At 60.8% G+C, this 50,223-nt stretch carries 40 protein-coding genes and 1 pseudogene; 15 read left to right on the forward strand and 26 right to left on the reverse strand.

Translation table 11 applies throughout. From position 1 onward, the window contains the following. Positions 1-169 precede the first annotated feature (169 nt). Together D8U60_RS19555 and D8U60_RS19560 are read right to left on the reverse strand one after the other, a co-directional pair. Entirely contained in the window at positions 170-532 is a 363-nt protein-coding gene (locus tag D8U60_RS19555) for a DUF6124 family protein (RefSeq protein ID WP_130900717.1), read from the reverse strand. A gap of 457 nt (positions 533-989) precedes the next feature. Continuing rightward, positions 990-1,658 (reverse strand): polysaccharide lyase family 7 protein, encoded by a 669-nt coding sequence (locus tag D8U60_RS19560; RefSeq protein WP_016772792.1) that lies wholly within the window; start codon positions 1,656-1,658, stop codon positions 990-992. Between the two features lie 313 nt (positions 1,659-1,971). On the opposite strand from D8U60_RS19560, the gene D8U60_RS19565 reads away from it, so the two are divergent. Genes D8U60_RS19565 through D8U60_RS19575 form a run of 3 tightly spaced genes read left to right on the forward strand, consistent with a single transcriptional unit; the run spans position 1,972 to position 4,949 of the window. Then, positions 1,972-4,095 carry an EAL domain-containing protein gene (locus D8U60_RS19565; protein WP_130900718.1) on the forward strand — a complete coding sequence of 708 codons (2,124 nt, stop codon included), beginning with the start codon at positions 1,972-1,974 and terminating at the stop codon, positions 4,093-4,095. A 44-nt stretch (positions 4,096-4,139) separates the two neighbouring features. Then, positions 4,140-4,634 (forward strand): M48 family metallopeptidase, encoded by a 495-nt coding sequence (locus tag D8U60_RS19570; RefSeq protein WP_038861199.1) that lies wholly within the window; start codon positions 4,140-4,142, stop codon positions 4,632-4,634. 18 nt (positions 4,635-4,652) lie between these two features. After that, on the forward strand, positions 4,653-4,949 hold the full coding sequence (locus D8U60_RS19575; protein WP_016772794.1) for a winged helix-turn-helix domain-containing protein: 297 nt from the start codon (positions 4,653-4,655) through the stop codon (positions 4,947-4,949). A gap of 123 nt (positions 4,950-5,072) precedes the next feature. On the opposite strand, the gene D8U60_RS19580 is transcribed toward D8U60_RS19575, so the two are convergent. After that, positions 5,073-5,525: a GNAT family N-acetyltransferase gene (locus tag D8U60_RS19580; protein WP_130900719.1), complete on the reverse strand. Its 453-nt coding sequence runs from the start codon at positions 5,523-5,525 to the stop codon at positions 5,073-5,075. 255 nt (positions 5,526-5,780) lie between these two features. Between D8U60_RS19580 and D8U60_RS19585 the strand changes: the two genes are divergently transcribed. After that, the gene (locus tag D8U60_RS19585) at positions 5,781-6,518 is read left to right on the forward strand and encodes a transporter substrate-binding domain-containing protein (RefSeq protein ID WP_071173870.1); all 738 of its coding nucleotides are present in this window, start codon (positions 5,781-5,783) and stop codon (positions 6,516-6,518) included. Between the two features lie 156 nt (positions 6,519-6,674). On the opposite strand, the gene yccS is transcribed toward D8U60_RS19585, so the two are convergent. The 9 genes from yccS to betI all read right to left on the reverse strand — a co-directional run bounded on the left by yccS (position 6,675) and on the right by betI (position 20,719). After that, entirely contained in the window at positions 6,675-8,849 is a 2,175-nt protein-coding gene (yccS, locus tag D8U60_RS19590) for a YccS family putative transporter (RefSeq protein ID WP_076564406.1), read from the reverse strand. A gap of 218 nt (positions 8,850-9,067) precedes the next feature. Beyond that, entirely contained in the window at positions 9,068-10,246 is a 1,179-nt protein-coding gene (locus D8U60_RS19600; protein ID WP_130900720.1) for an NAD(P)/FAD-dependent oxidoreductase, read from the reverse strand. A gap of 158 nt (positions 10,247-10,404) precedes the next feature. Beyond that, positions 10,405-11,790, reverse strand: coding sequence for an ATP-dependent RNA helicase DbpA (gene dbpA, locus D8U60_RS19605; protein ID WP_024014613.1), 1,386 nt, complete (start codon positions 11,788-11,790; stop codon positions 10,405-10,407). 312 nt (positions 11,791-12,102) lie between these two features. Beyond that, entirely contained in the window at positions 12,103-13,530 is a 1,428-nt protein-coding gene (mdtD, locus tag D8U60_RS19610; protein ID WP_041476772.1) for a multidrug transporter subunit MdtD, read from the reverse strand. A gap of 139 nt (positions 13,531-13,669) precedes the next feature. Next, the gene (locus D8U60_RS19615; RefSeq protein WP_130900721.1) at positions 13,670-15,007 is read right to left on the reverse strand and encodes a TldD/PmbA family protein; all 1,338 of its coding nucleotides are present in this window, start codon (positions 15,005-15,007) and stop codon (positions 13,670-13,672) included. Then, complete coding sequence (locus D8U60_RS19620) at positions 15,007-16,449, reverse strand: TldD/PmbA family protein (RefSeq protein ID WP_130900722.1); 1,443 nt, start codon at positions 16,447-16,449, stop codon at positions 15,007-15,009. Before D8U60_RS19620 ends, D8U60_RS19615 begins: the two co-directional genes overlap by 1 nt. A 263-nt stretch (positions 16,450-16,712) precedes the next feature. Continuing rightward, a complete protein-coding gene (gene betA / locus D8U60_RS19625; protein WP_130900723.1) occupies positions 16,713-18,416 on the reverse strand; it encodes a choline dehydrogenase in 1,704 nt (567 codons plus the stop codon). Positions 18,417-18,564: 148 nt separating this feature from the next. Beyond that, positions 18,565-20,037, reverse strand: a complete 1,473-nt coding sequence (gene betB, locus D8U60_RS19630) for a betaine-aldehyde dehydrogenase (RefSeq protein WP_130900724.1) — start codon at positions 20,035-20,037, stop codon at positions 18,565-18,567. Positions 20,038-20,125: 88 nt separating this feature from the next. Beyond that, positions 20,126-20,719, reverse strand: a complete 594-nt coding sequence (gene betI / locus D8U60_RS19635) for a transcriptional regulator BetI (protein ID WP_024014607.1) — start codon at positions 20,717-20,719, stop codon at positions 20,126-20,128. A gap of 486 nt (positions 20,720-21,205) precedes the next feature. Here betI and D8U60_RS19640 point away from each other — a divergent pair, with 486 nt between their 5' ends. Next, positions 21,206-23,146 (forward strand): BCCT family transporter, encoded by a 1,941-nt coding sequence (locus tag D8U60_RS19640; RefSeq protein WP_223630511.1) that lies wholly within the window; start codon positions 21,206-21,208, stop codon positions 23,144-23,146. A 190-nt stretch (positions 23,147-23,336) separates the two neighbouring features. On the opposite strand, the gene choV is transcribed toward D8U60_RS19640, so the two are convergent. The 3 genes from choV to D8U60_RS19655 form a co-directional block, all read right to left on the reverse strand. Next, positions 23,337-24,515 carry a choline ABC transporter ATP-binding protein gene (choV, locus tag D8U60_RS19645; protein ID WP_016772804.1) on the reverse strand — a complete coding sequence of 393 codons (1,179 nt, stop codon included), beginning with the start codon at positions 24,513-24,515 and terminating at the stop codon, positions 23,337-23,339. Further along, entirely contained in the window at positions 24,512-25,357 is an 846-nt protein-coding gene (gene choW / locus D8U60_RS19650; RefSeq protein WP_016772805.1) for a choline ABC transporter permease subunit, read from the reverse strand. The genes choV and choW overlap by 4 nt, the downstream gene beginning before the upstream one ends. Positions 25,358-25,434: 77 nt before the next feature. Further along, on the reverse strand, positions 25,435-26,382 hold the full coding sequence (locus D8U60_RS19655) for a choline ABC transporter substrate-binding protein (RefSeq protein WP_016772806.1): 948 nt from the start codon (positions 26,380-26,382) through the stop codon (positions 25,435-25,437). Positions 26,383-26,817: 435 nt separating this feature from the next. Here D8U60_RS19655 and D8U60_RS19660 point away from each other — a divergent pair, with 435 nt between their 5' ends. Both D8U60_RS19660 and D8U60_RS19665 read left to right on the forward strand, forming a co-directional pair. Continuing rightward, positions 26,818-28,194 (forward strand): L-serine ammonia-lyase, encoded by a 1,377-nt coding sequence (locus D8U60_RS19660; protein ID WP_130900725.1) that lies wholly within the window; start codon positions 26,818-26,820, stop codon positions 28,192-28,194. A gap of 593 nt (positions 28,195-28,787) precedes the next feature. Continuing rightward, a complete protein-coding gene (locus tag D8U60_RS19665; RefSeq protein ID WP_007949927.1) occupies positions 28,788-29,891 on the forward strand; it encodes a GlxA family transcriptional regulator in 1,104 nt (367 codons plus the stop codon). A 73-nt stretch (positions 29,892-29,964) separates the two neighbouring features. On the opposite strand, the gene D8U60_RS19670 is transcribed toward D8U60_RS19665, so the two are convergent. The 6 genes from D8U60_RS19670 to D8U60_RS19695 form a co-directional block, all read right to left on the reverse strand. After that, positions 29,965-30,228: a hypothetical protein gene (locus D8U60_RS19670; protein ID WP_041476764.1), complete on the reverse strand. Its 264-nt coding sequence runs from the start codon at positions 30,226-30,228 to the stop codon at positions 29,965-29,967. Between the two features lie 369 nt (positions 30,229-30,597). Then, on the reverse strand, positions 30,598-31,761 hold the full coding sequence (locus tag D8U60_RS19675; RefSeq protein ID WP_130900726.1) for a gamma-butyrobetaine dioxygenase: 1,164 nt from the start codon (positions 31,759-31,761) through the stop codon (positions 30,598-30,600). A 26-nt stretch (positions 31,762-31,787) separates the two neighbouring features. Beyond that, complete coding sequence (locus D8U60_RS19680) at positions 31,788-32,264, reverse strand: thioesterase family protein (protein ID WP_130900727.1); 477 nt, start codon at positions 32,262-32,264, stop codon at positions 31,788-31,790. Between the two features lie 135 nt (positions 32,265-32,399). Next, entirely contained in the window at positions 32,400-33,365 is a 966-nt protein-coding gene (locus D8U60_RS19685) for an L-carnitine dehydrogenase (RefSeq protein ID WP_122699697.1), read from the reverse strand. A gap of 212 nt (positions 33,366-33,577) precedes the next feature. Further along, entirely contained in the window at positions 33,578-34,465 is an 888-nt protein-coding gene (locus tag D8U60_RS19690) for a 3-keto-5-aminohexanoate cleavage protein (RefSeq protein WP_024014602.1), read from the reverse strand. Positions 34,466-34,571: 106 nt separating this feature from the next. Beyond that, positions 34,572-35,516, reverse strand: a complete 945-nt coding sequence (locus D8U60_RS19695) for a choline ABC transporter substrate-binding protein (protein WP_122612399.1) — start codon at positions 35,514-35,516, stop codon at positions 34,572-34,574. A gap of 191 nt (positions 35,517-35,707) precedes the next feature. On the opposite strand from D8U60_RS19695, the gene D8U60_RS19700 reads away from it, so the two are divergent. Then, positions 35,708-36,652 carry a GlxA family transcriptional regulator gene (locus D8U60_RS19700; RefSeq protein ID WP_130900728.1) on the forward strand — a complete coding sequence of 315 codons (945 nt, stop codon included), beginning with the start codon at positions 35,708-35,710 and terminating at the stop codon, positions 36,650-36,652. Positions 36,653-36,747: 95 nt separating this feature from the next. Here D8U60_RS19700 and D8U60_RS19705 read toward each other — a convergent pair whose 3' ends face one another. From D8U60_RS19705 to D8U60_RS19715, 3 genes and pseudogenes are all read right to left on the reverse strand, one after another. Next, the gene (locus tag D8U60_RS19705) at positions 36,748-37,164 is read right to left on the reverse strand and encodes a DUF3010 family protein (protein WP_016772815.1); all 417 of its coding nucleotides are present in this window, start codon (positions 37,162-37,164) and stop codon (positions 36,748-36,750) included. 28 nt (positions 37,165-37,192) lie between these two features. Next, positions 37,193-37,411 (reverse strand): annotated as a pseudogene (locus tag D8U60_RS19710) (helix-turn-helix transcriptional regulator); the annotation flags it as partial. A gap of 19 nt (positions 37,412-37,430) precedes the next feature. Beyond that, positions 37,431-37,832, reverse strand: coding sequence for a lysozyme inhibitor LprI family protein (locus tag D8U60_RS19715; protein ID WP_024014598.1), 402 nt, complete (start codon positions 37,830-37,832; stop codon positions 37,431-37,433). A 231-nt stretch (positions 37,833-38,063) separates the two neighbouring features. On the opposite strand from D8U60_RS19715, the gene D8U60_RS19720 reads away from it, so the two are divergent. The 6 genes from D8U60_RS19720 (at position 38,064) to D8U60_RS19745 (ending at position 45,789) form a co-directional block, all read left to right on the forward strand. Beyond that, on the forward strand, positions 38,064-39,041 hold the full coding sequence (locus tag D8U60_RS19720; protein ID WP_007962626.1) for a dipeptidase: 978 nt from the start codon (positions 38,064-38,066) through the stop codon (positions 39,039-39,041). 78 nt (positions 39,042-39,119) lie between these two features. After that, positions 39,120-39,650, forward strand: coding sequence for a 4-vinyl reductase (locus D8U60_RS19725; protein WP_039757633.1), 531 nt, complete (start codon positions 39,120-39,122; stop codon positions 39,648-39,650). Between the two features lie 15 nt (positions 39,651-39,665). Continuing rightward, complete coding sequence (dgcA, locus tag D8U60_RS19730; protein WP_122881836.1) at positions 39,666-41,726, forward strand: dimethylglycine demethylation protein DgcA; 2,061 nt, start codon at positions 39,666-39,668, stop codon at positions 41,724-41,726. 113 nt (positions 41,727-41,839) lie between these two features. After that, positions 41,840-43,789 carry a dimethylglycine demethylation protein DgcB gene (gene dgcB / locus D8U60_RS19735; RefSeq protein WP_130900729.1) on the forward strand — a complete coding sequence of 650 codons (1,950 nt, stop codon included), beginning with the start codon at positions 41,840-41,842 and terminating at the stop codon, positions 43,787-43,789. After that, a complete protein-coding gene (locus D8U60_RS19740) occupies positions 43,789-45,009 on the forward strand; it encodes an electron transfer flavoprotein subunit alpha/FixB family protein (RefSeq protein ID WP_071173853.1) in 1,221 nt (406 codons plus the stop codon). Before dgcB ends, D8U60_RS19740 begins: the two co-directional genes overlap by 1 nt. Before the next feature lie 9 nt (positions 45,010-45,018). Next, positions 45,019-45,789, forward strand: coding sequence for an electron transfer flavoprotein subunit beta (locus tag D8U60_RS19745; protein WP_024014592.1), 771 nt, complete (start codon positions 45,019-45,021; stop codon positions 45,787-45,789). 928 nt (positions 45,790-46,717) lie between these two features. Here the strand turns inward: D8U60_RS19745 and gbcA are convergent. After that, entirely contained in the window at positions 46,718-48,013 is a 1,296-nt protein-coding gene (gene gbcA, locus D8U60_RS19750; protein WP_016772823.1) for a glycine-betaine demethylase subunit GbcA, read from the reverse strand. 296 nt (positions 48,014-48,309) lie between these two features. On the opposite strand from gbcA, the gene gbcB reads away from it, so the two are divergent. Beyond that, positions 48,310-49,410 (forward strand): glycine-betaine demethylase subunit GbcB, encoded by a 1,101-nt coding sequence (gene gbcB / locus D8U60_RS19760; protein ID WP_016772824.1) that lies wholly within the window; start codon positions 48,310-48,312, stop codon positions 49,408-49,410. Positions 49,411-49,473: 63 nt separating this feature from the next. Here the strand turns inward: gbcB and D8U60_RS19765 are convergent, their stop codons facing one another. Next, complete coding sequence (locus D8U60_RS19765; protein WP_130900730.1) at positions 49,474-50,007, reverse strand: transposase; 534 nt, start codon at positions 50,005-50,007, stop codon at positions 49,474-49,476. Between the last annotated feature and the right edge of the window lie 216 nt (positions 50,008-50,223).

Raw genomic sequence — 50,223 nt, forward strand, 5'->3', positions numbered from 1 at the left:
TACGGAGCATTTTCTTTGAGCGCTGCGCAGATTGCTAGGTTTTCACACAGTCTGGAGAGGCGGGTTTTTTGTGGGCGTAATTAAACAAATATTTCCGCTATCTCTTCAAGCGTGGGCATGACTGCTGGATTGAAGGTGAGCTCGTCGACGAAGAGTCCTTTATCAGTGACTACTCCTTCAGTTCAACGTGATCCAGTGCCTGATTCACTGCCAGTTCACCGAGCATGACGACCTGCGCGATCCCCAGCGCGGTTTTGCGATGCGAGTTGTCGAGCATCGCGGCGAAGTTGTTGAGCATGACGCTGGCTGAGCCCAAGGTTTCGCTGGCGTTGGCCAGCAGGGATTCGGTGTTGTATTTCGGGTTTGCGAAGTACATGGGCTCGGGTTCGTTGGTGTTAGCCATGATAAGGGCGGCGGGGTTGAGGTAGTGGTCGAGGGCGCGTTCGGCAGCGTCGTTGAGTTTTTTTGAGTCGAGGGATTCGTATGGCGAGGCCGGGTCGGTGACCGGCGGGTGTGGCGTTGATTTAGTCATCTGCTCGAAACCTGATTGGAGTGCCTCCGCTCTGGCTACTAATCAAAGTGGAGGCAACTGTACGCAGGTTAGTAGACCGGGGTTTCGAGCAAGCCGGCGCACCCGAAGGTGCCCTGCGCACAGCTGCCATCAAGCGCAGGAATCGAAATCCCCGACTGACAGATGCTTGTGCATCACGCTTGAAACCACGGGCTACTAAACCCGATCACTGGGAATCAGTGACACGAATCAAGTTACCGATGGCCCGCCAGGCGCACAAGCCGGCGAATTCTGGCGTAGTGGTAGGCAACGACGCAAGCTGTTGTAGGCATCCGGAAGTAACCGCTGACAGCTCTAAACAGCGCTGTTTAAAGGTAGGAGCTGCCGAAGGCTGCGATCTTTTTGATTCTGTCTTTTTAGAATCAAAAACAAGATCAAAAGATCGCAGCCTCCGGCAGCTCCTACAGTAGGATTTGCGCTACTTGTCGTGATCAATATCCAGTTTGGTAAACGTCACCTGCCCACCTTCGCTGGTATACCCGGTGTTGTCCTGCACATACACCCCAGCCTTGAAATACAGCGGCTTGTCGCGCCAGGTCGCGCTGATCTGTGAGTCCCATTGATACCCCGCTGCACTTACGCCCAGTGCGCCGCCGGGACTCAGGTGGATCAGGTAGTTGAATTCACGATCAAGCTTGACGCCGGTGGCGAGGGTGATGACGCGGCTTTCGGCGTCGTCCGGGCGCATGCGCACTTTGATCACCAGATTGCCGGTCTGGGTTTTTTCCTTGTACTGATATTCGAGCTTGACCATCGGCCGCTGGCTTTCGTACGCGTGGATCTGGCCGATGACGATCTTGCCCGAGCTCGGCACCTTGTTCACCGCGAGGGTGGCGCGCAGCAGGTTGTCGGCGTCCGGGTAGTACCAGTTGCGCAGGGTGCCGTTGCTGTAGGTTTCGCGCAGTTCGGTACGCGGGTAGATGGCGTTTTCGGTTTTCGAGCCAGTCACCGGGGACCAGAAGAACAGGGTGCCGGTGTCGGAATGGAAGTACTGATCCTTGAAGCCATCCACCAGTTTTGAGGTTTCGACGGTGTACGGCGGGCTGCCAACAGGAACGCTGAGGTTCCAGGTTGCGAGGTCGATCATGACGGTTCTTCCAATCAATTCATCCGGAACGCCGGTGCCAGAAGCTCTAGCCCGCGCGTTTTCGGGCGTCTTTATAAGCGTAGCGGCAATTTTTGTTAATGCCCGCCCGGCGATTACTTGACGTCAAAGTCCTGTCGAAATGCCATCTCGCCCGGTTTTCGGGGGCTCTGGCGGTGACCGTTAGTCGGCTCGACGGAACATTGGCCAAATGATGGCGTGACGACAGCTTCTGCTTTGCGGCATCCGCGTCTAGAGTGAAGGCTCAGTTACGTCTATGGTTTTGCCGGCAACCGGTCCCGATAAGAGAAGCAGCATGGAATGCGCGCAACCCCAGCCAGGTGAAGGCAGCTCGGTCCTTTTGATCGTCGATGATTACCCCGAAAATCTGATCAGCATGCGCGCGTTGCTGCAGCGTCAGGATTGGCACGTGATGACCGCCGCCTCCGGTTTCGAGGCGCTGAACCTTTTGCTCGAACACGACATCGACCTGGTCCTGCTTGATGTGCAGATGCCCGGCATGGACGGTTTCGAGGTCGCACGGTTGATGCGCGGCAGCCAGCGTACGCGGCTGACACCGATCATTTTCCTCACCGCCAACGAGCAATCCCAGGATGCCGTGATCAAGGGCTACGCCAGTGGCGCGGTGGATTACCTGTTCAAGCCGTTCGATCCGCAAATCCTCAAGCCCAAGGTCCAGGCGCTGCTCGAGCACCAGCGCAATCGCCGTGCCCTGCAACGCCTCAGTCATGACCTGGAAGTGGCGCGCGCCTTCAATGCCTCGGTGCTGGACAACGCCGCCGAAGGCATTCTGGTGTTGAGCGAGGACGGCGTGATCCGCTTCGCCAACCCGGCGATTTCGCGACTGCTCAATGCGCCGGTGAAGGATCTGGAAGGCAAGGAGTTTCTCGATTTCCTGCAGAAGCCGCACATTGCGTTGTGGGCCGATTCCGAGTTCTACGCCGGCTACCAACGTGGCGAAACCCTGCGCCTGCATGATGCGTTGTTGCGTACTGCGCCCGGGCAGCAAGTGCCGGTGGCCTTGTCCTGCGCGCCGCTGCCCTCGGAGCAGCACGCGATGGTGGTGACGGTGCTGGACATGTCGGTGGTGCGTCACTTGCACCAGCAATTGGAATTTCAGGCGGTGACCGATCCGCTGACCGGGCTGCTCAATCGGCGCGGGTTCTACCAGACGGTGGAAAACCTGTTGTTGCGCGGGGAACGCAGCGACAGCAGCTGGGTGCTGCTCTACCTCGATCTCGATGGCTTCAAACGGGTCAATGATTCCCTCGGCCATGACGCCGGCGACCGCGTGTTGCGCTGGGTTTCCGAGCAACTGAAGGCGTGCCTGCGGCCGTTCGATATTCTTGCGCGCATGGGCGGTGATGAATTCACCGCGCTGCTGGATCTGGAGTTTCCCGAGCAAGCGGCGAAGATTGCCGAAAAACTTATCGAACGGGTATCGGTGTGTCAGCAGATCGAAGGCCTGGATATCGTCCTTGGCGCCAGTATCGGCATCGCTACTTATCCAGACTGCGGGCGCAATCTCGACGGTTTGCTGCGCGCTTCGGACATTGCCATGTACGAAGCCAAGCGTGCCGGGCGCCAGCAATACCGCTTCTACGATCATGAAATGAACGGTCGCGCACGCTCGCGTCTGATGCTTGAAGACAGCGTGCGCGAGGCCATCGAGAATCGCGATTTCAATCTGGTCTATCAGCCGCAGGTGGCGATCGGCAGCGGGCAGATTCGTGGGTTCGAAGCGTTGCTGCGCTGGCAGCATCCGAGCGTCGGCGATGTGCCGCCGGGGTTGTTTCTGCCGTTGCTGGAAGAGGCGCGCCTGATCAGTCGCCTCGGCAGCTGGATCTATCACCGTGGCGCCGGTCAGCGCAAAGCTTGGGAAACCTTGTTCGCCGAAGACCTGGTGCTCGGCGTGAGCCTGAGCAACACCCAGTTCGGCCTGCCGAATCTGGTCACTGAATTGCGTCAAGTCATGGAACGCCATGCGCTGCAACCGCGGCAACTGGAAGTCGAGGTCACCGAAGAAGCGTTGATGCAAAACCCGGACGAAACCCGCAAGCAACTGCGGCTGCTGCGTCATCTCGGGGTGCGCGTGGCGCTGGATGATTTTGGTTCGGGGCCGTGCTCGCTGGCGCATCTGCGCGATCTCGAACTGGATACGCTGAAACTCGACCGCCACTTGATCGCGCGCCTGCCGGACTCGCCACGTGATGCGGCGCTGGTGCGCATGGTCATCGATCTGTGCAAGCAATACGGCCTGCTGGTGATTGCCGAAGGGGTGGAAACCCTCGAGCAATATCAGTGGCTGCAAACCCATGGTTGCGAATACGTGCAGGGCTTCCTCGTCGCGCGGCCGTTGATCGCCGAAGACGCGGTCAGCTTCGTTGAACCGTTTGACTGGAGCGCGTTGCCCGGTTGAATTCGCTACACTGGCGGACCTTTTTCGAACCGCGTCGCTCGTCCATGACTGTGTTGAAGTACCTCCAGGCCTACCCCGCACAATTGCAGGATCAGGTGCGCCAACTGATTGCCGAAGGGCGCCTGGGTGAATACCTGAATCAGCGCTATTCAGGGCGACACGACGTGCAGAGCGACAAGGCCTTGTACAGCTACGCGCTGGATCTCAAACAGCAGTACATGCGCAATGCGCCGGCCATCGACAAAGTGCTGTTCGACAACCGCCTCGACCTGACCCACCGCGCGCTCGGTCTGCACACCACGGTGTCGCGGGTGCAGGGCGGCAAGCTCAAGGCCAACAAGGAAATCCGCATCGCCGCGCTGTTCAAGGACGCCGCGCCGGATTTTCTGAAGATGATCGTGGTGCACGAGCTGGCGCACTTCAAGGAATCGGATCACAACAAGGCGTTCTATAAACTGTGCGAGCACATGCTGCCGGGGTATCACCAGATCGAGTTCGATCTGCGTGTGTACCTGACGTGGCGGGATATGCAGGCTTGACCAATCAGGAAGGTGTGGATGGACGTCAGCAAGACCAAGAGCAGTTTCTATCGCCGTTTGTACGTGGCTTATCTGATCGATAGCGGCCTGGCGCCGAGTGTGCCGACGCTAACCGAAGTCACCGGCATGCCGCGACGCACGGCGCAGGACACGATTGCCGCGCTGGCCGATCTGGACATCATCTGTGAGTTCGAACAGGAAGAGGGCGCGCGCAATCATGCCGGGCGCTATCGGATTCGTGAGTGGGGAGCGATTGATCGCGGCTGGATCGAGCGCAATTTGCGGCAGATAAAAGCGGTGCTGGAATACCCCTGAATCCAGCGGCGCCTGAACTGACGCAATCGCTGGCAAGCCAGCTCCCACAGGGATCTCCAGCGAACACGGTTTTCGTGAACGAGCGATGAACCTGTGGGAGCTGGCTTGCCAGCGATGAGGCCCTCAAGAACGACGCATGCCTATGTGGGGAATCCCATCCTCGAGATATTCCTCGCCCGCCACTTCGAACCCGTACTTGCCGTAATACCCCTGCAAGTGTGCCTGCGCCGACAGATAGATCGGTACCTGCGGCCAGTGCTTTTCGGCCTGCTTCAGCGCCTGTTCCATCATCGCGTGGCCCAACCCTTTGCCACGGCCGGCGGGCGCGGTCACCACGCGGCCAATCACCACGTCGCCGCCCTGGGATTCCGGGTCCAGCAGGCGCAGATAAGCCATCAGCTGATCATCCTCCCAACCCATCAGGTGATGGGTATCGCCCACCAGATCCTGGCCGTCGAGGTCCGGATAAGCACATTTCTGTTCGACCACGAATACATCAGAGCGAAGCTTCAACAAGGCGTACAACTGCTCTTTGCCCAGATCACGATGATGTTTGCAGATCCACTCGATTGTCATTTTTCGATTCCTTGACCATGTCGCCCGATACTAAGCGCAGCAGCGCCGTATGTCTGTATGGCGCAACAGTCTGTGATAAAGGTCAAAATGCCACTATTCCTTTCTCACGCTGGCTGCGACTTTGTGTAATCTGCTCAAGAGCACTGTCCACTGGCTCCCATGAGCTAATGTTCAATGCTTGGGTTTTGCCGGTAAGGGGCCTTGGGTTTTGACGTGAAACCACGTCGGGCGGTTGCCCGCTGAGGATGTTCAAGCATGCTGCGATTGCTTCAAGCCGTTGCTTTGATCGGACTGCTGGTACTCGGCCAGGATGCTGCGGCGCAGAAGCTGCGGCTGGCGTTCGATAACTGGCCGCCGTTTACCGACGATGCACTGGTCAATGGTGGCCTGGCCACTGACATTGTCAGCACCGCACTGGCTCGCGCCGGTTATGCCAGCGGTTACGAGCAAGTGCCATGGGCGCGCGCATTGCTGGGGATTGGCGAGGGGCGTTACGACGTGCTGGTCAACGCTTGGTACAACGATGAGCGCACGCAGATCGGCCAGTTTTCCGGTGAGTACCTGATCAACCGCATCCGCTTCCTCAAGCGCAAAGACGCACCCATTGAATACAACAGCCTCGAGCAACTGCACACCTATCCGATTGCGGTGGTGCGCGGCTATGCCTATTCCGCCCCGTTCGATGCCGATACGGCGATGCAGAAAGTCCCTGTGCACAACTTCGCCATGGGCGTTCGCATGCTCGCGGCGGATCGGGTCAAGCTGACGCTTGAGGATGAGTACGTAGCGAAGTATTACCTGGCGCGGGAATCGGCCAAGGTGCGCAATTCGGTGGAGTTTTTACCCAAACCGTTGAGTGAAAACAGCCTGCATATTCTGGTCAGCCTGAAGAATCCGCAGCATGAGCAGATCGTCGCCGGGTTTGACCGGGCGATTGCAGCGATGAAGGCTGACGGGACTTATGAGAAGTTATTGCGGCGGCATGGAATGTAGTGGGGGAGCTGCAAGCTACAAGCTACAAGCTGCAAGCTGCAAGCTACAAGCTACAAGCTACAAGCTACAAGCTACAAGCTACAAGCCGAACGCAACCCGGCTTCTAACTTGAAGCTTGCAGCTTGCAGCTTGCAGCTTGCAGCTTGAAACTTGTAGCTAGACTTCTTTGATCAAATGCGCCGCCAATGTCCGAAGCGGCCCTAACTGCCGGCAAATCAGCGCCAGCTGCGTCTGCACCAACCGCTGCCCTTCATCGATTTCATCCGGCATCTGTTCCAGCTCATTGGCCAGCGCTTCTTCTTCATCACTCTGAATTGCAATCGGCTGCTTGCTCGCCAGGCCTTGAGCGATTTCGTCGATGCTGGTCGCCAGTTTCACCCCGGCGCCTTCGATCAGATGCTCGCGCACATCCGCCGGCAGTTGCGTTTCGCGGTGTGCGCCGAGCCCGGAAAGGTAACTGAGCAACGTGTGCGACAGCACCAGGAAACGGAAGCCGACATCCGCCTCCTTACGGAAGTGTCCCGGCTCCATGAGCATGTTCGCCAGTGTCGTCGACAGCGCCGCGTCGGCGTTGTGCGCGTTGCGGCGGGCCAGGCGATAAGCGAGGTCGTCGCTCTTGCCGGCGGCGTATTGCTGCATGATCTGGCGCAGGTAGATGCTGTTGCAGGTCAGGGTGTTGGCCAGCACTTTGTTCAGGCGCCGGCCCTGCCAGTCCGGCAGGAACAGGAACACCGCCAGACCCGCGATCAAACTGCCGAGCAAGGTATCGAACAACCGTGGCAGGAACAGCCCGTAGCCATCGCCGACCTGATTGAAGCAGAACAGCACCATGATCGTGATCGCCGCCGTCGCCAGGGTGTAGCGGGTGGTGCGGTTGGTGAAGAACACCACGCCGGCAGCAATGGCGAAGCACGATTGCACCACCGGGTTGGGGAACAGATCGAACAGCGCCCACGCCACCGTCAGGCCAATGGCCGTGCCGATGATCCGCTGGCCGAGTTTGCGCCGGGTGGCGCCGTAATTCGGCTGGCAGACGAACAGCGTGGTGAGAATGATCCAGTAGCCTTGCGACGGGTGAATCAGGTGCACCATGCCGTAGCCGATGCTCAGTGCCAGCGGCAGGCGCAGGGCATGACGGAACAGCAGCGAGGTCGGCGTCAGTTGTGTACGCAGGCGAATCCACACGTCCTTGAGATTGCGCGGTGAGCGGTCGAGCAGGCTGCTGTCGGTGGCGTCCGCCAGGGCATCGGGGTTGCTGGCATCGCTGAGCAGGCGGTCGAGGGTGCCGAGGTTGGCCGCCAGTGCGCGCAACGAGCGCAGCAGGCCGCGCCATGCCGGGTTGCTCTGGATGCGTAAATGTTCAAGGGAGGCATGCAGGTCGTTCAGGGCTTCGGCGAAACTGGCGTCATAGATGAACGGCTGGCGCATCTGGATTGACTCGGCCAAGGCCCGGCAGGCCTTGCCTTGCTGGCGCAGCAGGCGCTGGCAGCGGAACAGCACGTCGCTGTGGAAGAACGCCTCGGCCAGCGCGTTGTAAGGGTAGTGCGAAGAGCTGGCGCGTTCGTGAATGTCCTGCGCGAGGAAATACAGCTTCAGATAGCGGCTGACTTTCGAGCCGGGCCGACCGTTACCGACCCGGTGCAGGATGATTTCCTTGGCCGTGTTCAGGGCGGCGACCACGCGGCCATTCTGCTGCGCTAGTTCGAGGCGGCGGGCTTCGACGTCCATCTGCCGGATCGGCTCGAACAGCGAGGATTTCAGCTTCAGGTACAGGCCCAGTTCACGGAACAGCCGCGCCAGACTTTGCTGCACCGGTTGGTTGGAAAACAGCGCCTGCCACAGCACCGACAGCAGGCCATACCACGCCGCGCCGGCGACCAGCAGCATCGGTTCATGCCAGAAATCGGTAACCGCGCCGCCGCGCTGATCGACGCCGATCATCGTGTACACCGACAGAATCAGCGTCGCCGAGGCGATCGCACCGTAACGCTCGCCCAGCGCGCCGAGCATGGTCAGACCGAAACTGGCCAGCGCCAGGGCTACGGCAAAAATGATCGGGTAGGGAAAGAGCAATTCCACCGACAGCGCGGCGATGCTGAAACACACCAGCGTCACCGCCAGAGCGTTGAGACGACCCTGCCAACTGTCGTCGGTCTCGGCCAGGGCGCTGGCGATGATGCCGAGGAACAACGGGATCAGCAGGCCCATTTCATCCTGATACCAGCACAGCGCCATGCTGCCGGTCAGGGCGATGAATACCCGCACGCTGTAGCTGAATTTATCCAGCGCCCACAGGCGCCGCAAAGACTGACGAAACGAGGTCGAGGACATGAAGTGCGAAAGCCTTCCGAGGCGATGCCGCTAAATTGAGCCAGTAATGACGCCGACGCAATGGCGTCGAGCACATCTGACAGCAAAAAGTGTTCCTTGATCGCCCGCGCCCCCCTGTAGGAGCTGCCGAAGGCTGCGATCTTTTGACTTTGATCTGTAAAAACAAGATCAAAAGATCGCAGCCTTCGGCAGCTTCTACACGGGGAGTGTTGTTCCGGTCAGACGAACTGCGCAGCAGCGTAGCCCGAGGCCCAGGCCCACTGGAAGTTGAAGCCACCCAGATGCCCGGTGACGTCGAGCACTTCCCCAATGAAGTACAGGCCGGGGCTTTTCAGCGATTCCATGGTCTTGGACGACACCTCGCGGGTGTCGACGCCGCCCAGGGTCACCTCAGCCGTGCGATAGCCTTCAGTTCCCGCCGGCACAACCTTCCAGCTGCCGAGCTTCTCGGCAATCTCCGCCAGTTCAGCATGGGTGTACTGCTTCATCGGTTTGGAGACAAACCAGTTGTCCGCCAGCAGATTGGCCATTTTCTTGGTGAAGATCTCGCCAAGCAAGGTCTTCAGCTCGCTGTTCGGACGCTCGGCGACTTGCTGTTGCAGCCAGCTCGCCGCGTCGTGATCCGGCAGCAGGTTGATTTCCACCGTGTCGCCGGGTTCCCAGAACGAAGAGATCTGCAGAATCGCCGGGCCGCTGAGGCCACGGTGAGTGAACAGAATGTTCTCGCGAAAGCTCTGGTCATTGCAGCTGACCAGACAATCCACCGACGTCCCGGACAATTCGGTGCAGAGTTCCTTAAGCTGATCGGTGATGGTGAACGGCACCAGACCGGCGCGGGTCGGCAGCAGTTCATGGCCGAACTGTTTGGCGACTTGATAACCGAAACCGGTGGCGCCCAGGGTCGGAATCGATAGCCCGCCGGTGGCGATCACCAGCGACTGGCACTGGATTTGGCCGAGGGTGGTGTCGAGCAGATAACCGCTGTCGGTTTTTTCGATGGTCTGGATCGAGGTGTCCAGGTGCAGCTCGACGCCGGCCTGATCGCACTCATCAAGGAGCATGCCGAGGATGTCGCTGGATTTGTTATCGCAGAACAGCTGGCCGAGTTTCTTCTCGTGGTACGGCACGCCATGTTTGCCGACCAGACCGATGAAATCCCACTGGGTGTAACGCGCCAGCGCCGATTTGCAGAAATGCGGGTTCTGCGAAAGGAAATTGCTCGGTTCGGTGTACATGTTGGTGAAATTGCAGCGGCCACCGCCGGACATGAGGATTTTCTTGCCGGCCTTGTTCGCGTGGTCGAGCAGCAACACCTGACGCCCGCGCCCGGCGGCGGTCAGGGCACACATCAAGCCGGCGGCGCCAGCGCCAATGATCACGACTTCGGTAGAGCGCAAAACGGTGTCCTCACACAAAATTCAAAATCACCTGTGACCCATGTGGGAGCGGGCTTGCCCGCGATGAGGTCTGCACATTCAACATAAATGTTGTCTGTCAGGCCGTCATCGCGGGCAAGCCCGCTCCCACAGGGGATCTCCTATGGATGGAAGATCGCTTACAGAATACGCACGCGCAACGAGCGGCCCTTGATCTTGCCGTCGTTCAGGCGCTGCAAGGCCTGCATGGCCACCGTGCGCTCGACAGCGACGTAGGCCTGGAAATCGAAGATCGCGATCTTGCCGACCTGCGCACCGGGAATGCCCGCTTCGCCGGTCAGTGCGCCAAGAATGTCGCCCGGGCGCACTTTGTCTTTACGGCCAGCGCCGATGCACAGGGTGGTCATCGGCGGTTGCAGCGGCGCCAGGCCCTGGGACTTGAGGTTGTCGATCTGATCCCAGTTCAGCGGCGCTTTCTGCAGTTGTTCGATGGCTTGCGCACGATGAGCTTCGGACGGCGCGACCAGGCTGATGGCGATGCCTTTCTCGCCCGCGCGACCGGTACGGCCGACGCGGTGGATGTGGATTTCCGAATCGCGCGCCAGCTCGACGTTGATCACCATGTCCAGCGCATCGATGTCCAGACCACGGGCGGCGACGTCGGTGGCAACCAGCACCGAGGTGCTGCGGTTGGCGAACATTGCCAGTACCTGATCACGATCACGCTGTTCCAGATCGCCGTGCAGGCCAACGGCGGAAATACCTTTGGCGGTCAGGTGATCGACGGTTTCCTGAACCTGCTGCTTGGTGAAGCAGAACGCCACGCAGGACGCCGGACGGAAGTGGTGCAGGACTTTGGTCACCGCGCTCATGCGCTCTTCCGGGGAAATCTCGTAGAAGCGCTGCTCGATCTGCGTGTCGTCGTGGAAGGCTTCAGCCTTGACGGTCTGCGGATCGCGCATGAATTTCGAGGCCAGTTGCTTGATGCCCACCGGGTAGGTCGCGGAGAACAGCAGAGTCTGCCGGCGCTCCGGGGTCTTGATGATGATGTCTTCGATGGCGTCGTAGAAACCCATGTCGAGCATGCGATCGGCTTCGTCGAGGATCAGCGTGTTCAGGCCATCGAGCACCAGCGAACCCTTGCGCAAGTGCTGCTGAATGCGCCCCGGGGTGCCGACGATAATGTGTGCGCCGTGTTCCAGCGAAGCGATCTGCGGGCCGAACGACACGCCACCGCACAGGGTCAGGACCTTGATGTTGTCTTCGGCGCGGGCCAGACGACGGACTTCCTTGGCCACCTGATCGGCCAGTTCGCGGGTCGGGCAAATCACCAGCGCCTGGCACCCGAAGTAGCGCGGGTTGATCGGGTTGAGCAGGCCGATGCCGAACGCGGCGGTCTTGCCGCTGCCGGTCTTGGCCTGGGCGATCAGGTCCATCCCCTTGAGGATCACCGGCAAGCTCTGCGCCTGGATCGGCGTCATCTGGGCATAACCGAGTGATTCGAGGTTAGCCAGCATGGCGGCGGACAGCGGCAGAGTATTAAAAGCGGTGGCGATGGTGGTCACGGGACTGGCCTGCAAAACAAAATGTCGCGCAGTGTAGCAGCCCCGTGCCAGTTTCCTCGACAGTTCTGGACGAACAGCGATTGAACCCGAGCCAGGGATTACCTGTGGCGAGGGGATTTATCTGTGGCGAGGGGATTTATCTGTGGCGAGGGGATTTATCCCCGATGGGGTGCGCAGCACCCCCCAATACCTGCCACCTCAATTCATCCGGCTGACCGCATCCAACCTTTTTGGGGCTGCTGCGCAACCCAGCGGGGATAAATCCCCTCGCCACGGAAGTCCTTCAGCAGCCACAGATGTCCTCCAGCACAATCAGTGTTCGATGTGCTCCTGTGGCCGTTTCGCCCGGCGCCCGTCTTCCTTGGACAGCTGCGAGAAGATCGTCGCCGCCAGCATCGCCATCACGCCGACCGTGACGAAGGTCAGCTGGAACGCGCCGAGCACGGTTTCCACGCCATCGTTGCCGACCTTCGCAGTGAAGCCACCCAGCAGCGCACCGGCGCAGGCCACGCCGAGGCTCAGCGACAACTGCGCGACCACCGACAGCAGACTGTTGCCGCTGCTGGCGCTGGCATCGTCGAGGTCGATCAGCGTCACCGTATTCATCGCGGTGAATTGCAGCGAGTTGATTGCACCCAGCACGGCTAGCAGGCACAGCAGCAGCCAGTACGGCGTCTGCTCGCTGACCAGACCCATGCTCGCCAGCATGATCCCCAGCGCCAGGGTGTTGCCGGTGAGGACGATGCGATAGCCGAGGCGTTCGATCAGCGGCCGCGCGACCCACTTGGCGACCATCGCCGCAGCGGCCAGCGGCAACATGCTCATCCCGGCTTGCGACGGCGAATAGCCCAACGCGACTTGCAGCAGCAGTGGCACCAGAAATGGCAGAGCACCGCTGCCCAGTCGCGCGAACAGGTTACCGAGAATGCCAACGGCGAAGGTGCGGGTCTTGAACAGTGACGGCGCAAACAGCGGATTCTCGATATGCCCGGCGCGCAGCCAGTACGCCGCCAGACAGGCCATGCCGGCGAACAGCAGCAACATCACCCGCAGGTGCGGCAGGTGCAATTCGCCAAGGCCTTCCATGGCAATGGTGATGAGGATCATCGCCGCGCCGAACAGTAGAAAACCGAGGCTATCGAAGCGTGTGCGCTCCGTGCCGCGCAGGTCGGGAATGAACTTCCACACCGCATAACAGCCGATCACCCCGACCGGCAGATTGATCAGGAAGATCCAGTGCCACGTCACGTATTCCACCATCCAGCCGCCCATGGTCGGGCCGATCAGCGGGCCGAGCAGGCCGGGAATGGTGATGAAACCCATGATCCGCACCAGTTCCGAGCGCGGATAGGCACGCAGCACCACCAGCCGCCCGACCGGCAGCATCAGCGCACCGCCGAGGCCCTGGATCACCCGCGCACCGATGAGCATGCTCAGGCTGCTGGATAACGCGCACAGCAACGAGCCCAAGCTGAACAGCAGAATCGCGCCGAAGAAGATTTTCTTGGTGCCGAAGCGGTCGGCGATCCATCCGGAGGCCGGGATCAGCAGGGCCACGGTGAGCATGTAGGCGATGATCACACCCTGCATGCGCAACGGGTCTTCGGCCAGATCGCTGGCCATGGCCGGCAGCGCGGTGTTGAGGATGGTTCCGTCGAGGGACTGCATGAAGAACGCGATGGCAACGACCCACGGCAACCAGCGGGCGGTGATGGCGTCGAGAGGCGGGCGGTTGGGCATGGAACCTCGTGTGGTCTGTTTGATGATCGTTCCCACGCTCTGCGTGGGAATGCCTCAACGGACGCTCTGCGTCCGCTTTTGGCTGGGACGCGGAGCGTCCCGGGCTGCATTCCCACGCGGAGCGTGGGAACGATCGCGGTCAGAGGGTCAGGGTCAACCGGCTGACCAGCGCCCCCGGCAACAGCGATGACGAGGTATTGCGCTGGCTGTAGGTACTCGCCGACAGCAGCAATTCACGCTCGGTAGTCAACGCTTCCAGCTGCGAGCCGAGCAGGTTGTAGGCGCTGTCGTCGAAACGCATGGTGCTGACCGGCGCCTGGATTTCGCCGTTCTCGACCCAGAAGGTCGCGAAACGGGTCATGCCGGTCATGCGCGCCGCCGGTTGATCCGAGTAGTTCAGGTACCACAGGTTGCTGATGTACAGCCCGGTGCCCAACTGCTTGAGGATCTGTTCTTGCGACAGATCACCGGCGGCCATGTTCAATGCACTGGGCATCTCGCCACCGCCCGCACCGTTCGCCGCCAGACCGTATTCCGCCGCGCTGCGCGAGCCGACCAGTTGATCACCGGCCCGGCCTTCGATGATCAGACGCAGATCGCTGCGCGGATATCCCTCGGCGGAAAACGCCGGGCTCAGGGATTCGCTGACTTTCTCATCCAGCGACACCAGCGGACTGAACGCCTGATCGCCGACGTAGAGTTTCTGCAACGGACTGCTCTTGCTGGCGATCGATTGCGCCGAGAACCCGCCCCAACTGAGCATGCCCATGATTTCTTCCAGCGCTGCCGGTGCCAGATAGGCGCGGTACTGTCCCGGTGCCAAAGTGCGTAACGGCCGGCCGAGAAACTCCAGCTGTTCGCGGGCCTGGGCGAAACGCCGGGCGAAGCCCTCGTCGCTCCAGTCATGCCCGGCGTAGCTGGCCTTCACCGCTTCGCCATTTTCATGGAACAGGCTGAAGTCGAAGTTGAAGCTGTTGGCTTCATGCCAGCCGAACGCGCCGGCGGAGCTGGCGAACCCGCGACTGATCGGGCCGGCAGCATAGAAACCGACCAGATCCAGACCTTCAGCGGCAGCGCAGATTTGCCCGACGACATCTTCGGTGTCCGGCAGCGGATGCGCTTGTACGTGCGTGCTCTGCCAGCTGTTGTGATTGAGCAGCAGGTACGGATCCTGCGGCAGCAGCGGCAGGGTTTCGCGCAGTTGCTGCAAGCCTTCGGCGAGGCGTTGCAGATCGGCTTCCTGATCCCCGGACAAGGTGATCTGCAGGTCGGCGTGGCGACCGTCGTCGATCAGTTTCAGGCCGACGTTGGCCTGTTGCACTTGCCCGGCCTGGCGCACCTTGGCGTGATTGAAGCGCACGAACGCCGAGGCTTCGGCGGCGTAGCTGAGCGTGAACTGTTCCGGCTCGCGCACGCTGTCGCGCAGCCAGTTGACCATGACCTTGAAGGCGTCGGACTGACGCTTCGAAATGCTCATCAGGCGTCTCCCCCAAACACATCAATGTTGCTGAATACGCAGGCCGGCGAAGCGTGGCCGACGCGAATCACCTGGTTCGGTTCGCCCTTGCCGCAGTTCGGCGTGCCCAGCACCTTGACGGTGTTGGCATCGCCGACGGCGCGCAGGCTCTTCCAGAAGTGCGCGGAAATGGCCCGGTAGTTGGGATTTTTCACCACGCCTTTAAGTTCACCATGCTCGATCAACTGGCCCCATTCGCAGCCGAACTGGAATTTGTTGCGCGCATCGTCGATCGACCACGAACGGTTGGTGCTCATCAGAATGCCGTGCTCGATACCGCCGATCATCTGCTCCAGCGTCTGATCGCCCGGCTCGATGTTGAGGTTGGCCATGCGGTCGATCGGTGGCCGGTTCCAGCCGCAGGCGCGGCTGTTGGCAACGCCATCGAGGCCGGCGCGATACTGCGACAGTGCCCCACCCAATGGCCGCAGCAACAGGCCGTCGCGGATCAGGAATTGTTTGCTCGCCGCGGTGCCGTCGTCGTCATGGCCGTAGCTCGCCAGCTCTTCGGGAATGCCTGGATCGAAGGTTACGTTGAGCAGGTTGGAGCCGTATTGCAGGCTGCCGAAATCGCTGGTCTTGACGAAACTGGTGCCGGCGTAATTGCGCTCATCGCCGAGGATGCGGTCGAGCTCCAGCGGGTGACCGATGGATTCATGGATCTGCAGCATCATCTGATCAGGCATCAGCAGCAAGTCGCGCGGGCCTTGCGGGGTGTTCGGCGCGAGCAGCAGTTGCAGGGCCTGGTCGGCGACTTGCGGACCGGCACCGACCAGACCGCAGCGGCTGATGACGTCGGCGCCACCCTGCTGGCCGAAATTCTCGCGGCCGAGGCTGCGGGTCTGGCTGTCGTTGCCGTCGTAGGCGGTGACGTCGAGGCTCGGATAGACGAAGCGCTGGGCCTGGCGCAATTCGGCGCCGGCGCTGCTCAGGTAGATCTGCTCGACGTTAGTGATGCCGATGCTCACCTGCCAATTGACCAGGCGTTCATCCTTGGGCACCGAGGCGGACTCCGCACCGAGCAGATCGAAGCATTCGCTCAGGGACGGGAAGGGTTGTTCGAGGTTGGGTGAAAAATAATCAGCGCGATCGCTGGAAAGCGGCTGCTCGCGCAGATCGAGCAAGGCGTGCGGCTTGAGCCGGCGGGCCTGTTGTTCGGCGCGCTCGAGGGCGGCTTGCAGGCCTTGTTGCGAGAGGTCATTGGTCGCCGCGTAGGCTTCGACGCCATTGACACGTACGGTGAGCATCGCCCCTTCATCGCGGCTCAGGCTCGGCGGTTCGGCGACGTTCTTGCGCACCGACAGAAACTGCCCGGACTCGCGCACATACCGCAGGGAAAAAAATTCAGCGCCCGTGCGCAAGGCAGCAAAGCGCTGCTTGAGCTGGGGGTGGAAATCGAACATTCGGGAACCTCCTTGTAATGGAGTAGCGGCATGGCGACAGCGGGGAGGGGTGAAACGGTTGCGCGAGGTCTAGAGTAGGCCTGCGTGGGGGTAGGATCAAGTGAAGAGGGGGTGTAGGAGGATTTACTGTGCCCGACAGCAGATCGTTCCCACGCTCTGCGTGGGAATGCCGCCATGGACGCTCTGCGTCCGCTTTGGGACGCGGAGCGTCCCCTGATCGTTCCCACGCGGAGCGTGGGAACGATCAGGGGAGGTATTACGACTTACTGGGTAACCGGGGTGATATCCCGCATCGGCTTGCCTTTGACCGGCGCGCCGTTCGCGACGTAATAAGCAGCGTTGCTGCGCGGCAGCGGCTTGCGGCCACGGATCTTGTCGGCGATTTTCTCGGCCATCATGATCGTCGGCGCGTTGAGGTTGCCGGTGGTGATGATCGGCATGATCGAAGCATCGACCACGCGCAGGCTCTGCATGCCGTGCACACGACCTTCGCCATCGACCACGGCCATCTCGTCGGTGCCCATCTTGCACGAGCAGGACGGGTGGAACGCGGTTTCGGCGTGCTCGCGGATGAACTTGTCGAGCTGTTCATCGGTTTGCACGTCGATGCCCGGGCTGATTTCACGACCACGGTATTGATCGAGTGCCGGTTGCTGCATGATTTCGCGGGTCAGGCGGATGCCGTCGCGGAATTCCTGCCAGTCCTGCTCGGTGGCCATGTAGTTGAACAGGATGCTCGGGTGCTGGCGCGGATCCTTGGATTTGACCTGGATGCGGCCACGGCTCGGCGAGCGCATGGAGCCCATGTGCGCCTGGAAACCATGTTCTTTCACACCGTTGCTGCCGTTGTAGTTAATCGCCACCGGCAGGAAGTGGTACTGGATGTTCGGCCATTCGAATTCCGGACGCGAACGAATGAAACCGCCGGCCTCGAACTGGTTGCTGGCGCCGATGCCGGTGCCGTTGAACAGCCACTCGGCACCGATCGCCGGCTGGTTGTACCAGAGCAGCGATGGATACAGCGAAACCGGTTGGGTGCAGGCGTATTGCAGGTACAGCTCAAGGTGATCCTGCAGGTTTTCACCGACGCCCGGCAGATCGTGGACCACCGGGATGTCGAGGCTTTCCAGCAGTTTCGCCGGGCCGACACCGGAGCGCTGCAGAATCTGCGGCGAAGCGATGGCGCCGGAGCACAGCAGGACTTCCTTGCGCGCCTTGGCTTCAACACGTTCTTCAGCGTCACCGATCAGGTAACGCACGCCGACCGCGCGCTTGCCTTCGAACAGAATCTTGTCGGTCAGCGCGTGGGTAACGATGGTCAGGGTCGAACGCTTCTTGGCGATGTCGAGGTAGCCACGGGCGGTGGAAGCACGGCGGCCGTTCGGCGTCACGGTGCGGTCCATCGGGCCGAAGCCTTCCTGCTGGTAACCGTTGAGGTCTTCGGTGCGCGGGTAACCGGCCTGCACGCCGGCTTCAACCATGGCGTGGAACAGCGGGTTGTTGCCGGCTTTCGGCGTGGTCACGCTGACCGGGCCGTCGCCACCGTGGTAATCGTTCGGGCCGATGTCACGGGTTTCAGCTTTGCGGAAGTACGGCAGGCAATCGAGGTACGACCAGTCTTCCAGGCCCGGCAGTTTCGCCCAGCCGTCGTAGTCCATCGCGTTGCCACGGATGTAGCACATGCCGTTGATCAGCGAAGAGCCACCCAGGCCCTTGCCGCGACCGCATTCCATCCGGCGACCGTCCATGTGCGGCTCTGGATCGGTTTCGTAGGCCCAGTTGTAGCGACGACCCTGCAGCGGGAAGGCCAGCGCGGCGGGCATCTGCGTGCGGAAGTCGAGGCGGTAGTCCGGCCCCCCGGCTTCGAGCAGCAGAACGGTGACGCCTTCGTCTTCAGTCAGACGGGTGGCAAGTGTGTTACCTGCGGAACCGGCGCCTATGATGATGTAGTCGTATTCTTGAGTCATAAATTCTCCTGCGGGAGCTACAAGCCACTAGCTTCAAGCTGCAAGAAAAAGCAGCGAGCGGTGGCTTCGAAATCGGGGAGGGCGGCAAGCCCAAACTGCTTTTACTTGCAGCTTGAAACTTGCCGCTTGCAGCTGATCAGCTAGCTGATCAGAACACCGAGACGTAATCGCCCAGCTCGACCTGTACCGATTTGATGCGGGTGAAGTTGTTCAGCGAGCTGATGCCGTTCTCACGGCCAACACCCGACTGCTTGTAGCCGCCAACCGGCATCTTCGCGTCGGACTCGCCCCAGGCGTTGATCCAGCAGATACCGGCTTCCAGTTGATGAATCACGCGGTGGGCGCGGTTCAGGTCCTTGGTAACGATACCGGCGGCCAGGCCGAAGTCGGTGTCGTTGGCGCGGCGGATCACTTCTTCTTCCGTTTCGTAGGAGAGGATCGCCATCACCGGGCCGAAGATCTCTTCGCGCACGATGGTCATGTCGTCGGTGCAGTCGGTGAATACGGTTGGAGCCACGAACGCGCCTTTGGCGAATTCGCCGTCGGTCAGACGACCGCCGCCGCACAGCACGCGTGCGCCTTCTTCTTTACCCTTGGCGATGTAAGCCAACACGCTTTCCATGTGCGGGAAGCTGACCAGCGGGCCGAAGTTGGTGTTTTCGTCTTCCGGGTTGCCAACGCGGATGCGGGCAACGCGCTCAACGATCTTGGCTTCAAAAGCGGCTTTCAGGTGCGCCGGTACGAACACGCGAGTGCCGTTGGTGCAGACCTGGCCGGAGCTGTAGAAGTTGGCCATCATCGCGGTGTCGGCGGCGCGATCGAGATCGGCGTCGTCGCAGATGATCAGCGGCGACTTGCCGCCCAGTTCCATGGTCACGTCCTTGAGCGACGAAGCCGAAGCGCTGGCCATGACTTTCTTGCCAGTATCGGTGCCGCCGGTGAAGGAGATTTTCTCGATGCGCGGGTGCTCGGTCAGCCAGGTGCCGACTTCGCGGCCGCTGCCGGTCAGGACGTTGAACACGCCGTTCGGCACGCCCGCTTCGGTGTAGATCTCAGCCAGTTTCAGGGTGGTCAGCGAGGTGACTTCGCTTGGCTTGAAGATCATCGCGTTACCGGCCGCCAGGGCTGGAGCGGATTTCCACAGGGCGATCTGGATCGGGTAGTTCCACGCGCCGATACCGGCGACCACGCCCAGCGGCTCGCGACGGGTGTAAACGAACGAGGTGTCGCGCAGCGGAATCTGCTCGCCTTCGATGGCGGGCACCAGGCCTGCGTAGTATTCCAGCACGTCAGCGCCGGTGACGATGTCGACGTACTTGGTTTCGGAGAAGGATTTGCCGGTGTCCAGGGTTTCCAGCGCAGCCAGCTCATCGTTGCGCTCGCGCAGGATGTCAACGGCGCGACGCAGGATGCGCGAACGCTCCATGGCGGTCATCGCGGCCCAGATTTTCTGGCCCTTTTGGGCGCTGACCACAGCGCGCTCGACGTCGTCTTTGGTCGCACGTTGCACCAGTGCGAGGACTTCACCGTTCGCCGGGTTGATGGCTTCGAAGGTGGCGTCGCTGCCGGCGTCGGTGTACGCGCCATCGATGTAGAGTTTTTGCAGTTCGAAACGGGCCATAGTGTCCTCGCAAGTGCATTGGTGGTTGGCGTTGACCACCGCGATCACGCTGCGGTGGAGTTCAGGGGCCGAGCATTTTCTCTGTGCTCTAGCTCACCTTCTTGGCCAATTGGAAATCCATGTATTCGTAAGCGATCTGTTGCGCCTGCGCCGTGTCGAAAGCGTCTCCCGACAGCGCGCCGCGCAACCACAAGCCGTCGATCAAAGCTGCCAGGCCTCGGGCGGCATTGCGCGCATCTTCGAGCGGCAACACACGGCGGAACTGGCAGCACAGGTTGGAATACAGACGGTGATCGTTGATCCGCTGCAACCTGTGCAAAGACGGCTGGTGCATGCTGGTGGCCCAGAAGGCCAGCCAGGTTTTCATTGCCGGGCCATTGACCTGGCTGGCGTCGAAGTTGCCTTCGATGATCACCTGCAGATGCGCCCGTGGGCTGTCATCTGCCAGCGCCTGACGGCGCGCGGTGACGCTCTCGCTGAGGGCGGTCATCAGGTACCGCATCGTGGCGGCGATCAGGCCGTTCTTGTCCTGAAAGTAATGACTGATGATGCCATTCGAGACACCGGCCAAACGGGCGATCAGCGCAATGCTGGCGTCCCCCATTCCGACCTGATCGACCGCTTGCAAAGTGGCTTCGATCAGTTGTTGGCGGCGGATGGGTTGCATACCGACCTTGGGCATCTTGCACATCTCCTTAGGCCTTCCGAGGGGCGAATGACGCCGATCGGATTGAGGGCCAGTCTATTTTGTTTTGATTGAACGTTCAATCAACAAAGAATAAGATCTGCGACAATTCGTCGCTGCCTACAGAAAATTCCTACGCGTAATGACGATAAAAACCGACACCTGAAACGGCTCGAAACCTGCGCGGGGCATGGCGCGGTTCGCGATTCGATGGACGTGTTGAAAGGGCAAGACGCTCGGGGCCAGGTTTCGGATGAACGTCCGTCGCCTCTGGCCACGAAAGCGAATACGCAACGCCATTTCGGCAGGTTCGGGCTTTTTTCGGAGTGTCTTTATATCACCCGCCGGTCGGCTGCCAACTAACCGATTGGTCGGGTTCCGTGATGCCTTGTGTTCTTCTCTCGCACTGCCTGGAGCATTTGTGCCATGAGTTCTGCCTCGCTAATAAAGACCCCGCCCGAGAAGGTGACGGTCAACGGTTGGGTGTTCTACACCTCGACCGCGCTGATTCTGTTGTTGACCGCCATTCTGATCATCGCCCCGCAAGAGGCCGGCAGAATGTTGGGCATGGCCCAGGCCTGGTTGTCGCGCAGCTTCGGCTGGTACTACATGGTGGTGATCGCCGCCTACCTGGTGTTCGTGGTCGGCCTGGCGTTTTCCTCGTACGGCAAACTCAAACTGGGCAGCAAGGACGACACCCCGGATTTCAGTTACGGCGCCTGGGCGGGGATGCTGTTCTCGTCGGGCATCGGCATTTCGCTGTTGTATTTCGGCGCGTCCGAGCCGCTGGATCACTACTTCAATCCGCCGGAAGGCACCTCGGCCACCAACATGGCCGCGCGCCAGGCGGTGCAACTGACCTTCCTGCACTGGGGCCTGCACGGCTGGGCGATCTACGCTTTGGTCGGCCTGGCCGTGGCGTATTTTGCCTATCGGCATAACCAGCCGCTGGCCCTGCGTTCGGCGCTGTATCCGCTGGTCGGCGAGCGTTGGGTCAAAGGCGCCGCCGGTCACGCGGTGGACGGCTTCGGCATGTTCGTAACGCTGCTGGGGCTGGTGACCAACCTGGGGATCGGCTCGCTGCAAGTGTCGTCCGGGCTGGAAAACCTGTTCGGCATGGAGCACAGCAACACCAACCTGCTGATCGTCATCATCGTCATGAGCACCGTAGCGACCATCGCTGCCGTGTCGGGTGTGGAAAACGGCATCCGTCGTCTGTCCAACCTGAACATCGTGCTGTTCAGCGGCCTGCTGATTTTCGTTCTGCTGTTCGGCCCGACTTTGCACCTGCTCAACGGTTTCGTGCAGAACATCGGTGACTACCTCAACGGCGTGGTGCTGAAGACCTTCGACCTGTACGTCTATGAAGGCGACAGCGCCAAGTCCGACCGCTGGCTTGGCCTGTGGACCCTGTTCTATTGGGCCTGGTGGATTTCCTGGGCGCCATTCGTGGGCATGTTCATTGCGCGGATTTCCCGTGGCCGCAGCGTGCGTGAACTGGTCGCTGGCGTGCTGCTGATTCCGCTGGGCTTCACCTTGGCGTGGCTGTCGATCTTCGGTAACTCGGCGCTGGATCTGGTGATGAATCAGGGCGCGGTGGAGCTGGGCAAGACGGCGCTGGAACAGCCGTCGATGGCGATCTATCAGTTGCTTGAGCATTACCCGGCGTCGAAAGTCGTCATCGGGGTGTCGATCTTTGTCGGCTTCGTGCTGTTCCTGACCCCGGCCGACTCCGGTGCGGTGATGATGGCGAATCTTTCCTGCAAGGGCGGCAACGTCGATGAAGACGCGCCGCACTGGCTGCGGATCTTCTGGTCGGTGGTGATCACGCTGGTGACCATCGGCCTGCTGTTCGCCGGCAACTTCGAAGCCATGCAGACCATGGTCGTGCTGGCCGGCCTGCCGTTTTCGGTGGTGCTGATCTGCTTCATGTTCGGCCTGCACAAGGCGATGCGCCAGGACGTGCAGATCGAACAGGAGCAAGCGCAACTGGCCGAGCGCGGACGCCGTGGTTTCAGCGAGCGCCTGACGCAACTGGATCTGCAGCCGAGCCAATCGGTGGTGCAGCGCTTCATGGACAAGCACGTCACCCCGGCGCTGGAGGATGCGGCGGCGCAATTGCGCAATCAGGGCATTGAAGTGCAGACACTGCTGGGCAAGGCCAAGCGTTGCATGGGTGTGCGGGTCGAGATGGAAGAGGGCAACCCATTCGTCTACGAAGTGAGCCTGGATGGTTATCTGGCGACCCCGACCGAATCGGCGCAATCGGATGAAGCGCGTCAGCGTTATTACCGTGCTGAGGTGTATTTGCACAATGGCAGCCAGGATTACGACTTGATGGGCTTCACTCCTGAGCAGATTACGCGGGATGTGCTCGATCAGTTTGAAAGCCATCGGCAGCTTCTTGGCCGGGTGTACAGCTAAACAGCTAAAACAAAAGGGGCTCGATTGAGCCCCTTTTGCATGATCGTTCCCACGCTCCGCGTGGGAATGCATCAATGGACGCTCTGCGTCCGCTGTTGTGGGACGCGGAGCGTCCCGGGCTGCATCCCCACGCGGAGCGTGGGAACAATCACGCCGCGATAATCTCGCGGCGTTTTTGTGTCTGCGGGGTTTACCCCAGATTCTTGCCCAACAACGCGTGATACAACTCGCTGTCGCCGAGAATCCCCACCACATGATTGTTATCGTGCAGCACCAGCTTGTTGCCGGTCTGATAACGGATCTGCAGCGCGTCACGCATGCCGATGTTCGAGTCCACCAGCGTCGGTTTGCGCTCCAGGCCTTCCACTGCTTGCCCCGGTGCCCAGTTCTGCAGGTTCAGCACCGAGCCGTTCTGGCGTGCGCCTTTGATGGTGTTGCCTTCGGCCAGGTCCAGCCACGAGTCGCCGCCCGGGTCGAGGCACACCGAGCCGTTGATGCGTTTGCACTTGTCCAGCGTGCGCATCAGGCTGCGGCCGCAAAGTACGTTGAGCGGGTTGGTGTGGGCGACAAAAGTGCGCACATAGTCGTCCGCCGGGTTGAGGACGATTTCTTCCGGCACGCTGTACTGGATGATCCGACCGTCCTTCATGATCGCGATGCGGCTACCCAATTTGAGGGCTTCATCAAGGTCGTGGCTGACAAACACGATGGTCTTGCTCAGCTTGCGTTGCAGTTCCAGCAGTTCATCCTGCAGGCCCTGGCGGATCAGCGGGTCGAGAGCCGAGAACGGTTCGTCCATCAGCAGAATGTCGGCGTCCATGGCCAACGCACGGGCGAGGCCGACGCGCTGTTGCATGCCGCCGGAAAGTTCGTCCGGCTTCTTGTTGCGCCATTGGGTCAGGCCGACCAGTTCGAGTTTCTCGTCGACCAGTTTCTTGCGTTCCTTCTCCGGTCGACCCTGCATTTCCAGACCGAAACTGATGTTCTCGCGCACTGTCAGCCAGGGCATCAGGGCGAACTTCTGGAACACCATCGCAATACGCTTGGTGCGCATCATCTTCAGCTCGGCGGGCGTGCAGGACGCGATGTCGATCTGACGGTTTTCATGCTCGACGAACAGCTTGCCGCGGCTCACGGTGTTGAGGCCGTTGATGCAGCGCAGCAGGCTCGACTTGCCCGAGCCGGACAGGCCCATCAGCACGCAGATCTCGCCTTTGTTGATGTCCAGCGTGGCTTTTTCCACGCCGACGATCTGACCGGTCTTCTTCAGGATCTCGTTGCGGGTCATGCCCTGATCGAGCAGCTTGAGTGCCTCGCGCGGGTCTTTGGAGAAGATTACGTCAACGTCTTCGAAGCGAATTATGCTCATGCGTCACCCCCTACTTTAGCGTCGGGTTGTTTGCAGATACGGTCGAGCATGATCGCCAGCAGTACGATTGCCAGGCCTGCTTCGAAGCCCAGCGCAATATCAGCAGTGTTCAGTGCGTTGACCACCGGTTTGCCGAGTCCATCGGCGCCGACCAGTGCCGCGATCACCACCATCGACAGCGACAGCATGATGCACTGGGTGATGCCGGCCGCGATGCTCGGCATGGCGTGCGGCAGTTCGATCCTTGAGAGCAATTGGCGACGCGAGCAGCCGAAGGCCTTGCCGGCGTCCATCAGTTCTTGCGGGACATCGCGGATGCCCAGGTAGGTCAGGCGGATCGGCGCCGCGATGGCGAACACCACCGTGGAGATCAGGCCCGGAACCACACCCAGCCCGAAGAGGGTCAGGGTAGGAATGAGGTAAACGAAGGTCGGCACGGTCTGCATCAGATCGAGCACCGGCCGCATCATGGTGTAGAACATCGGTTTGTGCGCGGCGACGATGCCCAGCGGCACGCCGATCAACACGCAGACCAGGGTGGCGAACAGCACCTGGGCGAGGGTTTCCATGGTTTCCTGCCAGTAACCGAGGTTGAGGATCAGCAGGAACGAGGCGACCACGAACGCGGTCAGGCCCCACTTGCGTTGAATCAGATGGGCAATGATGGCAATCAGGCCAATCAGCACCAACGGGTTGAACCAGGTCAGCGCAAACGTCACGCCGTGGATCATCGTTTCCAGTGTCACGGCGATTGCGTCGAAGGTGTTGGCGCCGTGTTGCGTCAACCATTCGACGAAGCCCGCGATGTACTGGCCTAAAGGTATTTTCTGATCAATCAGCATGGTAGTGAACGTCCGCATGCAAGGAAATTAACAGCCCGGGCAGGCACGCCTGCCCGGCATAAGCGGTGCCTTTCAAATCAAGGCGCGAGCTTGGCTTTCACGGCCTCCAGGCCTGGTTTACCGTCAATGGTGGTCACGCCAGCGAGCCAGGTATCGAGCACCTGTGGATTCTTTTTCAGCCAGGCCTTGGCGGCCGCGTCAGGCTTCATCTTGTCGTCGAGAATGTTGCCCATCAGTTCACTTTCCATGTCGACGGTGAACTCCAGGTTTTTCAACAGCTGACCGACATTGCTGCATTCTTCGGCGTAACCCTTGCGGGTGTTGGTCGCCACGGTGGCTGCGCCGAAATCGGGGCCGAAGAAGTCGTCGCCGCCGGTCAGGTACTGAATCTTGAAGCGCTTGTTCATCGGGTGCGGTGCCCAGCCGAGGAAGACCACGGCGGTGTCGCGCTTCTGCGCCCGGTCGACTTGCGAGAGCATGCCGGCCTCGGAAGATTCGACGATCTTGAAGCCAGCGGTTTTCAGGCCGAAGGCATCCTTGTCGATCATGCTCTGGATCAGCCGGTTGCCGTCGTTGCCCGGCTCGATGCCGTAGATCTTGCCGTCGAGCTCTTTCTTGAATTTGGCGATGTCGGCGAAGTCATGCAGGCCTTTGTCGTACAGAGCTTGCGGCACGGCGAGGGTGTATTTGGCGCCCTTGAGGTTGGTGCGCACGGTGTCGACGGTGCCGGCATCGCGATACGGCTTGATGTCGTTCTCCATGGTCGGCATCCAGTTGCCGAGAAACACGTCCATGTTCTTGCCGTCGGCCAGCGACTTGTAGGTCACGGGCACGGAGATCATGGTGGTTTTGGTCTTGTAGCCGAGGGCGTTGAGAACAACGGAAGTGGTAGCGGTGGTGGCGGTGATGTCGGTCCAGCCGACATCGGAGAAGTTAACGAGGCTGCACTGTGCCGGTTCTGCGGCTTGCGCCAGTAACGGCAGACTCAGCAGGGCGGCCAACAACAACGACGGGGAACCTTTCATGGATGGACTCCTTGGTGTTTTTTTTGGCAGTGTTCCGACTGTGGACCACCGCACTTATGGGTTGCGGTTGGTGGCGTTCTGACGACAGCTCTACCGCAGCGCCTTGCAATCGAGTCATCCCGATCATGTACCAGTGAAAATCTGACGCCTACAGGGAGGGTCGTATCCAGTACAGGGATGGTCGCTTCCAGTGTCGGTGACGTCGCTTACAGCTTTTTTCCGCCCCCGATGACTTGCTCAACAGCATAAAAACGGCGTATTTGCGGGGCGAAAACGTAACGACGCTGCTGGACATGACTGCGTCGGTGTCAGACGCCGAGCGCGCCGACAAAAGCCCGATGATGCCGGCATTCGGCGGATCGCAGCTTGAGCGTAGCAGCTCCGCCAGCGGGCGCTTTTGCCGCCCGGACCGGTATTCTCAGGAGCTTCGCAGCAATGGCTATCAGCGTTTTCGACCTGTTCAAAATCGGCATCGGCCCTTCCAGTTCCCACACCGTTGGGCCGATGCGCGCCGCCGCATTGTTCGTCGAGTCGCTGCGCGGCAAGCATCAGCTGGAACAGGTGCGGCGCATCGAGGTGCAGTTGTTCGGATCGCTTTCCGCCACCGGCATCGGCCACGGCAGCGACAACGCGGTGATCATGGGCCTGATGGGCGAGTGGCCGGACGCAATCGACCCGGCGCAGATCGGCCCGCGCATTCAGGCGCTGCGCGAAACCCATACGTTGTTATTGGATGGTCGCCTGTCGGTGCCGTTTGTGTGGGCGCGGGACATGCGCCTGATCGATGAAAACCTGCCATTCCATCCCAACGCCATGACGCTGTTGGCCGAAGGCGAGTTCGCTGAGCTGCACCGTGACACCTACTATTCGGTCGGCGGCGGATTCGTCGTTGATGAGGCGCAAGCGTCCAGTGGTGTGGTCGATCTGGATCGCACCGAATTGCCTTACGACTTCTCCAGTGCGGTCGAGCTGCTGCAGTTGTGCAAAACGCACAACCTGCGCGTCGCTGAACTGATGATGGCCAACGAAAAGGTCTGGCGCAGCGAAGAAGAGATCCGTGCCGGGCTGATGAAACTGTGGCGGGCGATGCAGGATTGCGTCGAGCAAGGCCTCAAGCACGAAGGCATTCTGCCCGGCGGCCTGAACGTGCGGCGGCGTGCGGCGAAGTTGCACCGCAGCCTGCAAGAGCTGAATAAGCCCAATGTCATCGGCTCGACCCTGAGCGCGATGGAATGGGTCAATCTGTTCGCTCTGGCCGTCAATGAAGAGAATGCCGCTGGCGGGCGCATGGTCACTGCACCGACCAACGGCGCGGCGGGGATCATCCCGGCGGTGCTGCACTACTTCATGAAATTCAGCGAAGCGGTCACCGACGCCAACGTCGTCGACTATTTCCTCGGCGCGGCGGCGGTCGGCATTCTGTGCAAGAAGAACGCTTCGATCTCTGGCGCCGAGGTCGGCTGTCAGGGCGAGGTCGGTTCGGCCTGCGCGATGGCAGCGGCGGGGCTGGCGGAGATTCTTGGCGCCACGCCCGAGCAATTGTGCAACGCGGCGGAAATCGGCCTGGAGCACAACCTGGGCCTGACCTGCGACCCGGTCGGTGGCCTGGTGCAAGTGCCGTGCATCGAGCGCAATGCAATCGCGGCAGTGAAAGCGATCAACGCGGCGCAAATGGCCCTGCGTGGCGACGGGCAGCACTTTATCTCGCTGGACCGGGTGATCCGCACCATGCGTGATACCGGCGCCGATATGCATGACAAATATAAGGAAACTTCGCGCGGTGGCTTGGCGGTCAGCGCGGTTGAATGCTGACCGTGAACCCGTGGCGAGGGGATTTATCCCCGCTGGGCTGCGAAGCAGTCCCAAATCCTGCAATCGAGTTTTGCCTGACACACTTTGGTGAATGGATTTACGACTGCTGCGCAGCCGATCGGGGATAAATCCCCTCGCCACAGGTTGATCTGGCAGAGTGGAGTGCCAGACCAGTCAAAACTGCTCGACAAAAGAACACCCCAATCCAGCCGCGCCACCTTTTGGCGCGTCGCAATCAGACAAGCGTCATTGTCAGTCGTGACTCGTCAGTCGTTACCTGACCGTCCGTCGTCCGTGCTTGCGGTGACACTCTGTGCAAATCCTCTGCAGGCCAGTTCCCACAAGTGCTACCGATCTGCTCACAGGCTGCGCGGCAGGGCTCTGGCGGCGCCTGATGGCACTTCGAAATGGCGTGTTCCGAGGTCTCGGATAGACGCGTCGCGAGGTCGTTTTCAGGAGTTATTGAATGGCCGTCCAATTTCAGGCACGGCAATTGCTCTGTCATAACAAAGCCTGCTTTCTCTGTGAGACGCGGGCAATAACAAGAGCCTCCGCCTGAGGCCGCCACCCGCTTTGTGTGAGGAGATACCGCGATGACGTCGTTCAACTCCGGGGCCCAACCCCAGAACCGTGCGCCTCAATCCATCGGCTTTCTGCTGCTGGACAATTTCACGCTGATTTCCCTGGCGTCCGCCGTTGAGCCGCTGCGCATGGCCAACCAGTTGTCCGGTCGCGAGCTGTATCGCTGGAGCACCCTCACCGTCGATGGCGGCCAGGTCTGGGCCAGTGACGGTCTGCAAATCACCCCCGACGCCTCCATGCACAAAGCCCCGCCCCTGGACACGGTGATTGTCTGCGGCGGCATCGGCATTCAACGTACCGTAACCCGTGAACACGTCTCGTGGCTGCAAAGCCAGGCGCGCCAGTCCAAGCGCCTGGGCGCGGTGTGCACCGGCAGTTGGGCGCTGGCCTGTGCCGGTCTGCTCGACGGCTTCGATTGCAGCGTGCACTGGGAATGTCTGGCGGCGATGCAGGAAGCTTTCCCGCGCGTGGCCATGAGCACACGTCTGTTCACCCTCGACCGTAACCGCTTCACCAGTTCCGGCGGTACCGCGCCGCTGGACATGATGCTGCACCTGATCAGCCGCGATCACGGTCGTGAACTGTCGGCAGCGATCTCGGAAATGTTCGTCTACGAGCGCATCCGCAACGAACAGGATCATCAGCGCGTGCCGCTCAAGCACATGCTCGGCACCAACCAGCCGAAGTTGCAGGAAATCGTCGCGCTGATGGAAGCCAATCTGGAAGAGCCGATCGATCTGGATGAACTGGCGGTGTATGTCGCGGTGTCGCGTCGACAACTGGAGCGGTTGTTCCAGAAATACCTGCATTGCTCGCCGTCACGCTATTACCTGAAGTTGCGCCTGATCCGCGCCCGGCAGCTGCTCAAGCAGACGCCGATGTCGATCATCGAGGTGGCGTCGGTGTGTGGGTTCGTCTCCACGCCGCACTTCTCCAAGTGCTATCGCGAGTACTTCGGCATTCCGCCGCGTGACGAGCGCGTCGGCTCCAACACCACCCAGCAGGTAGCCATGCTGCCGCTGCCGCAGGCCATCGTGATGTCGCCGCTGTCGGGGCCGATGTCAGCGCTGAGTCAGGCGCGCAATGAGTCGACATTTGCCAGCGTAAGGCTGTAGACCGAGTCTGATCGTTCCCACGCAGAGCGTGGGAACGATCAGGTGGGAGCGAGCCTGCTCGCGAAGGGTTTTCTCAGGCGCTGTGTGACTGCTGGTATTGCGAGAGGGCCGGCAACAATTGCTTGTCGATCGCCTGACGCACCGCCGGCTGAATGCTGGCGCCGCTGGTGTACATGTCCTTGACCATCTTGCGCAGTTCGAATGCGCGCACATTGTCCAGGCCACGCACCGCGCACTCGCAGGCCTGCTCGGCGGTGGTACCGCTCGGCACCTGAATACCCAAGGCCTTGAGCTGGCCCAACAGATCTTCCTGGTCAATCAAATCGGCGTACATCATTACGCAAATCCTTCTGTGGCAACGGAGGTCTTGGCTCGATTCTGGTGGCCCCGACCGGACGCGGCAAGGGCGTTTTGTCGCGGTGGCCGGGACGACTATGAACAGGTCGTTTTCGGCTAACCGACTGAATGGACGACTAGGCACACTGGCCCCAGCTCGCTTCACGAAGGTTTGGTCACCCTCGCCTGGCAGCTCCTCAACAGTACCCTCCTCAGCTCCGATCCTGTCACGGCTTGATCGGAGTTTTTTTTCTTGTGAATCAGCCAGGGATTTGTTGTTCCCGCGGACGCTTTCGCGAGCAGGCTCGCTCCCACTTTGCAATGCGTACCCTGTGGGAGCGAGCCTGCTCGCGAAGAACGATGACGCGGTTCAACGTTGCAACACCAGAATCCGCGACAACAACTCATCCCGGTCGACATAGCAGCCCTGAAAATGCCGCGCCCCGGTCGCTGGATCAAAGGCATTGCGCGCATGCAGCGTGCGGCGGTTGTCAAAGCACCACAACTCGCCCGGCTTGAGCCGCTGCATCAGCCGAAACCGCGGCTCGCGGGTCATCGCAATAAAGCGCCGATAGGCTCGATACAGCAGCGGCATCTGCGCCACCGACGTATCGAACGCCCCGCGCAGAAAGTTGGCCATGCGAATCTCCGCCACCCGGCCCAGCGCATCCAAAGCAATGACCGGCGCCAGGCAGCGATAGTCGCTGTGCCGGTCCTTGTTGCGAAATTCCACAGGGATTTCGCACAGGGCCTCAAACAGCTGCGGCTCCTCCTGACGCAAGGCGTCGGCGATCGCAAAACCATCGACGAAAATGCTCTCGCCACCCTCGGCATCATTCACCAGGCAATGCAGAAATTGCAGCCCCGGTTGCAGCTCGCGAGTCGGCAGATCCGTGTGCAATGGCAGGTTGAAGGCGGTGTAGGCGTTGCTGTCGGCGTCGGCTTTGGATTGCACATTGAACAGCACGCCGAAATTGCTTTCGCGAATGAAGGAAATCCGTTGCGCGATGAGCTTCAGCGAGCCCGGCTCGGTGGGCACGCCGCGCACTTGGGTCAGGCCGATGTCGCGCACGGCGAGCAACCATTGCAGCAGCGCGGCGTTGTCGTTCATCAGCGCGGTGTAGTCGAACACCGGCAACTGCAGATCGCTGTGCCACAAACGGGGCTGCGGTTTGCCGGCCAGGCGTTCGGCGCGGGATTCATCGTCATAGGCATGTGCGCGCAGCCAGCCCGGATCGAAGCGGCTGAGGTGACCGTCCTGCCAGTCGATGCGCAGGCAACCATCGCTGTCGATGCGCGTGGCCAGCGGTCGCAAATCCTCTGCGGCATCGACGCTCTCGAAAACCTGCTCGCGAGTGACGCTGTAGACACATTGATCACACGGGCAATTGTCGCGTAGCCATACGTGGTGAAACGGGCTGACACGTCCGTCAGCCCATTCGATGACAACGCGATCCGCCAGACCCTGCACGCCACCGAGCGCGCTGATCAACGGATAAGTACGAAAATCGGCAACAGCGACGGCGGTGTTCATGGCGGCTCCTTGGCGATGGGGGGGATTTACCGAGCGGGTGGCAGCGCGATCACGCGGCCGGTGTAAGCGGGAGCGGGCAGGTCGGTCTGATCCGCGACGATGGCCTGCAAGCGATGCAACGTATCGGGGCTGAACGGCGCCGAGCGCGGGCCGGCGAGGTCGACGTGCAAAAGCATCTGTTCATTGCCGGCCAGCGCTTGCTCATCGCCGACCTTGTGCAGGCTGTGATAGAGGTGCAGGCGCTTGCTGTCGTGGCCGATAATTTGCGTGCGCACTTCCACCTCAGTGTCGAGCTTCACTTCGTGCAGATAATTGAGGTGCAGCTCAAGGGTGAACAGCGAGTGGCCGCTGGCCTCGCGGTTGCTGCTGTCCATGCCGAGGCGGTCCATCAGGGCATCGGTGGCGTAGCTGAAAATCAGCAAGTAGAAGGCGTCGCGCAGGTGGCCGTTGTAGTCGACCCAGTCGGGGATGATGGTGGTCTGGTAGGTGGTGAGGTGGGGCATGGTTTCTCCTGGCGGCGATCGTTCCCACGCTCTGCGTGGTAACGCCTCTTGTGACGCTGTGCGTCACGCTTCTGGGACGCGGAGCGTTCCCGGGCTGCATTCCCACGCAGAGCGTGGGAACGATCAGGTGGCGGATTACTCGCTGAAACTCATTCCATGCTTTTCCTTGGTGGTTTTCACCGCCTCGAGCACCGCCAGCAAACAATCATCACGATAGCGCTCCAGCGCCGAAATGCTGTGCCGACCGAGCTGATCGGTGGTGCCATCGACCACATCATCAATCAGCTTGTCGGTCAGCTCCGGTGCTGGCAGATATGTCCACGGCAACTGCAACGCCGGACCGAATTGCGACATGAAGTGGCGCATGCCGGCATCGCCGCCGGCCAGGGTGTAAGTCAGGAAAGTGCCCATGAACGACCAGCGCAGACCGGCGCCAAAGCGAATCGCATCGTCGATCTCGCCGGTCGTCGCCACACCGTCATTGACTAGGTGCAACGCCTCACGCCACAGCGCTTCGAGCAGGCGATCGGCGATGAACCCCGGCACTTCTTTGCGCACATGCAACGGGCGCATGCCGAGGGATTCGTAGACTTGCATCGCCGCTTGCACCGCTTGCGGCGCGGTATTCTTGCCGCCGACCACTTCCACCAGCGGCAACAGATAAACCGGGTTGAACGGATGCCCGACCACGCAGCGTTCAGGGTGCATCGAACTCTCATAGAACTCGCTTGGCAAAAGGCCTGAAGTGCTGGAGCCGATCAGCGCATCGGGCTTGGCGGCGGCGCTGATCTTGCTGTGCAGATCGAGTTTCAGTTCCAGCCGCTCCGGGGCGCTTTCCTGGATGAAGTCGGCGTCACGCACGCACTCCTCGATGGTTGCGACAAAGCGCAGACGGTCCTGCGAAGCGCCCGGCGCCAGGCCGTTCTTCTCCAGCGCGCCCCAGGCATTGGCCACGCGTTGGCGCAATGCCGCTTCGGCGCCGGGCGCCGGGTCCCAGGCCACTACATCAAGTCCGTGGGCGAGGGCGCGGGCGACCCAGCCACTGCCGATGACACCGCTGCCGAGAGCGGCGAAGGTTTTGATTTCGGTGATAAAGCGCATGGTGATTTCCTGAGAGAGTTCGGTGATCCCTGTGGAAACTCTGTTCTCGTGGCGAGGGGATTTATCCCCGATCGGCTGCGAAGCAGTCGTAAAACCAGTGCTCTCGGTCTATCTGATGCCCCGGGTTGTCAGGTTTTGGGGCGGCTTCGCCACCCATCGGGGATAAATCCCCTCACCACAAGATTTATGTTCACAGGGAGAAAGGGTGAGGTTCAGCCGCGCTGGGTCAGACCCATTTTTTTGCGACCTTCTGCCGGTGTGAGCACGCGGGCGCCGAGGCGGCTGAGGATTTCCGTGGCGCGTTCGACCAATTGGCCATTGGTCGCCAGCACGCCTTTGTCCAGCCACAGGTTGTCCTCCAGCCCGACCCGCACGTTGCCGCCGAGCAGCACCGCTTGCGCTGCCATCGGCATCTGCATGCGGCCAATGCCGAAGCCGGCCCAGACCGCGTCGGCGGGCAGGTTGTCGACCATGGCTTTCATCGTGGTGGTGTCGGCCGGCGCGCCCCACGGGATGCCCAGACACAGCTGGAACAACGGGTTGTCGAGCAAGCCTTCCTTGATCATCTGCTTGGCGAACCACAGATGCCCGGTGTCGAAAATCTCCAGTTCGGCCTTCACGCCCAGCTCGGTGATGCGCTTGGCGCCGGCGCGCAGTTGCGCCGGGGTAGAGACGTAAATGGTGTCGCCGTCGCCGAAGTTCAGCGTGCCGCAATCGAGGGTGCAGATTTCCGGCAGCAGTTCTTCAACGTGGGCGAGACGGGTCAGCGGACCGACCAGATCGGTGTTCGGGCCGAACTCCATCGGCTTCTCGCCAGGGCCGATTTCCAGGTCGCCGCCCATCCCGGCGGTGAGGTTGACGATGATGTCGACGTCCGCCTCGCGGATGCGCTCCATCACTTCGCGGTACAGCGCCACGTCACGGCTGAACTTGCCGGTCTGAGGATCGCGCACATGGCAGTGCACCACAGTGGCGCCAGCCTTGGCCGCTTCCACCGCGGCAGCAGCAATCTGTTTCGGGGTGACCGGCACGTGTGGACTTTTGGCGGTCGTGTCGCCAGCACCGGTGAGTGCGCAGGTGATGATGACGTCGTGGTTCATGGTGCGTTTCCTTCAGGCGTGATGGGTCTGTCCGCAGCCCGTGGCGGGGCTGCGAAGCGTGTTTCAGTGGCCTCTCCCATTTGGGAGAGGGGGGTTCAATAAAGGGTTATTTGCTGGTCAGCTGGAGGTTTTCAGCAGCCGGTTTGCCATCGAAAGTCGTCACACCTTCAAGCCAGCGCTGTTTGTCTTCGGGGTGATCCTTGAGCCACTGCTTCGCCGACTCGAAGGCGTCCTTGTGATCGAGCAGCGGCTGCATCATCCGGCTCTCGGATTCGGCGGTGAACGTCAGGTTGGCCAGCAGGCGGCCGATGTTCGGGCATTGCTCGGCGTACTTCGGTGACGTGACCGTCCACACCGTGGCCATGCCTTCGTTCGGGCCGAGGGCGTCTTCGCTGCCGGTCAGATAGGTCATCTGAATGTTGACGTTCATCGGGTGCGGCGCCCAGCCGAAGAACACCACGGCTTCCTTGCGCCGTACGGCGCGGTCAACGGCGGCGAGCATGCCGGCCTCGCTCGATTCGACCAGTTGGAATTTGCCCAGACCAAACTGGTTCTTGGCGATCATCGCTTTGATCTGCGTGTTGGCGCCCGAGCCTGGCTCGATGCCGTAGATCTTGCCGCCCAATTCCTTCTCGAATTTGGCGATGTCAGCGAAGGTTTTCAGCCCCTTGTCGGCCAGGTAAGTCGGCACGGCGAGGGTGGCGCGGGCGTCCTTAAGGCTCGGTGCTTCGAGCACTTTGACCTGATTGGCCTCGACGAATGGCGTGATGGTCTGGGTCATCAGCGGGTTCCAGTAGCCGAGGAACAGGTCCAGGCGCTGATCGCGGATCCCGGCAAAGATTATCTGCTGCGAGGCGCTGGTCTGTTTGGTGCTGTAGCCGAGGCCGTCGAGCAGGACCTGGGTCATGGCACTGGTGGCGATCACGTCAGTCCAGTTGACCACGCCCATGCGTACGTTCTTGCAGGAGGCCGGGTCGGCCGCCATCACGCCGGTGCTGAAAAAAGCGGTACCGCTGAGTGCAAGAACGCAGCTGCTGATCAGTCGTTTCATGTCGGGTTCCTCGGCAGTTCGATTATTGTGGTTCCCGGCATCTGCGCGCCGGTGAGGCCAAGTTACGCAGCTATGCACCCGTGAAAGCGCACTGCGGCGACTGGCATTTGCACTGTAGCGACCTGCACGCTTGAACGCCGCCGATAATCGGCGTATCAACGAGCCACGCGACCCGCCAACCGAGTGCGCCCATGTCCCAGGATTACTACTTTTTGCTGATGCCGGGGTTCTCCGCCATCGGCTTTATTTCCGCGATCGAACCGTTGCGCGTGGCCAACCGCTTTCGCGGCGAGTTGTACCGCTGGCATGTGCTCAGCGCCGATGGCGGCGCGGTACTGGCCAGCAACGGCATGTCGGTCAACGCCGATGCGGCGCTGGAGCCGCTGAAGAAAGGCGCGACCTTGCTGGTGGTGGCCGGCTTCGAACCGCTGAAGTTCATCACGCCGACGCTGGAGCACTGGTTGCGCAGGCTGGACAAGGACGGGGTGACCCTCGGCGCCATCGACACCGGCAGCTTCGTCCTTGCCGAAGCAGGCCTGCTCGACGGCCATCGCCTGACCCTGCACTGGGAGGCGATCGATGCGTTCAAGGAGTCTTATCCACAGCTCAGCGTGACCCAGGAACTGTTTGAGATCGACCGCCGGCGGATCACCTCGGCGGGAGGAACGGCCTCGATTGATCTGATGCTCGACCTGATCGCCCAGGCCCACGGCCCGCAACTGGCGATTCAGGTCAGCGAGCAGTTTGTGCTCGGGCGCATACGCCCGCGCAAGGATCACCAGCGCATGGAAGTCGCCACGCGTTACGGGATCAGCAACAAGAAACTGGTGCAGGTGATCGGCGAGATGGAACAGCACAGCGAACCGCCGCTGACCACGCTGCAACTGGCGGAGTCGATCAAGGTGACCCGGCGGCAACTGGAAAGGTTGTTCCGGCTGCACCTGAACGATACGCCGAGCAACTTCTATCTGCGGTTAAGGCTTGAGAAGGCCCGGCAATTGCTGCGCCAGACCGATATGAGCGTGCTCGAAGTCAGCATTGCCTGCGGTTTTGAATCACCGTCGTATTTCACCCGCAGTTATCGCGCGCGTTTCGCCCGCTGCCCGCGCGAAGACCGGCGTACCGCACAGATCTGAAAGTCAAAAGATCGCAGCCTTCGGCAGCTCCTACAGGGAAATGCATTCCAAAGTAGGAGCTGCCAAAGGCTGCGATCTTTTGATCTTGCTCTTGGTTACTTCTTCACCAACGCCGAACACGCCGCTTTGTACGCCTCATGCTGATACTTGTTCAACGTCCCCGGCAGCTCGAAATTGTGCTTCTTGGCCTGGGCATTGATCGTCTGTGGCGACAGCAGCGTCACCTCACAGCCATCAAGCAACTGAAACACACCCTCGATCTTGAACGTCGTCGGCCCACCGGCAAACTCGCCCTTTTTGCTGCGCTTCTTGATCGCGATCCGGTCCACCGAGTTTTCCCGCACAAACGACGCCACCTGCGCCGCAAACCGCCGCACGTTCGCCGCCTCGTCATCGTCATCCAGAGCAATCTTTTTTGTGGCGAGAGGGACGTGGCTCAACGTCGAACCGTCGAGCGCCGCCACGGCGATGATCGCTTCGCTGCCTTTGATTTCAATGCCGCAGATGTTCATGGGAATTCCTTTGAATAAAGAGGGCAGCCTACAGCTCAAGCTGACTGGCTGTGATGCCGAACGCGGCGGCAATTTTCTCGCGGGTGGCCTTGCGGGGTTTGGCGACTGTTTCCTGCTGGGCAAACGCCGGTTGCGAGATGCCCATGCGCTTGGCCACTTCTTCCTGAGTCAGGTTGAGATATTCGCGCCAGGCGCGGATCGGTGTTGCGCCATCAACCATATGGCTGACCACTTCATGAGGAATCATTGATTTATCCTTTGTATGTTTATTCCTGCCCGATCGACTCCAAAAACTCCGACCGTTCATCACTCATCCGCGCGACACAATCATTCTGCGCAATGGTAAAGGCCTTGCTTCCCGCCGTGGCCGGGAACGCTTCCACCGCGCAATCCGCATCCCGCGTCTTCAACCATTGTTGCTGGGCGGTTTTCAGTTTGGCGGTGATGTCGGCCAGTTGCGTCGGGTTCTTGCCGTAGGCGGCCTGCATGCGTTCGTTGAGGCTGGCGTAGTTGTCCTTGAGCAGGTCTTCGGCGGTGCTGCGGCTGTAGGCGGAGCATTCCAGGGTCTGGATGTCGTTTTCCACCGCGTCGCACGGGTTGTTCTCGGATTCTTCGGCGGCGTGGGCGCCGGTCGCAATCAGTGCCAGGGCGAGGAAGATCGATTTCATTGGGGTCGCTCTAATCCGTTGGTAGGTGCAGGCTGCGGCAGATTCTGGCGCAAGCGCGCGGGCTTGAACAGCCAGCCGAGGAGGGCGGCTGACGACCCTTTGTCGCGGATTGACGCTTTCGGCAATTCCCCTGTCGTTTTTGCACCCGGTCGCCCCGGCACCGAGGCATATGCTGGCCCCAAAGCGCCGGCAGACGATTCGGCGCATGAATCGCCAATAAGGGGACGCCTGATGAGCCCAGCCGAATTACACGCCGACAGCATCGTTATCGACGGTCTGATCATTGCCAAATGGAACCGCGAGCTGTTCGAAGACATGCGCAAGGGCGGTCTGACGGCGGCCAACTGCACTGTGTCGGTGTGGGAAGGCTTTCAGGCGACCGTGAACAACATTGCTGCCAGCCAGAAACTGATCCGCGAGAACAGCGACCTGGTGATGCCGGTGCGCACCACCGCCGACATCCGTCGCGCCAAGGAGCAGGGCAAGACCGGTATCCTCTTCGGCTTCCAGAATGCCCACGCTTTCGAAGACCAGATCGGCTATGTCGAGGTGTTCAAGCAGCTCGGCGTTGGCATCGTGCAGATGTGCTACAACACCCAGAATCTGGTCGGCACCGGTTGCTACGAGCGTGACGGCGGCCTGTCGGGTTTCGGTCGCGAGATCGTCGCCGAGATGAACCGCGTCGGCGTCATGTGCGACCTGTCCCACGTCGGTTCCAAGACCTCCGAAGAAGTCATTCTCGAATCGAAAAAACCGGTCTGCTATTCGCACTGCCTGCCGTCGGGTCTCAAAGAGCACCCGCGCAACAAATCCGATGCAGAGCTGAAGTTCATTGCCGACCACGGCGGTTTCGTCGGCGTGACCATGTTCGCGCCGTTCCTCGCCAAGGGCATCGATTCGACCATCGACGATTACGCCGAAGCGATCGAATACACCATGAACATCGTTGGCGAAGACGCCATCGGTATCGGCACCGATTTCACTCAGGGTCACGGCCAGGACTTCTTCGAATACCTGACCCACGACAAGGGTTACGCCCGCCGCCTGACCAGCTTCGGCAAGATCATCAACCCGCTGGGCATCCGCACCGTCGGCGAATTCCCCAACCTCACCGAAACCCTGCTCAAGCGCGGCCATTCCGAGCGCGTGGTGCGCAAGATCATGGGCGAGAACTGGGTCAACGTCTTGAAAGATGTCTGGGGCGAATAAGCCGCCGCACTTCTGAATCCTTTCCCCCGGCCATCCGCGTCGGGGGCAACACACAAAATTTTCTGGAGTTAAGTTTCCATGGCCAAGATCGCCCCGCAATTGCCTATCGAAGTCGACAGCGAGACCGGTGTCTGGACCTCCGACGCCCTGCCAATGCTGTATGTGCCGCGTCACTTTTTCGTCAACAACCACATGGGCATCGAGGAAGTGCTCGGCGCTGAAGCCTATGCCGAGATCCTCTACAAGGCCGGCTACAAATCCGCCTGGCACTGGTGTGAAAAGGAAGCCGAATGCCACGGCCTGGAGGGCGTCGCGGTGTTCGAGCACTACATGAAGCGCCTGTCGCAGCGCGGCTGGGGCCTGTTCAAGATCCAGGACATCGACCTCGACAAAGGCACCGCCAGCGTCAAGCTCGAGCACTCGGCATTCGTCTATGTGTACGGCAAGGTCGGGCGCAAGGTCGATTACATGTTCACCGGCTGGTTCGCCGGCGCCATGGACCAGATTCTCGAAGCCCGTGGCAGCAAGATCCGTACTGTCGCCGAACAAGTCTACGGAGGCTCCGAAGAGGGCCACGATGACGGCTTGTTCATCGTCAAGCCGTTGTAAGCCGAGGACCGTGCCATGGCTTTCGAAGCAATGTTCCAGCCGATCCAGATCGGCAAACTGACCATCCGCAACCGCGTGCTCAGCACCGCGCACGCCGAGGTCTACGCGACTGACGGTGGCATGACCACCGACCGCTACGTCAAATACTACGAAGAGAAAGCCAAGGGCGGTATCGGCCTGGCCATCTGCGGCGGTTCGTCCGTGGTGGCGATCGACAGCCCACAGGAATGGTGGAGTTCGGTCAATCTGTCCACCGATCGGATCATTCCGCACTTCCAGAATCTGGCCGACGCCATGCACAAGCATGGCGCCAAGATCATGATCCAGATTACCCACATGGGCCGGCGCTCGCGCTGGGACGGTTTCAACTGGCCGACCTTGATGTCGCCCTCGGGCATCCGTGAACCGGTGCACCGCGCCACTTGCAAAACCATCGAGCCGGAAGAGATCTGGCGAGTGATCGGCAACTACGCCCAGGCCGCGCGCCGGGCCAAGGCTGGTGGCCTCGATGGCGTCGAACTGTCGGCCGTGCACCAGCACATGATCGACCAGTTCTGGAGCCCGCGCGTCAACAAGCGTACCGATGAATGGGGCGGCACCTTCGAAGGCCGAATGAAGTTCGGCCTGGAAGTTCTGAAAGCCGTGCGCGCCGAGGTCGGTGACGACTTCTGCGTGGGCATGCGCCTGTGCGGTGACGAGTTCCACCCGGACGGCTTGTCCCACGAGGACATGAAGCAGATCGCCAAGTATTACGACGACACCGGCATGCTCGATTTCATCGGCGTGGTCGGCTCGGGTTGCGACACCCACAACACCCTGGCCAACGTGATTCCGAACATGAGTTATCCACCGGAGCCGTTCCTGCACCTGGCTGCCGGGATCAAGGAAGTGGTCAAGGTGCCGGTGTTGCACGCGCAGAACATCAAGGACCCGAACCAGGCCACGCGCATTCTTGAGGGCGGTTACGTCGACATGGTCGGCATGACCCGCGCGCACATCGCTGACCCGCACCTGATCGCCAAGATCAAGATGGGCCAGATCGACCAGATCAAGCAGTGCGTCGGCGCCAACTATTGCATCGACCGTCAGTATCAGGGTCTGGACGTGCTGTGCATCCAGAACGCCGCGACCTCCCGTGAATACATGGGCGTGCCGCACATCATCGAGAAATCCACCGGGCCGAAACGCAAAGTGGTGATCGTCGGTGCCGGCCCGGCCGGGATGGAAGCCGCACGCGTGGCTGCCGAGCGTGGCCACGACGTCACGCTGTTCGAGAAAAAAGCCTTCATCGGCGGGCAGATCACCACCGCATCGAAAGCACCGCAGCGTGACCAGATCGCCGGCATCACCCGTTGGTTCCAGCTGGAACTGGCGCGGCTGAAAGTCGATCTGCGCCTGGGCACGGCGGCGGATGCCGACACCATCATGGACTTGCGTCCGGATGTCGTGGTGCTGGCGGTTGGCGGTCATCCGTACCTTGAGCAGAACGAGCACTGGGGCGCGGCCGAAGGGCTGGTGGTCAGCAGTTGGGACGTGCTCGACGGCAAGGTTGCGCCGGGCAAGAACGTGCTGGTCTACGACACCATTTGCGAGTTCACCGGCATGTCGGTCGCCGACTTCCTCGCCGACAAGGGCAGCCAGGTCGAGATCGTCACCGACGACATCAAACCGGGCGTGGCCATCGGCGGCACGTCGTTCCCGACCTACTACCGCAGCATGTACCCGAAAGAAGTGATCATGACCGGCGACATGATGCTGGAGAAGGTCTACCGCGAAGGCGACAAGCTGATCGCAGTGCTGGAGAACGAATACACCGGCGCGAAAGAGGAGCGGGTGGTCGATCAGGTAGTCGTCGAAAACGGCGTGCGCCCGGACGAGGAAATCTACTACGCCCTCAAGGACGGCTCGCGCAACAAGGGCCAGATCGACGTCGAAGCGCTGTTCGCGATCCAGCCGCAACCTTCGCTGAGCGAAGCGGGCGACGGCTACTTGCTGTTCCGCATCGGCGACTGCGTGGCGCAGCGTAATACACACGCCGCCATTTACGACGCACTTCGGCTCTGTAAGGATTTTTGACGGCTCAGCTGCAAGCCACAAGCTTCAAGCTGCAAGTAAAAGCACAGCCGATCCATGCTGCTCTTTCTTGCCGCTTGTAGCTTGCAGCTTGCCGCTCGCCAGAGGTGACTCTGATGTTGAACACCCTTCTTCCAATCCTGTTGTTCGCAGCCCTGGGCCTTGCGGTCCTCGGCGCGTTGCGGCGGATGAACATGTGGCGCCGGGGGCGGGCGGCGAAGGTCGATCTGCTCGGCGGTCTGCTGGCCATGCCCAAGCGCTACATGGTCGACCTGCACCACGTCGTCGCGCGGGACAAATACATTGCCAACACACACGTTGCCACGGCGGGCGGTGCGGTGGCGTCGATTGTGCTGGCCATTCTGGTGCACGGCTTCGGCCTGCATAACCGCATCCTCGGCTACGCCTTGCTGCTGATGTCGGCGGTGATGTTTGTCGGCGCGATCTTCATGTATCTGCGCCGGGTCAATCCGCCTGCGCGTCTGTCGAAAGGCCCGTGGATGCGCCTGCCGAAAAGCCTGCTGGCCTTCTCCGCGTCGTTTTTCCTGGTGACCCTTCCGGTCGCCGGGATCCTGCCGGAAAACTTCGGCGGTTGGGTGCTCGCCGCCATTCTCGGTGTTGGCGTGCTGTGGGGCGTGTCGGAACTGTTCTTCGGCATGACCTGGGGCGGGCCGATGAAACACGCCTTTGCCGGAGCACTGCACCTGGCCTGGCACCGTCGCCCGGAACGCTTCGGCGGCGGGCGCTCTACCGGTCTGAAGCCGCTGGACCTGAACAATCCCGATGCGCCACTGGGCGTGGAAAAACCCAAGGACTTCACTTGGAACCAGTTGCTCGGTTTCGACGCCTGCGTGCAGTGCGGCAAGTGCGAAGCAGCGTGCCCGGCCTTCGCCGCCGGCCAGCCGCTGAACCCGAAAAAACTGATTCAGGACATGGTCGTCGGCCTCGCCGGCGGCACTGACGCGAAGTTCGCCGGCAGCCCGTATCCAGGCAAACCGATCGGCGAGCATGGCGGCAACCCGCACCAACCGATCGTCAACGGTCTGGTCGACGCCGAAACCCTGTGGTCGTGCACCACCTGCCGCGCCTGCGTCGAGGAGTGCCCGATGATGATCGAGCACGTCGATGCGATCGTCGACATGCGCCGGCATCTGACCCTGGAAAAAGGCGCGACGCCGAACAAGGGTGCCGAAGTTCTCGAGAACCTTATTGCAACCGACAACCCTGGCGGTTTCGCCCCGGGCGGGCGGATGAACTGGGCGGCGGATCTGAATCTCAATCTGCTCAGCGAAAAGAAATCCACCGACGTGCTGTTCTGGGTCGGCGACGGCGCCTTCGACATGCGCAACCAGCGAACCCTGCGCGCGTTCGTCAAAGTGCTGAAAGCGGCCAACATCGACTTCGCCGTGCTCGGCCTTGAAGAACGTGACAGCGGCGATGTGGCGCGGCGTCTCGGCGACGAAGCGACGTTCCAGTTGCTGGCCAAGCGCAACATCCAGACGTTGGCCAAATACAGCTTCAACCGCATCGTCACCTGCGATCCGCACAGTTTCCATGTGCTGAAAAACGAGTACGGCGCCTTCGATGGCAACTACCTGGTGCAGCACCACAGCACCTACATGGCGGAAATCATTCAGGTCGGCGCGCTCAACCTCGGTCAGCACAAAGGCAACAGCGTGACCTATCACGATCCGTGCTACCTGGGCCGCTACAACGGCGAGTACGAAGCGCCGCGCGAAGTGCTGCGTGCCCTCGGCATCGAAGTCAAAGAGATGCAACGTTCCGGCTTCCGCTCGCGCTGCTGCGGCGGTGGTGGCGGCGCGCCGATCACTGACATTCCGGGCAAGCAGCGCATCCCCGACATGCGCATGGAAGACATCCGCGAAACCGGCGCCGAACTGGTGGCGGTGGGTTGTCCACAGTGCACGGCGATGCTCGAAGGCGTGGTCGAACCGCGTCCGCTGATCAAGGACATCGCCGAACTGGTCGCCGACGCGTTGCTCGAGGACGCCGCGCCAAGCAAGCCTGCCACGCCGGCCAAACGTGAACCTGCGGAGGTGCACTGATGAGCGACATTATCCGCCGCGACCCGCGCGCCGAATGGATTGCGCGTAACCGTTTGCATCCGCTGCACGCGGCGATGCAACCGGCGCAGCACAGCTGGATGGGGCCCAATGGCGTCATCCGCAAGAATCTGCACGGCATGGGTTTTATCGGCCCCAACGGCATCAAACGGATCGACCGCAGCGGCGCGCAGCAGGGCGGGGCGGTCAAACGTTCCGCTGCTGTTGAAGTGCAGTTGCCGCTGCATCAGGTACCGGCTCCGGCGTTCTACATCAGCGTGGTGCCGGATATGGTCGGCGGTCGCCTGAGCAGCCACGACCGAGATCTGCTCGGCCTCGCTCACCAACTGGCCGGCAGCGATGGTGCAGTGCTCGCCGTGGTGTTCGGCGAGCACAAGGAAAGCGCTTTCGAAACTGCTGGCGTCGATCGCCTGCTGGTGCTTGAAGGCGAGGAATTCAGCGGTTATGCACCGGAACAGCGGGTGCAGGGCTTGCGCGCTGTGGATAACCAGTTCAATCCGCGTCACTGGTTGCTGCCGGACAGCCGCAGCGGTGGCGGCGAACTCGGCCGGCGCTTTGCTGCAGCCTTGGGCGAGCGCCCGGCCACGCGGGTCTGGCAGGTCAAGGATCAGGAGTGCATCGGCCGCGCCGGGGCCGGATTGCAAGACTTGGCGCGTCCAGTGGCGCGGTTGATTCTCGCCGCTGCCGAATGCGCGGAGCCGGTCAGCGAAACCCGTCACGAAGCGTTGCCAGTGGAGTTATCCACAAGCGTCGCGCGCAGCTTGTCGCGCATCGAAGATCTTGGTGCCGTAGCGGTGGATCCGGCGGCGATTCCGATGGCCGAAGCCGAGTTCATCTTCTCCGGCGGTAACGGCGTCAAGGACTGGCAGCTGTTTCACGAAACGGCAGCAGCCCTCGGCGCCACCGAAGGCGCTTCGCGGGTGGCGGTGGACGATGGCTTCATGGCGCGGGATCGCCAGGTCGGCGCGTCCGGCACCTGGGTCACCGCGCGGGTCTATGTAGCTGTGGGTATCTCTGGCGCGATCCAGCACCTGCAAGGCATTGGCGCCTGCGACAAGGTGGTGGCGATCAACCTCGATCCGGGTTGCGACATGATCAAGCGTGCCGACCTTTCGGTGATCGGCGAAAGCGCAGAGATTCTGCAAGCGTTGATCGAAGCGGTCGCGGCTTACCGCAACGAAGCCAAGCGCGATGCGGCGTAAGGAAACCCTATGAACACGAACGTTATCAGTCTGGTTTCAATCGGTGCTCACCCGACCTCAGGTCGGCCACGGCGCGCCGATCAGGATGCGCGCGCGGTGGAACTGGGCCTGCAACTGGCTGGGGATAACCTGCAAGTGCTGCACGCCGGTGATGTTGCCGAACCGGCCCTGCGTGCCTATCTGGGCATGGGCCTGGAACAGCTGCATGTGCTGGAACAACCCGCTGGCGCCGATGCCTTGCCGGCGCTGACCGCGTACCTGCGCGATGCCGGTGCGCAAGTGGTGCTGACCGGTAGCCAGGCGGAAACCGGGGAAGGTTCGGGGATGTTGCCGTTCCTGCTGGCGGAAGGTCTGGGCTGGCCGCTGGTGGTGGGCCTGGCGCAGGTCGAATCGATCAATGACGGGTCGGCGCTGGTCCTGCAAGCGTTGCCGCGCGGGCAGCGACGCCGCTTGAAGGTCAAACTGCCGTTTCTGGCCACTGTGGATAACGCCGCACCGAAGCCTCGGCAGAGCGCGTATGGCCCGGCACGACGGGGCGAATTGGCCGCCGATGACGTTGAAGTGGTGGAGGACCAATTGTTGGCCGTCGCCACACTGCAGCCGGCCAAGCCACGGCCCAAGCGCTTGAAGGTGATCAAGGCCAAGAGCGGCGCCGACCGGATGAAGGCTGCGACGGCCAAGGCCAGTGGCGGCGGGGGGCAGGTGCTCAAGGGCGTTACCGCGCAGGCTGGGGCTGAAGCGATTCTGAAGTTGCTGATTGAAGAGGGCGTTGTCCGCTGAAAAGCCCCTCACCCTAGCCCTCTCCCAGAGGGAGAGGGGACCTACCGCGGCGAATTGGCCAAGTACACCGACCTGCGACATGGCGGTGGCCTTGGTCTGGCCAAGCCTGAGATCAATACAATGTTTCAGGTCGATGTAACCTCACCAGTCGACGCGGTCGGCCCCCTCTCCCTCTGGGAGAGGGTTGGGGTGAGGGGAAGCGGCTTACCCACATTCCCTGTTGGCGAAGCTGTGGATAACGTGTTCGCCCTTGCTCGCACCCCACGCCATTCAAGCCTTTCAGCCATAAGGTCAAAAAACGATCAGCGTAACTCACGGATTTCTCGGGCTTTTCCCTCGGTATAAATCGACAAGTTGCCCCCAATCTCTGTTGGCGCTTCTGTGGATAAGATGTTCGCTATCAGCTGTAGGCCATATAGAACAAGGCTTACGGAAGGTTGATCATTTCCTGATCAAATGAGCTGTCCAAGCAAAGAATGCGTCCCGCAAGAGCACTTTTCCCCGTCCGCACGGTTTTTTCCACAGGCCAGCCAAAGTTACCCCCGATCTCTGTTGGCGCTTCTGTGGATAACGTGTTTGCTACCTGCTAGAGCCCTTTAAATATGAGGTCTACAGCGATTCGATCAAAAAACAACCAATCGTTTTCAGAAACCATGCTTATGGATAAGTCACGGTTTTTCTTTGCAAATCAGCAAGATATTTTTTGACTCATCCACAGTTACCCCCATTTGCTGTGGGCGGGTATGTGGATAACTTGTTTGCGGAAGGCTGGAGGGCTTGGTGGGTATGGGGGCGGGGGTGGTTGATCGGAAATTGATCAATCAGACTTGTGATGTAGGTCAGGACGCCTTCGCGTGCAGGCTCGCTCCCACAGGGGAATGCATTCCACCTGTAGGAGCTGCCGCAGGCTGCGATCTTTTGCTCCTGATCAGCCCTGAACCGGTACGCCTTTCAGGTAAGGCGCTGGCTCTGCCCCAAGGTTGTTCAACATCCGCTCGCTGTACCAGTCGACGAAGTTGACCACGCCGAATTCATAGGTCTTGGAATAAGGCCCCGGTTGGTAAGCGGTGGAGTTGATCCCGCGCTGGTTTTCCTCAGCCAGACGCCGATCCTGATCGTTGGTCGCGTCCCACACCTGGCGCATGCGCTCGACGTCGTAATCGACACCTTCCACCGCATCCTTGTGCACCAGCCACTTGGTGGTGACCATGGTTTCCTGAGCGCTGATCGGCCACACGGTGAAGACGATGATGTGATCGCCCATGCAGTGGTTCCACGAATGCGGCAGGTGCAGGATGCGCATCGAGCCCAGGTCCGGGTTCTTGATGCGGCCCATCAGTTTCGCGCAGCCTTGCTTGCCGTCGAGGGTCATCGACACGGTGCCCTTGAGAAGCGGCATGCGCACGATGCGGTTGCGCAAGCCGAAACTGGCGTGAGCGTAAGGGATCTTTTCGGCTTCCCAGGCAGCGGCGGAGGCGGCGACGTGATCCTTGAACGCCTGATCGGCGCGCGGGTCGGTGACGTCGTCCCACTCCAGCAGGGTTTTCAACAGTTCCGGGTGCGACGCGTTGCAGTGGTAGCACTCACGGTTGTTTTCCAGCACCAGTTTCCAGTTGGCCTTTTCCATCAAGGTGGTGGTGATCGCCACCTTGGTGTTCTCCATGTCGTACGGTTCCATGTAATGGTTAAGCGTCGACAGGAAGTCATCGATGGCCGGCGGGTTCTCCGCCAGGCTGATGAAGATGTAGCCGCCAGCGGTTTTCACGTTCACCGGTTTCAGGCCGTACTGCTTCATGTCGAAGTCGGCGCCCATCTCGGTGCCGGCGAACAGCAGGCGCCCGTCCAGTTCGTAAGTCCACTGGTGGTAATGGCAGACCAGTTTGGCGACTTTGCCTTTTTCACTGGTGCACAGGCGCGAGCCACGGTGGCGGCAGACGTTGTGGAACGCGTGCACCACGCCCTCGGCGCCGCGAATGACGATGATCGGGTTCTTGCCGACCTGCAGGGTCAGGTAGTTGCCCTTGGCCGGGATCTCGCAGGTCATGCCGGCGATCAACCATTCCTTTTGGAAGATCTCCTGCATATCGATATCGAACAGGCGCTCGTCGCTGTAGAACGGTTGCGGCAGGGAAAAGGTGCGCTCGCGCTCCTGCAGCATTTGTGCGGTGGCCTTGCGTGCGGGTTCCAGCGGATCGCCCAGGCTGATTTTTGCGGTGACGTCCATCGATGTAATCCTCATGGCCCTCTGCGTGGCCGGCGAAAGTGGCTGATCAGGTGTGCTGCAAAACGGTTGCTACGCAAGGTGTAAAGAAGTCGTCTTGTGTTGGGGCGAGTGTGGGGCCGGCGCTGGGGGGAACCTTATCCATGCGCGACATGGCGCAATCTGTTCCCGACGCGCAAGCCCCGGTGTTCAAGGGCTGGTCGCGATAAGTATGTCAATGTCGCGGATAGGTAAACGCACGGTCTGCGCTATACGCAGAATCGCCGACAAGAGGCCGACAGTCGGCCGTGGAGAACAGCATGTCCAACAGCTTCCTGAATCCGGTCACCACCCAGACCTGGGCCAATGGCCGACACATTGTCCGTTGCGTCAAAGTCATCCAGGAAACCTGGGATGTGCGCACCTTCTGCTTTATGGCCGACCAGCCGATCCTGTTCTTCTTCAAGCCGGGGCAGTTCGTCACGCTGGAGCTGGAAATCGAAGGCCAGCCGATCATGCGCTCGTACACGATTTCCAGCTCGCCGTCGGTGCCGTACAGCTTTTCGGTGACGATCAAACGCGTGCCGGGCGGCAAGGTCTCGAACTGGTTGCACGACACTTTGCATGAAGGTCAGGAGCTGGCGGTGCACGGCCCGGTCGGGCTGTTCAACGCGATCGACTTCCCGAGCCCGAAGGTTCTGTATTTGAGCGGCGGCGTCGGCATCACCCCGTGCATGTCGATGGCGCGCTGGTTCTACGACACCAACGCCAACGTTGACATGACGTTCGTGCACAGCGCGCGCTCGCCGAAAGACATCATTTACCACCGCGAACTCGAGCACATGGCGTCGCGGATCGACAACTTCAGCCTGCACCTGATCTGCGAAAAGCACGGCCTCGGTGAGCCATGGGCCGGTTATCGCGGTTACCTGAATCACAAGATGCTCGAACTGATGGTTCCGGACTTCCTCGAACGCGAAGTGTTCTGCTGCGGCCCGACGCCATACATGACTGCGGTCAAGCGCCTGCTGGAAGCGGCCGGCTACGACATGTCGCGCTACCACGAAGAATCCTTCGGCGCCACGCCACCCGAGGCCCGCGCCGACGCGGTGGAACAGGCCGAACAAGCCGCCGATGCGCCGGAAATCGACGCCGCGGATCTGCACCAGGTCGAATTCACCGCCTCCGGCAAAAGCATTCGCGTCGGCCCGGGCGAAACCGTCCACGCGGCAGCCGCCAAACTTGGCTTGATGATCCCGAAAGCCTGCGGCATGGGTATCTGCGGAACGTGCAAGGTGATGAAACTGGGCGGCGAAGTGGAGATGGAGCACAACGGCGGGATTACCGAGGATGACGAGGCCGAAGGGTTTATCTTGTCGTGCTGCAGCGTGCCGAAGGGGGATGTGCGGATTGAGTTCTGAGGCTTTTATGATCGCTCCCACGCTCCGCGTGGGAATGCCGCCCGGGACGCTCCGCGTCCCATTTCAATACCAGCGCTGAACGTCGATCATACCCTCGATTCCCGCGTAGTCCCTGGCACTCGAATAACGCCAATGCTCCGGTAAGTCCACATATCCGCGTTTCACCGGATTGTTGTGGATGTATTCAAGCTTTTGGCGCATCACCGATTCGCTGTAGACCATTTCCGCGTGCGTGCCTTCTTGCCACAGTTGATACACCCGGTCCTGCTTATGCGCGCGTTTGCTGAAGCGCAGACGCTGCAAGGCTTTGTCGGCGCCTTTGGTTTGCAAGTCATTGATGATTTGTCGCGCGGTGAAGGACTTGAACTGGCTGAGGCATTTGCTCAGGTCAGGCGCTTGGGCGACAAAGTGAAGATGGTTTTCCAGAATCACGTAGCCGTATAGCTTCAAGTCATGATGTGTCTGCTGATATCGCCAGCAGTTGAGCAGGTGCTCAACGATGTACGGGCGGATGAACAGCGGCAACCACTCCATCACGGTGCAGGTCAGGAAATGCGGTTTGTCGGCTTCGGTAATCGTATAGCGGCTGCGGCCCATGGGATTCGATCCTTGAATCTTGCGGTGCGAATGAGATGGAACGCGGAGCGTCCCGAGATGCATTACCACGCAGAGCGTGGGAACGATCAGGGTGAGGCCGGAGTAGGGAACGTGCTAGAAGAGACGTCTGCAACTACAGTGGGAAAAGTCATTCCCGACCTAAGATCGTTCCCACGCTCTGCGTGGGAATGCAGCCACTGACGCTCTGCGTCATTG

This window comes from Pseudomonas sp. Sample_11, from assembly GCF_004307505.1.
Lineage (GTDB): Bacteria > Pseudomonadota > Gammaproteobacteria > Pseudomonadales > Pseudomonadaceae > Aquipseudomonas > Aquipseudomonas atacamensis.

Bases quoted from the DNA above. Each gene is read 5' to 3' on its own strand.
- D8U60_RS19765 (WP_130900730.1), bottom strand. From the start codon at position 50,007: ATGGGCCGCAGCCGCTATACGATTACCGAAGCCGACAAACCGCATTTC.
- D8U60_RS19570 (WP_038861199.1), top strand. From the start codon at position 4,140: ATGACTGTGTTGAAGTACCTCCAGGCCTACCCCGCACAATTGCAGGAT.
- D8U60_RS19575 (WP_016772794.1), top strand. From the start codon at position 4,653: ATGGACGTCAGCAAGACCAAGAGCAGTTTCTATCGCCGTTTGTACGTG.
- D8U60_RS19695 (WP_122612399.1), bottom strand. From the start codon at position 35,516: ATGAAACGACTGATCAGCAGCTGCGTTCTTGCACTCAGCGGTACCGCT.
- D8U60_RS19690 (WP_024014602.1), bottom strand. From the start codon at position 34,465: ATGAACCACGACGTCATCATCACCTGCGCACTCACCGGTGCTGGCGAC.
- D8U60_RS19615 (WP_130900721.1), bottom strand. From the start codon at position 15,007: ATGAGCATTTCGAAGCGTCAGTCCGACGCCTTCAAGGTCATGGTCAAC.
- betB (WP_130900724.1), bottom strand. From the start codon at position 20,037: ATGGCCCGTTTCGAACTGCAAAAACTCTACATCGATGGCGCGTACACC.
- D8U60_RS19670 (WP_041476764.1), bottom strand. From the start codon at position 30,228: ATGATGTACGCCGATTTGATTGACCAGGAAGATCTGTTGGGCCAGCTC.
- gbcA (WP_016772823.1), bottom strand. From the start codon at position 48,013: ATGGACGTCACCGCAAAAATCAGCCTGGGCGATCCGCTGGAACCCGCA.
- betI (WP_024014607.1), bottom strand. From the start codon at position 20,719: ATGCCCAAGGTCGGTATGCAACCCATCCGCCGCCAACAACTGATCGAA.
- D8U60_RS19555 (WP_130900717.1), bottom strand. From the start codon at position 532: ATGACTAAATCAACGCCACACCCGCCGGTCACCGACCCGGCCTCGCCA.
- choV (WP_016772804.1), bottom strand. From the start codon at position 24,515: ATGAGCATAATTCGCTTCGAAGACGTTGACGTAATCTTCTCCAAAGAC.
- gbcB (WP_016772824.1), top strand. From the start codon at position 48,310: ATGTCCAACAGCTTCCTGAATCCGGTCACCACCCAGACCTGGGCCAAT.
- D8U60_RS19680 (WP_130900727.1), bottom strand. From the start codon at position 32,264: ATGCCCCACCTCACCACCTACCAGACCACCATCATCCCCGACTGGGTC.
- betA (WP_130900723.1), bottom strand. From the start codon at position 18,416: ATGACTCAAGAATACGACTACATCATCATAGGCGCCGGTTCCGCAGGT.
- D8U60_RS19720 (WP_007962626.1), top strand. From the start codon at position 38,064: ATGAGCCCAGCCGAATTACACGCCGACAGCATCGTTATCGACGGTCTG.
- D8U60_RS19585 (WP_071173870.1), top strand. From the start codon at position 5,781: ATGCTGCGATTGCTTCAAGCCGTTGCTTTGATCGGACTGCTGGTACTC.
- D8U60_RS19675 (WP_130900726.1), bottom strand. From the start codon at position 31,761: ATGAACACCGCCGTCGCTGTTGCCGATTTTCGTACTTATCCGTTGATC.
- D8U60_RS19725 (WP_039757633.1), top strand. From the start codon at position 39,120: ATGGCCAAGATCGCCCCGCAATTGCCTATCGAAGTCGACAGCGAGACC.
- D8U60_RS19560 (WP_016772792.1), bottom strand. From the start codon at position 1,658: ATGATCGACCTCGCAACCTGGAACCTCAGCGTTCCTGTTGGCAGCCCG.
- mdtD (WP_041476772.1), bottom strand. From the start codon at position 13,530: ATGCCCAACCGCCCGCCTCTCGACGCCATCACCGCCCGCTGGTTGCCG.
- D8U60_RS19580 (WP_130900719.1), bottom strand. From the start codon at position 5,525: ATGACAATCGAGTGGATCTGCAAACATCATCGTGATCTGGGCAAAGAG.
- D8U60_RS19715 (WP_024014598.1), bottom strand. From the start codon at position 37,832: ATGAAATCGATCTTCCTCGCCCTGGCACTGATTGCGACCGGCGCCCAC.
- D8U60_RS19745 (WP_024014592.1), top strand. From the start codon at position 45,019: ATGAACACGAACGTTATCAGTCTGGTTTCAATCGGTGCTCACCCGACC.
- D8U60_RS19655 (WP_016772806.1), bottom strand. From the start codon at position 26,382: ATGAAAGGTTCCCCGTCGTTGTTGTTGGCCGCCCTGCTGAGTCTGCCG.
- dgcB (WP_130900729.1), top strand. From the start codon at position 41,840: ATGTTGAACACCCTTCTTCCAATCCTGTTGTTCGCAGCCCTGGGCCTT.
- D8U60_RS19565 (WP_130900718.1), top strand. From the start codon at position 1,972: ATGGAATGCGCGCAACCCCAGCCAGGTGAAGGCAGCTCGGTCCTTTTG.
- D8U60_RS19740 (WP_071173853.1), top strand. From the start codon at position 43,789: ATGAGCGACATTATCCGCCGCGACCCGCGCGCCGAATGGATTGCGCGT.
- D8U60_RS19685 (WP_122699697.1), bottom strand. From the start codon at position 33,365: ATGCGCTTTATCACCGAAATCAAAACCTTCGCCGCTCTCGGCAGCGGT.
- D8U60_RS19700 (WP_130900728.1), top strand. From the start codon at position 35,708: ATGTCCCAGGATTACTACTTTTTGCTGATGCCGGGGTTCTCCGCCATC.
- choW (WP_016772805.1), bottom strand. From the start codon at position 25,357: ATGCTGATTGATCAGAAAATACCTTTAGGCCAGTACATCGCGGGCTTC.
- dgcA (WP_122881836.1), top strand. From the start codon at position 39,666: ATGGCTTTCGAAGCAATGTTCCAGCCGATCCAGATCGGCAAACTGACC.
- D8U60_RS19660 (WP_130900725.1), top strand. From the start codon at position 26,818: ATGGCTATCAGCGTTTTCGACCTGTTCAAAATCGGCATCGGCCCTTCC.
- D8U60_RS19705 (WP_016772815.1), bottom strand. From the start codon at position 37,164: ATGAACATCTGCGGCATTGAAATCAAAGGCAGCGAAGCGATCATCGCC.
- yccS (WP_076564406.1), bottom strand. From the start codon at position 8,849: ATGTCCTCGACCTCGTTTCGTCAGTCTTTGCGGCGCCTGTGGGCGCTG.
- D8U60_RS19665 (WP_007949927.1), top strand. From the start codon at position 28,788: ATGACGTCGTTCAACTCCGGGGCCCAACCCCAGAACCGTGCGCCTCAA.
- D8U60_RS19620 (WP_130900722.1), bottom strand. From the start codon at position 16,449: ATGTTCGATTTCCACCCCCAGCTCAAGCAGCGCTTTGCTGCCTTGCGC.